Source organism: Streptomyces sp. NPDC048419 (assembly GCF_043200415.1).
GTDB lineage: Bacteria > Actinomycetota > Actinomycetes > Streptomycetales > Streptomycetaceae > Streptomyces.
The window spans coordinates 169523-226945 of the sequence record NZ_JBICXT010000018.1 but is presented as its reverse complement, the minus strand read 5'-3'; the positions used below and the strand labels follow the sequence as shown (position 1 = coordinate 226945).

The window sequence follows — 57423 nt, the reverse complement described above, 5'->3', positions numbered from 1 at the left end:
CCGAGACGCCACTGTTCCGCGCTGCCGCTCCACCCGTCCCGGCTCGTAGAGCCACCCCGGTACATCGATCGGGGCCGTACCCGGCGGGCGTCTTCATCGCAGACGGTCTACCCCTCGTTCGGGCACACCTTGCCGCGGGCCTGTCAGGGGTTGCCACATGAGCGCGAGTCGTCTTCGCAGCATGGGCATCGACCCCCTCACGGGCAAAGAAGCGTTCGTCGTCGCTCAGCCTGGGGGCTTCCTCGAGGGACTGGCTGACGCACGTGCCCTCGAGGCCGCCACCGCCCTGGTGGCCGTCGTCGGCGCGGTGCTGGCGGGCGGCAAGTCGTCCGACGCCGAACTCGCGGTCCTCGTGCCGGCGTTGCATGCGGCGCTGGAGGAATGCGTTGGCATCATGGCCGCAGAGCGGGAGTGACTGCGTACAGGCAATCCGCTCGAAGGGCATCGCGACGAGGGGGTGCCGTTAATGGGGTCAGCCAGCTCGCTCCGCTGCGTGCGCGTGCCAATGCCCACCCGGTCGGCCAGCGCTGGTGGTCTAAAGGCATCAGCGCGGCGGCGCCGTGCATCTGGCCGTTCGTGTCACCGCTGGAGCTCAACCCATCTAGCCGTCAGCTGCCTGTGGGGAGACTTCCTGCCCCCTGCTGCGGCTTGGCAGCGGGCCACAGCGAACCGGGCATGCTCCGTCAAGTGCTCGCTCTGCTCGGGCTGGGCGACGGGGACTGCTGGCGCGGATCGCATCGACCCCGCTCCGCACACGAACGTAGGCCGTTCGGAGAGTCGTCCGGAAGCGCGCCACTGGTTGTCCAGGCTCCCGTGTTCAACACCGGCCATGTCCCTTCCGAACGCCTGGCAATCACCAGATCGGGTACCGAATTCCACCCGGGTGATTCGAACTACGCATCACGGCGGTCGAAGCCAGTCCTGACAGGCCACGGCTCGAAAGACCGAACTTTCGATCGATGCTTCGTCCGTGACGTGCCGCTGATCAGCAGCGTTGTTCAGGCGCCTGTCCCAGTCGTCGTCAGCGGAGGAGCCCTTATGCGCCCAGTTCCCAACGTCATCGGCGTTCACCTGTTGTTCGAGCGGGCGGGCAAGGTGCTATTGGGCCTGCGATCGTCCACCTCTGCCTACGCCGCGGACACCTGGCACCTGCCGGCAGGGCATCTCGAGGACGAGTCGGCAACCGCGTGTGCCGTGCGCGAGGCGCGGGAGGAGCTCGGCGTGACCATCCACGAACAGGACCTCCGCCTCGTGCATGTCGTGCATCTTCGAGACGCCGGGGACCGCCGGGCTCGTATTCAGATGCTGTTTCGCGTACTGGACTACGACGGGACGCCCACGATCTGCGAAGCCGACCGGTGCGTCGATCTGCGGTGGTGGCCCTACGGTGCGCTGCCTGCGCCGTTGGTGGACTACACGGCCGTCGCGCTGACCGGGATTGCGGCCGGGCGTACGTACACGGAGATGGGGTGGCCGGTATGACGGGCGGCAAGCCCCTGCCGGGGACACTCCGGACGTGGGCGGCATCCGTGGTGGGGCCGGTCACGGGTGTCCGGGATGCGGCATGGCCGCGCGTCGCCTCGCGGGTGTGGGAGCTCACCTGCGACGACGGCGATCGGTTCTTCCTGAAGGTCGCGCCGACGCCGAAGTTCTTCACCTACGAGACCCGGGCCTATCGGTCGGCCGTCTCCTCTCTTGACGCGGGGCATGCACCGCGCTTGGTGGGCACGTTGCCGGAGCACCTCGCGCTGCTGCTGACCGCGGCGCCGGGCACCTCGGTGTCCGCGCTGGAACTCACCGACGGGGAGCGGCGATTGGTGCACCGCCACGCCGGTGCTCTGTTGCGACGGCTGCACGGTGATGGGCAGTTGGATGCCGAGGCGAGAGCCGAGGTCACCTCCCAGGCCATCCGGCTGGCCGAGCAGGCGGACATGCACCTGACCCGAGCCGGGGACCTCATCACCGACCGAGACCGCGCCATCGTCAAACACGCCGTCCAACAGCTTCCCGAAATGCAGCTGTTGCCCGCCGCCTACGCACACGGCGACTTCCAAGAACGCAACTGGCTCTGGTCCCACGGAAGCCTCGCACTGGTCGACTTCGAACGGGCGCGTCACACCTGGGCGGTGTGGGACCTGGTGCGGTTGGCCTGTGGACCGTGGGAGGGCCACCCAGGCCTGCAGCAAGCCTTCCTCGACGGATACGGCCGCGACCTCACCGACATCGAGCGATACGCCCTCGGCTGCCTAGCTGCTCTCGACGCAGTCAGCGCCATCACGTGGGGAGCGGACAACGACTCGCTCGTCGCCGAGCGCGGGCGGCACACACTCGACCGACTGGCCAAGGGGGAACGACTCGTATGAGGATCCGCGAAAAACGCCCGAAGGCGAACGACGCATCGGCGAAGGAGACCGCGGGCGCCCAGGAAGTCTCGGACTCGGAACGGCTCCTGTTCGGCGGACCGCTCCGCTACGACATGGGGTGGAACCAACACCACGGCTCCTTCCTCGAATTGAACCTGCGCGCCATGGTCGCGCGGATGCCCCGGCTGATCGGCGCGACGATCCGGATGGCCCACCGCGCCGACCCGGGCGCGCTACGCCAGGTCGCCGCGGCGGAGATCGGCGGCGGCATCGCCCGCGCGGTGAGCCTGGTGGCGGTCAACCGGATGCTCGTACAGCTGCTGGCCCACGGAGAGACCGTCGAACGCCTGACAGCCGCCGCCCCCGCCCTGATCGCCGTGGCCGTCACCGCCGTCCTCGGCGCCGTGCTGAAGTCCATCTCCACAGCTGGCACCGGGCGGTTGGAGCCGAAGGTGTTCCGCGTGGCGAGCGAGGAGTACCTCGAGCGGGTCGCCCGGGTGGAGCTGGCCGCCGTGGAGGACGAGGAGTTCCACAAGCTGCTGGACTCCGCCCAGTGGGGCGCGGAATCCGCCCGACGGATGATCAAGTTCTGTGCTTCCGTGATCACCGCGGCGATTGCGCTTGTCGCGGCGGCCGGCGTGCTCACCGTCCTGCACCCGGCGCTGTTGCCGCTACTCGCCGTGATGACACTGCCCAGCGCGTGGAGCGCGCTGACCATCGCACGCCGCCGCTACGTCTCCTTCCACACCTGGGTCCAACACGCCCGCGCCGGCCAGCTACTGGGCCGACTGCTCATCGACACACAGGCCGCGCCCGAGGTACGCGTCCACAACATCGGACCCTTCCTGCTCAAGCACTTCCGCACCATGGCGGAGACGGCGGAACAGGAGCAGACCCGCCTCGCCTCCCTGGCCGCCCGCACCGGCCTGATCGCCTCCGCCTGGACGGGCCTCGCCATCGTGGCCACCTACGGCGTGCTCGGCCTGCTGCTGTGGACCGGCGCCATGAACCTGGCCGTCGCCGGCACCGCGGTCATCGCCATCCGCGCCGGCTCCGCCAACCTCGAAGCCCTCGTCGTCCAGCTCAACTACCTCTACGAAGAAAGCCTGTTCGTCGCCGACCTCGACCGCCTGTGCCAGGAGGCCGACCGCCGCCTCATCCGCGCCACCGGCCGCCCACTGCCCCCGCACGTCGACGCCATCCACTTCGAAAACGTCACCTTCACCTACCCCGGCACCACCGACACCCGCCCCGCCCTGAACGACGTCACCGTCACCATCCCCACCGGGAAGATCATCGCCCTCGTCGGCAACAACGGCAGCGGCAAAAGCACCCTGGCCAAACTCCTCTGCGGGCTCTACGCCCCAGACACCGGCCGCATCCTCTGGGACGACGTCGACGCCACCGAGGCCAAACGCGCCGACCTCTTCGACCGAGTCGCCGTCGTCGCCCAGGACTTCTACCGCTGGCCCTTCACCGCCCGCATCAACGTCGCCATCGGCCGCCCCGACGCCCCACACGACGACCAACTCCTGCACACCGCCGCCGAATACTCCGGCGCCGACGAAACCATCGCAAGCCTGCCCCGCGGCTGGGACACCCTGCTGGCCCGCGGCTACCGAGGCGGCCACCAGATCTCCGGCGGACAATGGCAACGCCTCGGCATCGCCCGCGCCCGCCACCGCGAAGGACAGATCTTCGTCGTCGACGAACCCACCAGCGCCCTGGACGCCGAAGCCGAACAACGCGTCTTCGACCAGATCCGCAACCTCGCCGCCGAAGGCCAGACGATCATCCTGATCACCCACCGCCTCCACAGCGTCCGCCACGCCGACGACATCTACGTCCTCGACCACGGCCGCATCGCCGAACACGGCACCTTCGACCACCTCATGCGCACCGACGGCGACGGCCCCGGCCTGTTCCGCCGCATGTACCTGGTGCAGTCCGAGCAGTACCGCCTCGACGAACACCACCTCCCGCGGCAGAACGGAGCCCCCACCCGGGATCACACAACCGAGCCGACCGGCGAACGCTGACCCCCACTCTGCGCAGCGCCATAGCGCCCTTGAACGGCGGGCCTGAGCAGGTCCATTGCGCAGGCCCGCCCGGTGATGCGCCGACACCAAACGGAGGATCGATTGCGCAGACCATGGCTGGCTGCGTAGTGATTGCGCATCGCCCGCTCAAGGATGCGCAATGACGACCCACGTGCTCACATGTCAGATGCGCACAGGTGGTTGTGGTCCCCTAGCCAGGGCGACCACAGGCCCGACCACGCCTGATAGAAGGACTGCTGCGCAGCGGCAACCGAACGCCGCGTGCCTGCTGTCCACCCGGTGCGCAACTCCTTGCGCAGCACTGTGGTCGGGGCTGTGGTGGGGCCCATGGTCGGGGTCTTGGTCGGGCCTTCGCCGGCTGCGCAGCTGCCCTAGGAAGCCTTGGCCGATGCGGCGCGGCTACACAGGTCGTCTACGCCTGGGGCTGGTTCCAGACGACTCTGCTGTCGAGGTTTCGGATGGGACGCCACACGGCTGCCGATGGGCCATGGTTGCGCAGGTCAGCCAGTGATGCGGCCACGACGAGGACGTTGCGAAGGAAGGCGGTCAACGCCAGGTCGGCCGTGATCCCGTACAGAGCGCGCAATCGGGTATTCACACCGGCAGGGCCGGTGCCGTCCAGGACGAACAGCAGGCGAGGGAAGAGCGGGTAGTGCTTGCGCCATTCCTCCTGCACCGGTGGTTGGCCGATGGTCCGCCTGCGGCGCCCTGGCGGGGTGGGCACGTAGTGGTAGAGGCGGGCGTAGGCGAGGAGCTTGGCGGCCAGGCGTTCCGGGCCCATGGTGGCCCGGTCGACTTCGACGAAGGCCCGCACCATCGTCCCGTCCCCGTCGGCGGGCCCGTGCCGGTAGTACAGCACCGCGTCGGGGATGACGGCCTCACCGCCACCGATGGGGTGGTAGACCTCGGGCAGCCAATCCAGCGGCCGGAACAACTCGCCGCGACGGCGGGCGTCCTCCAGGAACAGCAGCGCGGTCTCCGTCACGGTCAACTGGTGTCCGACCCGCAGCCGCGCTGCCGTGGGGTCGGACACCGTCCTCGGCGGCCGCCGACCGCGTAACTCGGGCCACTCGGAGGCAATCTGTACGCCATAGGAGGTGGGAAACCACACGCGCAGTCGTCCGGCCCGAGGCAGCGTGATGCGGTCGATCAACCCCTCCTCGCGCAGTTTGGCCAGCCGCCGCCGGGTCTGCTCGCTGCGCACGCCCGGGGCGATCACCCGGTGCATCTGCTCGGTGGTGGCCATCCGGTACTGCGTCAGCACCGCCAGCGCCAACCGGTCCCCACCACCGGTATCCACGTCGGTCATCGTCAGGGCCGCCTCTCGTGAACGGGGCAGCGCCGGCCTGTCCGGCACCGCGCAGTCCGTCCACCGCAGCAGCCGACCCCGACCAGACCACCCACCACGACAACCCGACCACGGTCACGATGCGACAACACCGCCGCCGACCACGCCGACAACCCCGCCCACAGCGGCTCGAGCACCGACACGCCGACCGCCATATAATCGCAGGTCACCAGGGGTGCTCCGGCGTGGTCGCCAGCCCGACATCCCCCTCTGCACACCCCTACGCTCGCCCCAAAGACACAAAGAAGGGCACGGGACGGCGGGCGAACGGGCGGGCGCGTGCAGCCGGGGGATCGGGCGGCCGTTGATCATGTTGCGCGTCGGTGGTCGCCTCCGCGCGTGCGCGCCGCAAGAGACGGCGACACCGGCAGCACGGGCCAGTCATGGGGCGCCGGTCGCCGCAGGCAGGTAGCGGTGGCAATGGCACGGCATCGGGAGTTGCCCGCTGACGCTGAGGGAGTTACTGGCTCTAACAAAAGCTGATGATCATGTGACTGTTGGCTTGTCTGCTCGTTGGTCTGGGGGTGGGGAAACGTCAGTCGCGGCCGTGGATCGTGTCGGATGAACTCTGGTCGCTGATCGAACCGTTGCTGCCTGGGCCGGCAGCAAAGTTGGTCGAGGGCAGACCTCGAGTGCCGGACCGGCAGGCGCTGTGCGGGATCCTGTTCGTCCTGCACACCGGCATCCAATGGGAATACCTGCCCCAGGAGCTGGGCTTCGGCTCGGGCATGACGTGCTGGCGGCGCCTGGCGGCCTGGAACGATGCCGGCGTCTGGGAGCAGTTGCATGTAGTGCTGCTGGAGAAGCTGCGGTCGAAGAACCAGCTGGACTGGTCCCGGGCGGTGATCGACTCCTCGCATGTGCGGGCTGCCCGGCGGGGCCCAAAAGCGGTCCCAGCCCGGTCGATCGCGCACGGCCGGGCAGCAAACACCACCTCATCGTCGACGGGCAGGGCATCCCGCTCGCGGTGACGCTGACCGGCGGAAACCGCAACGACGTCACCCAGTTGATGCCCCTGCTCGACAAGATTCCGGCCATCGCGGGCCGGGTCGGCAGACCGCGACGGCGCCCCGACGCGCTGCTGGCCGACCGTGGCTACGACCACGACAAGTACCGCCGCCTGCTCTGGCAGCGCGGGATCCGGCCCGTGATCGCGAAGCGGGGCGAGCCCCACGGCACCGGGCTGGGCATCTTCCGCTACGTCGTCGAACGCACGATCGCCTGGCTCCACGGCTTCCGCCGCCTGCGCATCCGCTGGGAACGACGCGACGACATCCACGAAGCATTCCTCGGCCTCGCCGTCTGCCTGATCACCCACCGCCACGCCCAACGGCTTTGTTAGGGACTGTTAGGGGGTAGCCGTCTGGGATCAGCTGGCCTCTACCCCGCGAGGGTCTCTGGGCCTGAACAATGCGATACCGGTGTCGATCCGGTCTATGGCGCGCTCGTGTATGCCGAGCAGTTCCTGAACGTATTTCTGGCAGAAGGACAGAGAGGTCTCGCCCTCCTCGCTCCTGATATCGCCTATGTGGGCTGGCCTTGACGGCCTTGCCCGGGCACTGAAAGCGGGAGCCCAACTCGTACTCGTAGGCCGCTCAGGCGGTTGGCGGGGATGGGCTCGGTGAGCCGGTCATCGCTCCGCTTCCCGCTGCTTGAGGCGCTCCTCGCGGGTGAGTGTGACGGTCAGCTCGCTGCCGAGGGCGGTCCAGGTGCCCGTCCACATGTAGATCGGGCGCAGGTAGAACGTCTCGCCCTTCACGTCGGTGACGATGCCCTCGCGGTCCACGCGAGGGTCGTACACCTGGTCGCCGACCCAGACCCGGTGGGGCTGCTCCTCGGTCATGACGCCTCACAGAGCAGCTCGCCCCAGACCTGCTTGCCCCAGGGGTGCATGTCGGTGCCCCACCGGTCCGCGAGGGCGTCGATCAGGAGGAGGCCACGGCCGCTGGTGAGGAGATCGACGCCGGGCTTGGTCATTTCCGGCAGGACCCGGGCCGTGTCGACCACGCCGATCCGTACGAACTGTCTGCTGGGCCTGGAGACAACGATCCTGATCGAGCGGGAGTTGGTGTGCTTGACCGCGTTGGCCACTAGCTCGGTCACGATGAGAACCCCAGAGTCGATCAACGAATCGAGGTGCCAGGCGGCCAACGCGATCCGCACGAGCTTGCGGGCGGCCTCGGCGCTCTCCTCGAGGCCGGGAAGGGTCTCGGAGTACCCGGGGTGCCCCGTGGGGCGTGGCTGCGCTGACACGATCATCTCGACCTCAGTGGGGGTGTCGGTGTACGACGGCCTTGGTTCAGTCAACGACCGTTCCGCCTCCTGGAGGAGGAAAAGTCGGCCCGGTATGCATCGCGCAGAACCGGAAATTTCCTGCCGTCCGCACTTACTGACGGGGCCTCAGTGGCTACCGTGAGTGTGTGGAGGGGAACGCGCGTCTCGGCAGCGTTATGGCCGAGCTGGGCCTTACGCAGGCGGAGTTGGCCGAGAGGGTCAACGACTTCCTGCGCTCTCGAGGATGCGACGGAACGGTGAGCGACCGCACGGTGCGGAACTGGCTGAACGGAAAAACTCGCTGGCCCCACCCCCGTCAGCGGGAAGCCTTAGAGGCAGTATTCGGATGCACGGCCGATGAGTTGGGCTTCAGCCCGCCATCGGCGAGACGAACAGCCAGCGAACCGGAGTCACCCGTGAGGCGCAGGAACTTCCTTTCCGCCACCACCGGCACGGCCGCCGCTGTGGTCATGCCCCTGGATTCGCGGCCCACCGTGATCGGCACCTCCGACGTGATCAGGCTCCGCTCGGGCCTGGACGCCCTGATGGCCCTGGACGCCTCCTGGGGTGGCCACGAGGCCCTGGAGCGAGCCGCGTTGGCAGGAGCGGACGAGACCCTCGACAAGGTCAGGCTTGCCGCCTCCCAACGGGTCCGGCAGCGGCTGTTCTCGGTGGCCGCCAACTACACCGCCACGGCCGCTTGGGCCGCCATCGACGGCCGCCAGCTCAACCGGGCCCGCAGCCGCCTGGACCGGGCGTTGTACCTCGCCGGGATGGCCAAGGACCCCGTCGCCGAGCTGAGGGTCTGGAACTCGTACGCGATGCTTGCCCACCAGCGCGATCAGTTCACCGAGGCTGTGGATGCCGGCTACGCGGCCCAGGCGACTGCCGTGGCCCGCCGCGATTCCTTCTACGGCTCCCTCGCGCACGCCCGTACGGCACTGGCTCACGCGACCCTGGGGGACCGCCAAGCCGCCATCAGGTCCCTCGGCTACGCCCGGGAGGCGTTGGGCAAGTCGACCCACGACGCGAGCCGGCCGAGCTGGGTGGGCTTTTACGGGACTGCCGAATTGGACGCCATGACGGCCATCGCCCGAGACAGAGTCGGCGACTCCGACGAGGCCGAGGCAGCCTCCCACAAGGCGCTGCGCAGCATCCCGAAACATTTCACCAGGAACCGGGCCCTGGCCACCGCCCGCCTCGCCCTGTGCCAAGTCCACCAGCGGGACGTCGAGCAGGCCACCGCAACGGCGTCTGAGGTGTTCGGGCTGATGTCCGGGCACTCGATTCCGGGCCGGATGCGATCCCTGCTCGGCGACTTCTACCGCGACTTGATCACCCTTGCGCCCGATGCCTCGGTCGCACAACAGTGGGGAGACCGTCACCGAGCCCAATGGAGCTGACCCTGATGGCCGACCTGGACCTCCGCTTCTTCGCCCGTGAGGACCTGCCGCAGATCCGGCAGACGATCATCGACATCCACCGGGACGCCCAGGGCGAGCAGATCGACGACTTTCGAAAGAAGTTCGCGTGGTACGTCGACCACTGGGGCTCGCGGGAGGGCTACGCCTGCGTGATTGCGTTCGACGATGAGACTGCCGTGGGATTCGCTTACGGAGCTCCGGCAGTTGAGGGCCGGGAATGGTGGCGCGAGTACGTCGACCCGGCACCTGAGAAGTTCCGCACCTTCGCGTTCTCCGAACTGGCCGTACGGCAGGCGTACCGGAAGCAGGGCCTGGCCGATCGCCTCACTCGCGCTCTCCTGGAGGACCGGGGCGAGGATCTCGCCGTTCTCCTGGTGGACGTCACACATCCCAGGGTCCAAGCCCTGTACGAGGACTGGGGCTTCAAGAAGGTGGGGGAGCAGAGGGCCGCCCCTGACTCCCCGGTGTTCGCGGTAATGCTGGCTGAACTGCCGCTCTGATCAGGCAGCCCGTTGCCGTCGCCCCCCGATTATCCTCGGCGGTGGGGAGCCACTGCACTCAGTCCTGACGGGAAGCCGCCAGGACCTGAGCCGTGCGTCGAGAGCCACTAAGGTGCCGACCATGTTCTTCCGCTGGGTCTGGCTACGACTGTGCTGACCGCGCCGATCGTGCCCACCCTCGGCCCCGTCCACCCGCACGCCCTGACAGCCGGCCTCTTCGAGGACATCCGCACCGCGGCCGCCACGGACCGAAATTTCCTTCATTACGACAAGGACCGGTGCTGGAGTAGGGAGAAGGACGAGGCCGTGCTAACCGACGGCATCGTTCACCAACCTGACCGCACCCTGGTCCCCACCCTCTCCGGACGGGGCCGAGGCACGATCAAAGTCTTCGCCTACTGCCATCAGGCAGAAGTCGTCGGCCAAGCCGCCGAACTCGCGTCAAAGCTCGCCGCCGAGCACGGCGTGGTGGGCGTCCGCGTCGTGCGCCCCCTCGGCCCCGAAGCCATGCCCACGGACGCGGTCCGGATCCAGCTCCACAACTTCGCTGCCCGTTCCTGCCACGACCCTGGCGGACCGGTGCGCCCGTACAGCGAATGGCCGGCCGCGGTCCTCACGGCAGTCCTCGATGACCGTGTCGTTGGCGCCTTCGGTCCGGTGGAGATCCGCCGCGACGCCGTCGGCCACCTCTACTACGAATGGGGCAAATGCGGTGGTTAGCGAGTTGCAGCGTGTGCTCAGGGAGCGGCGAGAGCGCCAGGAACTGGATCGCATGCTGCGTGATGCCTCAGAGGTCGTCACCATGCACACGCTGTCCTCCGCGGGTGTGCCCGAGCGGGTCATGGAAGCCGTGCGGGGCTTCTGGGACATGTCCACTGAGCCGAATGCGACACTGAGCGACGAGGTTTCCCAGGAAACCCTGAACGCTTGGGTGGAGGAGCTCCTTCCGTCGCATGGCTTCCACACGTCGGCCTTGCTGTACACGGAACTGGAACTCGCCCCTTGGATGGAGTTCCGCCTGCCGCAGGCCTGGTTCTCCTCGATCTGGCAGGCCAAGCACACTCCATGGGTGTTACTCGCGCATGACCTCAGCACGGTGGCCGCGGTCAGCGAGCAGGAATACCGGTTCGAATTGTTCGTCGCGCGTGTGGCCTAAGAGGTCCTACTGCTGGGCGGCCAGGCGTTCGGGGCCCATGGTGGCCCGGTCGACCTCGACGAATGCCCGCATCATCGCCCCATCCCCGTCGGCGGGCCCATGCCGGTCGTACAGCAGCGCGTCAGGGATGACGGCCTCACCACCGCCCACAGGGTGGTAGACCTTGGACAGCCAGTCCAGTGGCCGGCACAACTCCCCGCGGCGGCGCACGTCCTGCAGGAACAGCAGCCCGGTCTCCGTCACGGTCAGCTCTGCACACCCCTACGCTCGCCCAAAGACAAAAGAAGGGCAGGGGACGGCGGGGAGATCCACGGTGCCGCTTGCGCGTTCGGTCATGACGCCGAGGGCCGTCAGTTCCTTGATCAGGCCGGAGTAGTCGCCGGCGTCGGCAGGGCCGCTACCGTCCTCAGTGTCCTCCAGCAGCTTGCGAAGCTCGGCGGCCAGGGACTCCGTGGACCAGATGTGGATGACCACGGGCGGCTCCAGGGGGATGTGTGTGCCGCGCAGTTCTCCACGGCGGCGGCGGCCCAGCGGATGTCCTCCTTGATCTCCGCCACGCGGATCTGGGATGCGCCCTGGACAGCCTGCCGTACCGCGTGTGGTGGAGTAGGCGGCCCTGAGGTGCCCCTGGAGGTCGGCGCTCGATATCGACGTGCCGTTGCAGTATGGCCCGGCCACGTGCCAACTCTGAAACGGATTCCGCTGAAGCATCTGCTGGAACACGGGTCCGACCTGCCGATCGGTGCTCAGCTTGACGACTTCGGCGAGCTGCGACCACAGCTCGGGCAGGTGGCCGTGTTCGTACTCCCTCGAGCGCTGCGGCTTCTCCTTCGCGCCCGGAGCCGGTTGCTGCGCCGGCCGCTTGAGCGCCGGGTTGAACGGTTTGCTCTTTGGGCTGAGGTGCGAGCGGAACGGGAGAGGTTTGCCACGTTTCCGGAGGGCGGCGCCGTCCGGAGGGAGGCACTGACTGAGGTGGCCCGCCGGCATCCGAATCGCTCGTGGTGCGGGCCACAGTTGTGTGCGCGGGAGACCCGTAGGGTCGTGCGCATGACTGACGGTCAGCAGCACGAGCAGGCCGTGGCGGGCGCCTGGGCGAGGATCGAGGTGTGGCTGAGGCAACACGCTCCACGCTCCTACCGGATGTTTCCCCCGCCCGCCCCCGAGGCCGACATCCGTGAGGTCGAGCAGGAACTCGACCTCACCATGCCACCGGGCCTCAAGGCCTTCTACCGCCTTCGCAACGGCACCGGTCACCCTGCGGACTTCGGCTGGACACCCGAACCCGAGACCGGGCTTCCCCCGCAAGGACAGGAAACAGCCTGGCTGTTGCCGAGGAAGCATGGGATTCCTCCGGTGCAGCAACTGCCGTACTGGGATGAAGGCCCTCAAACGATCGGCCGGCCGGACGACCCCATGGTGCGGTACCTGGCCTTCGCCGCGACCGACCGCAGCGGTCTGTACGGGCTGTTCACGGACTGCACTCCAGGACCCGGCTACGGACGGATCGGAACCTTCGAAGAGGCCGGCATCCCCAAGCTGGGCGTGTGGCCGTCGTTCACCGACTACCTCATCGAAGTCGCCGATGCCCTGTACGAGAACCGCGGAGTGGAGTACGCGGACGGACACCAGGACAAGAAGGTGCCCGGTCTCGTCGATCAGGCCCTGGTGTGGGACGGTCCGGCACGTCCGAGGGACCCGGAATGGACACGCTTCGCATAGGCCTGTGGCCCGCTTCCTCTGCGGGCGTGCCGGTGCTGGCCGGCACGGTGTTCATCGCCAGTGGCAGGTTTGCGGCCTTACCGGCAATGCCCCGGGGGACGGCCGGTTTCGCAGTTGGCCACCCGATCGGGGACCGGACTGTTGCCGTCTCGAGCACCGCTCGACCGGATGATCACGCTTGCTTCAGATGGTGGGTGAGCTGTTGGAGCGTGGTCCAGGCCTGGGGGCCGGTTCCGTCTCCGAGGGAGTAGTGGAGGGCGTGTTCGGTCACGCGGCCGAGTTTGGTGGGGGTGGGGCCGAGGGGTGGGTGTTCGGCTCGGGTGCGGCCGGTGCTCTGGATCTCGTCGTGGCCGAGGGTGAGTGCGACGGGGATGGGTGGGGCTTCGACGTGTGGCGGCACGGTGAGGTCGCGGCGGGCGGCGCGGAGTGAGGTGAGCAGGGTGGTGAGGCCGTGCTCGGCGGCGAGGACCGCGGCGAGGGGTTCGATCGAGTCCAGGGGTGGGGTTTCGTCCTTGCTGTAGCCGAGGGTGAGGGTGATGTCCTCCTCGACGCCTGCCGGGGTGCGCAGGATGCGGATGGTGGCGAGGGCGGGGCGGTCGGGGTGGCCGATGGCGATGAGCATGGTGGGCTGTGGTGCGCGGGAGCGGGCGAGGTCCGTCAACTGGTACGTGGACCAGGGGAGGTTGACCGGTTCGGCGGTGCTCCATCCGGTAGGTGGGCCGTCGGTGAGGTGGCGGTAGACGGTTTCCAGGGCGCGGCCGAGGATGAGGTCGGCGTCAGCGGGGTGGCGGGTGCGCAGGGTGAGCAGGAGTTGGCGTTCTCCTGTGTCCGTGGCGGTCTTGAACGCCTCGGCTGCCCGGGCGGTGCCGTGCTCGTCGCGTACGGGTGTGAAGGTGCCGTTTTTCCAGTGGAGTACGGCGCCGGACAGGCCGTCGTAGTAGCCGTGTTCGGGGTGTTGGACGACCCAGCGGTTGGGCAGGCCGCGTAGGGCGGTCCGGGTGGGCAGGGTCAGGCGGGTCGTGGGGGGCGTGACGATCTGCAGGGCGCGGTCGGCGGCGGTCGCAGTGCGCAGGGCGTCGGAGAGCCAGTTGGTCAGCGGGACCAGCGGGCGGTCCTGGATGACCACGGCCGTGGTTGTCGTCAGGACGTCGACGGCGGGTGTGGCGGTGGCGGGCACCGGTACGGCGGAGATGTCGGTGGTGAGCGGGACGACGTCGGTGGTGGCGGCCTCGGGGGGCCAGACCGTGCCGCCCAGGACGGTGGCCAGTCGTCCGGCGAAGGAGCCCGCGAGGCGTCCGGCCTCGGCGACGGCGGTGGAGGCGCGGGCCTCGGTCCACCACACGGGCCCGTCGGACACGGCACAGTCCAGCAGGCGGGCGGTCTCGCCGGGGACCTGGACGAGGATCGGTGCCTCTATGGAGACCAGGGGGCGGCCGTCGGGGGAGCAGAGTTGTACGACGGCGCCGTCGGCCGTCGTGTTCACCGAGAGGTCGGGGCCGCCGGCGTAGAGGCCTGCCAGCAGGGTGTTCAGGTCCGGCATCTTGGGGGTGAGGGCGATGACGTCCTTGGTCACTCTTGGTGGGCCTCTTCTGCGCTCAGGGCGGTCTGGATGAGCTGGTGGGGGCGTCCGCGGCGGACCAATGTGCCGCGACCGGGGGGTTGTTGGGAGGCGTACAGGCCGGGGAAGAGCTGTCCCTCGGTGCGGTCGCCTGTCATGACCAGGGCCGTCGTGCCGGTCTCACGCAGGGTGGTCAGCAGAGGTTCGTACAGGGCGCGGGAGGCGCCGGCGGTGCGGCGGGCGAGGACGAAGTGCAGGCCGATGTCCTGGGCCGAGGAGAGGTACGGAAGGAAGGGCGCCAGCGGCTGCTGCCCGGCGGTGGTCAGGATGTCGTAGTCGTCGACGAGGATGACGATCCGCGGTCCGTCGAAGGCGGGTTCGGTGGTGATCGGGGCGTCCGGATCGGCGGTCTCCGGCAGGCGTTTCTCCAGTTCTGCGGCGATGCCGGTGGCGAGTGCGTTCGCCAGCTTGGCGTTGTGTGCGTAGCCGCCGCGATACGGCTCGGGAACCACTCCGCGCAGGCCGCGGCGCGGGTCGAAGACGCCGAAGACGAGCTCCTTGTCCGAGTGACGCTCGACGAGCTGCGTGGCGATCAGCTTGAGCAGGTTGGTCTTGCCGCACTCGCTGTCGCCGAGGATCAGCAGGTGCTGGTCGGTGCCGAACAGGTCGAGAAGGACCGGGGCGAGGGCGTCCTGGTCGACGCCGAGGGGGATCCGGGCGGGTTCGGCGGCGGGGGAGGGCAGCTTCGCGGCTGACAGGCGGGTGGGCAGGACCCGTACGGGCGGGGCGAGTTCGCCGTGCCAGGAGGCACGGATCGTGCGGACGGTGCGCTCCAGGGCCGTGCCCAGGTCGCCTGCGTCCGGGTGGTTGTCGATGCGGGGCAGCGCCACCTGCGCGAACAGGTTGCCGTCGGTCAGCACCCGGCCGGGGGTGTCGGGAGAGAGGGTCTCGGAGAGCTTGCGGTCGATGGAGGAGTCGGTCGGGTCGTTGAGCCGCAGCTCGACGCGGGTGCCGAACATCGACTGGGTGGCGATGCGGACGTCGTTCCAGCGCAGCATGCCCGCCACGACGTGGATGCCGTAGCCTCCGCCGCGCTTGAGCAGGTCGGCGACGGCGTCGTCGAGGTCGGCGAACTCATCGCGCAGGGCGCCGAATCCGTCGATGAGCAGCACGATATCGGTGGCGCCCAGATGCGGCAGTCGCCCGCCTGCTCGGAGGTGGCGCAGCTGGTCGAGGGAGTCGATGCCCAGTTCGCGGAAGAGTTCCTCGCGCTCGGCCAGCATGGTGCGCACCTCGGCGAGGGTGCGGGCGGCCCGTTCGTGGTCGGCGCGTCCCGCGATGCCGCCGACGTGCGGCAGCCCGGCGAGGGCGGACAGGCCGCCGCCGGCCAGGTCGAGGCCGTAGACGGCGACGTCGTCCGGGGTGTGGGTGAGGGCCAGCGCGAGGGTGAGCGTGCGCAGCAGAGTGGTCTTGCCAGACTGTGGTCCGCCGATCACCGCGACGTGTCCGCCGGCGACCGTCAGATCCAGCAGCCACGGCCGCTGCCACTGCCGGGCCGGGTCGTCCAGCACACCGAGCGGGACCCGCAGCACGCCGTCGTCGTGCGTGAGGCGCAGGCCGTCCGTACCGGCCCGCATCGGCCCGGCGGCCGTGTCCAGGGTGACGGCATCCGGCAGCGGAGGCAGCCAGATGCGTCGTACAGGCGGGGCTGCCGTGGCGAGTTGGTCGACCATGACGGACAGGACGGTGGGTCCGGTCTCGCGTCGGGTGGCGGCGGGTTCTTCCGGTGCCTCCGCCTCCTCCTGCCCCGTGTGGTACGTCGGGTCGGGCCAGGCCAACCGGGTGTCGGCCGCCTGCTCGAGCAGGGCCGGGCCACGGTAGGCGCCGGAGACGTAACCGGCCTTGAAGCGCTCGTACGTGGAGGTGTCGACCTTCAGGTAGCCGAAGCCGGGCAGCGGCGGCAGGTGGAAGGCGTCGGTCGTGTCGAGGACCGTGCGGGACTCGTCGGCGGAGAAGGTGCGCAGACCCAGCCGGTACGACAGGTAGGTGTCCAGGCCCTTGAGCTTGCCGCCCTCGATGCGCTGGCTGGAGAGCAGCAGGTGAACGCCGATGGAGCGACCGATCCGGCCGATGGACAAGAACAGGTCGATGAAGTCCGGCTTGGCGGTGATGAGTTCGCCGAACTCGTCGATGACGACGAACAGGTGGGGGAGAGGCTCCAGGTCGGGGCGCTCGGTGGCGCGCAGGGCGGCGTAGTGGCCGATGTCCGCGACGTTCCCGGCGTCCTTGAGGACCTGCTGGCGGCGCTTGACCTCGCCGGCCAGGCTGGTGTGGACGCGTTCGACGAGCCCGGCCTGGTTCTCCAGGTTGGTGATCACGCCCGCCACGTGTGGGAGTTCGGCGAATGGCGCGAACGTGGCGCCGCCCTTGTAGTCGACCAGGACCAGCGCGAGGTCTTCGGGGGAGTGGGTGGCGGTCAGCGCGAGGACCAGGGTGCGCAGCAGCTCGCTCTTGCCGGAGCCGGTGGCGCCCACGCACAGTCCGTGTGGGCCCATGCCCAGCTGCGAGGACTCCTTCAGGTCCAGCAGTACCGGCTCATGACGGTCCGTCAGCCCGATGGGGACGCGGAGGAAGTCCCGCTCGCTCCGCGGTGCCCACAGCCGGGTGAGGTCGAGGGCGGCCGGGTCGTCGATGCCGAGCAGGGCGGGGAAGTCCACCGGTCCGGCGACCGGGGTGCCCTCGGTGGCAGACTCCGCGGACAGCCGCAGCGGGGCCAGCATGCGGGCGATGCCCTCGGCGCCGGGGCCGGTCACGGCGTCGCAGGTGCCGTGCGCGACGGTGGCGCCGGGTGTGCGCAGGTCGTCCACGGCGATCCGGTCACCGTCGACGGTGATGCGCACGCTGACCTCGTCCGGCTCGTGCACCTGCTGCTCCAGCAGATGCAGCACCGTCACGCCCATCTCCGCCAGCCCGACGGCCGAGTCCGGACGCGGGAGTTCGATCGCGGTGTCCCCGTATGTGTCGTTGACGACCAGGAGCCGGGCCGCCAGGCGCAGTGCGTCCCGGCCTGCCAGCCCGCGCCGCACCTCGGCGGCGTACGCGGCGCGCCGTCGCAGGTCGGGCGTGCACAGACGGGCCAGCTCAGCCAGGTCGGGCGCGATCCGGCGGGCGGGAACCCGGCCGTCGTAGGACTGCGGGTCAAGGACATGTGGCAGCCACTTGGCCCACTGCCACGCGGTCTCGTCGGCGGTGGCGAGGGCGAGGGCCACGTCGTCCGGCGCATGCGTCACGGCCGTCTGCAGCAGCAGCGCCCGGGCGACGCGCAGGACGCCCTCCCGGTCACCGACGACGCTGACGTTTCCCGCACGGTCCAGGGGCACGGTGAGCGGGAAGTCCGAGGCGGTGGTGAAGCGGTGCTGCAGGGCACGGGCCTCGTTGAGCATGAAGGGGTCCGGCGGGGTCAGCACCCCGCCGGTGCTGTTCTGGCCGATGGCCAGCTCCTGCACGGGGATGTCGCCGGCGCCGGCCCGCACCTGCAGGAAGTCGGCGTCCTGGCGGCGGCGCTCCCACAGCCGGGCCGGGTCGCGCACTAGGTCGTACAGAGCCTGCGGTGGCGGGTTCAGCAGCCGCGCCAGCTGCCGCCGGTCCCGTTCGGCGCTGCTCAACTCCTCGCGCAGTTCCTCCAGATACTCCAGATAGCGCTCGCGCTGGACGCGCCGGGTGCGCTGGGCCTTGCCGCGCTGGGACAGGAACAGCGCCACCGCTCCCAGCAGGGCCACGACCAGCACGAGCGCGCCGAGCGCGGCGAACTGACTGTTGCGGATGATCGTCATCATCACGACGGAGCTGATGACACCCGCCATCGGCAGCAGGGCGGTGGCCGCGTTGCCGATCTTGCCCTCGGGCAGGTTCGGGGGTGCCTCCACGGTGCGGGGCGGTGCGGGCGCGAGCGGGCGGGTGCTGCGGGCCGGGCGGTGGATCTGCTGCTGGGTCATCGCATCCTCACGGCCCGCTGCATGGCCTCGGCGGCCAGCCGGACGGCCGCGGTTCGGGTGTCCTGGCCCAGCATGGCGGTGTGGATGGGGCCTCCTTGGGCGAGATGGCGGTCATAGGGAAGCAGCACCACCGGTACGCCGGGCTCCCGCAGGTGCGCGGCGGCGGCCTTCGCGTCGAGCGTGGTGTCGGGCGAGGCGGCGCTGAGCGCGACCACCGTCGTGGCCAGGGCGGAGTGCGGCAGCTGGGCCAGCCAGTCGAGGACCTGGCGGGTGCCGTTGACGCCCTCGGCGGTCATCGGCGCGACCACGACGCGGGCGTGGGCGGTGTCCATCGCCGTACGGGCAACCTCGCCGGGCAGGCTCTCGCAGTCCACCACCGTCACCGCGAAGTAGCGGCGCAGCGCCAGCGTCACCGTCCGGTACGTGTGCACGTCCAGCGGTGCGCCCACGCGGCCCTGGCCCGCGGGCAGCAGCCAGCCGCCGTCGGCCACCGGCACCAAGTAGCCGGTGACGTCGGTGAGTTGCATGGCGGGCGTGAGGATCCGGGCCAGGTCGCCGCACGACCAGCGCACCGACTCGGCGCCCATCCGCACCGGCAGGGTGCCCAGCGCCGTGTCCGCCTCCAGGGCGAGCACCGGATCGTGCCGGTAGTGGTTGAAGGTGCGTCCCAACAGCGCGGAGACCGTGGACTTGCCCACGCCGCCGCGGATCGACGTCACCGCGATGACACGGCCGGTGGTGACCGGCTGCTGCACCTCCTGCGCGAGGCGCGTCTGCTCGGCGACGTCCCCTCCGGCCGATGCGGTGAGTTTGCGCAGCGACCGGCTGGTTCGGCGTGCTACCGAGTCGCCGTGCTGCGGGCGCCCCAACGCGATGGCGAGCCGCGGGTCGACGGTGGGCACGGACTCGGGGGCCGCAGCGACCACGCGCGGATCGTGGGGTGGCCGGGGGACCGCAGGCGCTGCGGGAAGCGATTCGGCGCCAGGTTGCGCATCCGCGGCCGCTCCCGTTCGCAGGGGAGCACCGGGAATCGCGTCGGACGCATCCGGGCGCGAGGGCGGCGGCGCATCCTCCTGGGAGCCGTCGGCCAGTTCGCGCAGCAGGTCCTGCTGCCAGTCCCCTCCCTGAGCCATGTCGATCCCTACGTCCTTGGTCCCCGCGCGCTCACGCGAAGGTGCCCAGCAGCCGCCCGTACACCCCGAACACGCCGACGACCAGCGGGAACAGAGCGATCACGGCCACCGACTCCAGGACGTCACCAACCCGCCGCAGCCGCACCCGCACGTGCTCGGCCGGCTCCACGCCCAGCACCACGAGAGGCACGACCGCCAACAGCGCGAGCACAGCGACAGGACCCGCCGCCGGGGCCTGCCCGAGCCACACCACCACCAGCCGCACCGCGACGACCCCCGCGGCCAGCAGCAGCACCACGACCTCGGCGGTGAGCGGAAACGCGCGCGCCCGCAGTGCCAGCACCACGGCGACGGCGATGCCCAACAGCACCGTCCACACGGACACCGCATGCAGTACGAGCACACCCGCCCCGGCCGCGGAGGCGGCGAGGACGACGCTCGCGAGCGCCAGCCCGCGGTGCGTGGCCGCGAGCGCGGTGCCCACGCCGTACCGGCTCACCGACACCCCGCCCGTGCGCCGGTCGTCCAGCCCGGTCATCCCCGACGCCAACAGCGCCAGCCGCGGCAACACGCCCAGCAGGACCAGGCAGACGACGGCGACCAGCGCACCGGCCCGAGCCTGCTCCGTGGCGGTTCCCGCACCGCCCTGCAGCGCGATCACCGCCTCCCACAGCACCAGACACCCGCCGAGCGCCCCGGCGCCGATCAACGCGCCACGCCCCAGCGGAGTGCACCACCCGGCCAGCAACAGCGCGACGGCCCCGGCCCCCGCGACACCCGTCAACCGGGCCGCGCCGGACCAGGCGTAGGCATCCGCGGCCGTCCAGGTCCCGAGCGCGCCCAGCGCACCCGCGGTGGCGATCAGAGTGGTGGCCATCCCACGCTTGTGCATCCGTCCGCACAGCACCCCGGCGACCGCGCAGACGCCCGCCACGGCCACCAGCCCCCCGGCGACCGCCGACAGGGCGAACCCGCCCCGGGCCAGCACGCCGGCCGCCAGCGCCCAGATCACGGTGCTCAGCCCGGCCACCATGCGTCGCGCCGCAGGCCGCCACCGCCACGCTCGTACGTCGAGATCGTCGGCGACCTCATCGCTGATGTCGTGCACCACGGGAGCCGACGGCGCGTCCTCGACCCGCACCAGCCGCAGCACGGCCCCGTCGGGAACTCCGGCCGACTCCAACGTGGAGTCATGGGCCAGCGCCGAGCCGTCCGCGGTCACCAGATGCCGCAACTCCGGTCGCGCCCCCACCCGGTCGTCCAGCAGCCGCATGATCTCCGGCAGCAGGATCCCGACCGGTTCGCGCGAGGGCAGTACGAGGTCGATCCGACGTCGTTCGCCGACCAAGGTGATGCGGGTGAGCGCCGTACGACTACCGGTCGCGGAACGACTCAAAGACCCCGTGGCTATCACGCGTTCGAACCTATCACCGGGCAGAAGGGACATCGGAAGGCGAAGACGACGGCGTCAGGGCCGGTGGGGACGACGGCGATACGGAAGTGCCGTACGGGCTCTTCCCGATGACCCGATGCGACACGAACGACCACCCCACACACCCGGCACACACCACGGCCGCGATCACCACTCCGGCGAACACCTTCCCGACCCGCTCGTCCAGCGACCGCCGCTGCCGCTGCGCACCGAAGAGCAGGGCGTCGCGAAGACGACGGCGGCGGACGGAGACCGACTCCAAGAGCTGATTGTCGTAATCCTGCGCTGCCACGGCTATTCGCCATCCGCCCTTCGTTTCGCGACTGTCATAACTTGTGCCTGCCGCCGGCTATGAGCGCTCTTCCATGACTTTCTCCACGAATGCGGCCGCTTCCGCTGCGCTGATCTCCACGTGGTCGACCTCGTTGTGCCCCAGCTCGTAGAGCCGCAGGTACTCGGTCGGTTCCCAGCGCAGATTCCGGGTGAATGCCTCGTCATGCGCCACGCCGTTGGCGATGCGGCGTCTGACGATGCCCTGAGGATTGCTGCGTGAGTAGCCCTCGCTGAACTTGGCGTAGTAGGTGATGTCACCGGAGTGCGGGGGGAGAACACGTACGTTTGCTCCGCGGCTGTTCAGCCACTGTTCGAGTTCCAGCCCGTTGATCTCGCGTCGTACGCCCGCTTGGTCGATGACCGCAGGGCCGAAGAGGGTGCCGGAGAGCCCCTTTACGGCTGTGTGTTCGTCAAGGACTACCTTCAAGGACGTCTCACGCACTGATGCGTTGCTGAGATCGGCGCCCTCCAACCTGACGTCGATCAAGGAAGCGCCATCCAGCTTCGCCGCCCTGAAGCGGGCTGACCGGGCGTCGACCGCCCACAGCTCGGTGCTTCCCAGATCCGCTTCGTCCAAAGTGGCGCCGCGCAGGGAAGCCTCATCGAGTTCAGCTTTGACCAGCGATGCGCCGGAGAGGTCGGCCTTGTCGAGCACGGCGCCTTCCAGATGCGCCCGAAAGAGGTCGGCACCGACGAGTTTGGTGCCTCGCAGGACCGTCTGCGTCAGGAGCGACATGGCGAGATCGGCACCGGACAGGTCGGCCCGAGACAGGTCGAGTGCCGAAACGTCCAGAAGCGAGTCCGCTTGCTTGACCCACTCCCGCAGCACGGCAGCAGCCTCCGCATCGGGCGGCATCATCCGGACGACACGTTTCACGTCACGGATACCAGACAACTCGATCACTCCACCCGCGCTGTTTGACGATCGACGTGACATCGTCGATGCCGCTGTGGCGTGCAACGAACAGTCCTCGAACAGCGCCGATCCGGAGTGCATGGCCGTCACCCATGCAACCCCGGTGGTGAGGTCGCGGGCCGTGGGGTCCAAGACGCAGGAAGACTCGGCCAGGGTGAGCGAGACGCTGAACGCGCCCTGGACCCTCGGGGCACCTCTTCGAGATCTTCCACGGCCCAGGTCAGGCTCTCGCTGATTACTGCAAGGGCCTCCGCCACGTCGTCGGTGGGGAAGGCATAGCGTGGGGGACACGTTCTGTTTTCTGAAGCGGACGACGACACCACGAGGATCAGTACCTGCCCGACAGATCTTCGAGGAAGTCCAGCGACGGCGCTTCCTGAGGGGCTTTCTCGACGATCAAATCGATCTCCGGACGTGGTGGGTTCTGCGCCGCCCAGGTCAGTGCTGCGAGAGCGTTGAGCCCACAACTGTGGGCGGTCCGCAGGCGTAGCAGCCATTCCGAGCCCGCCTCGAATGCCCTGTCCCCGGCGGCGGTTCGAGGTTCGTAGCCCGCCGCCTCGTCGCCGGCCGAGGCCCACAGGAAACCTACAGTCTGTCCGTCACGTTGGACCGTGAAGTAGCGAACCGGGTGGTCGGTGATCTCCTGGTACTCGTCCTCAGAGGCTGGAATTCCGGACCGAAGCAGACCCGATCGGGTCGGGACCTCGAAGGTGCCCCAGGAATCGTCGTAGGCAGGGCCTTCGATTCTGGGATCCTCGAAACCCGTCTCGGTGGGAGTCGCGTGGCGGTTCGGGTCGCCCGGCGTCGGAGCAATGCCGAGCAGGCTTGAGATGCCCTCGAGAGCAGCGGCGAGCCGAGGCGCGTTCTCCGTGTAGAGCTCCGACTGCTCCCGGTCGCGCGTGTCCATCGTCAACCACGCGTCGGTGTACGTTTCCAATGTCACTACGAGCAGGCTCTTCTTCCAGGCCTCCACCCGGATGACGAACAGTTTCTCCGCCCGGTGTTTGACTCCCCGTTCCAGCCAGTAGCCGGGGCATTCGATACGAACATCGAAGACGAAATCGCCTTCGAGTGAATCGGCCTCGGCCACCGCACGCGAAAGGGCTGTTTCAGCGGACAGCGGATCCGGTTCCAGACTCAGACCATCGGCCCGGACACGAACGTCTCGACTGTCACCCACTGACCGGACCGAAACGCTGGTCTTGCCCACGGGAATAGCCAGCCCGTTCCCGGCCAGTACATTCCAGACCGCAACAGCGGTCTCCGCGGCGCGTACGGGCCGGATTCCGTCAGCGTTCGGCGTGACTTCCCAATTCCAGTCGCCGATGGCTTCAGAGGTGATCACAGCATGTCCTTGGGGTCGAGCTTGCTTCCGGGCGGGATGACGAGGTTTCCGTCCTCAAGACGTACGACAAACGTGATGCCTTCGCCCTTCGGTCCGCGCCCGCCGCGGTGGATGTCCATGAGGGCATCGTAGGAGCCGTTGGCCATCCAGTCCGCGCGCGTCCCCCGGCCCCCGTCCACGAGCAGGACGTGGTGGTCGGCTTCGGCTTTCGCCAACTGAAGCAGATACTTACCCCTCGTCATCTCGCCCACAGGGTTCTGGGGGTCGTTGAGATGTTTCATCTGGTAGGCGTAGACGTCACCGGAATCGTCGGCGATGCGAATGTCCATGTCGGCGCCGGGCGGGTATTTCTGCTCGAAGTCGATGGTGTGCGGGGGGACGCCGCTCTTGGCCAGATCGTCCGCGAAGATGAGTTGGTCGGCGCCGGGTTGGAACATCTGCGCTCGGTTTGCCCCGAGGGACGACACGACCTGGCCGTATTCGTCGCTCTGGTTGAACTTCCCCGAGCCGATGATCTCGGCGACTCGTTGACCGTCGGGCTCCGTGGCGAGCCTGTCCAACACCCTGTCAAGGACGTTCGGCTTCGGCCGCTTCTTCCCCGGAATACCCTTGACCGCGTCGAGGATCTGCTGCTCTGTTTCCCCTCCGCGGACCATGGGCCGGCCCTCACCATCGGGCGAGGGGCCGTGGGGTGGAGCGGGGGGATTGCCGTCAGCCCCGCCATGGTCGCCGCCGGAGCCATGCCCGTGGCTGGCACCGTCGGGTCCGTCGTCACCGGGGTGGCCATCTTGACCGCCAGCGTTCTCGTGTCCAATGGTGTGTCCGCCCCCGGGTTCACCGGAGTGCCCGTGTCCTTCCTCACTCCCACCGCCTGTTCCGTCGGCGCTGTGACCGAACTGCGGGGACGCACTGTCACCAACGTGGCCCCCGGCCTCGCCGCTCCGTGCGCCGGCACCGACCAATTCGCGGTCGCCAGACGGAAAGCCACCCTCTCGCTCGACTGCGCCAGGCTCGTGCACATCCCGGTGGGCGCTGGGTGTGCTGTAGGGATGGGGACCCCTGACATCGCCGTGCTTGTCATAGGCGATGAACTCACCGTTTTCGACGACGACTTTGGAGCCGTCCTCGAGCTCGATGACGCTGTGTACGCGACTAGCGTCGGCCGACGCGCCCGCGCTTTTGAAGATCTGTGAGGTGAGGTCGGAGAGTTTAGGCAATGCGCTGACGGTCTTGCCGGTCGCCTTGAGGCCCACCGAGATCGGGTCCATGAACTCGCCGACCTTGGCGGCCACGCCCGCGCTCTTGGCGACCGCGCCGACCTCGCTCGTCTTGGACACGACCGACAGCGGGCCGACGCCAAGGGTGAGGACGTTGAAGACGGTCGTCCCCGCGGCACGGGCCGGGTTCTCCTGCCACTGGTCCCAGGCGACAAGGGACTTGCCGAACTCCTTCGCCGCCTTCTTCGCACGCACCTCGTCGGCGCTCTCCTTGTCCGGGCCGAAGGCCCAGTCCATGGCCGCGTCGTACGGGGTGGCGGTGTACAGGCCGATGCCGGTGACGACGTCCTTCAGGCCGCCCCAGGCGTCGCCCGCCGCATCGGAGCCGTTCCCGCCGACCAGCGTCCACAGCCCGCTGACGCCGGCTTCGATGCCGTCGTGGTAAATCCCGTCCCAGACAAAGCTCTTGGCGCCGTGCCCGAACCAGCCGAGGCTCCACGCCTCGTAGCTCTGCTCGTCCACGCTGCCCCAGGGCAACTCCTTTGCGCCATCTAGGACATCGCGGTCGTAGCCGTACTTCACCGTGTTGAGGTCGTAGAAACCGCTGCCGTGGTCCGCTACGAACTTCGGCCCGCCCACGATCGTCGAGATCTTGCTCGCCGCCCTGCGTTCCGCCTCCTGGAAAGCGAGCTGCGTGGCCGTGACGTCGTCGACGAGTTCCTTGTTCCGGTGGACCTTGTCGTCGTCCTCGGTCCAGTCGTCGTCGCCGTCGACGCTCCCGACGAACGCGAGCGCATCCGTCTTGAGCTGCTCCAGCCGCTTGGCCAACGGGCGTGCCTCGATGGAGAAGGTGTCCAGGGCGTCGGCCACCGTCTCCAGGTCGGTGGCGAACGTGTCGGCCTTGTCCATGACCGGCTGCGTGGTGGCGAACAAGTCGTCGGCCTCGGGCGCCGTGTAGTAGGCCCCCAGCATCTGGAAGCGGGAGTGGACGTCCATGCCGCCGTTGCGGATGCCGATCGCGTCGCTGCGCAGCCCGGAGACGTCCTTGTCCAACTGCTCGAAGTCGCCGGTGAACTGCGGGATACCGGACGGGTTGATCACTTCTTCCCGTCCCCCTTGCCCTGCCCCGAGCCGCCACCCTGACCAGGCAGGTCGATCTTCGGCGCGGCCAGGGCCTTGTGCTGCGTCGTGGCGGCCATGTCGAGATCCCCGACGACGTAGTACGCGGTGGCCTCGCGCGCACCGTTCACCGACTTCGCCGCCCGGACACCGAGGAAGAGAACGTCACCCGCGGTCTTCTCCACGAACAGCGTCAGCGCGGCTTCGATGGGACCGGTCGGGACGGCCCCACAATGCACTCCGACGATGGTGCCGGCCGAACCGGCCGCGCTCTGCACGTCCTTGCCGTATGCCTTCACGTCCTTGGCCACGTCGTCCATCGCGTCCTCGACCAGCGAGGTCACGAACTCGACGCCGGACGAGGAGATGTCCCACCGCGTCACGCCAAACCCCCGTTGAAACCCTTGCATCTGCTGGGCAGTTGTGCCGATACGGCACCGGTCAGCCGATGTTGTCGACGGCCGCCCGAGCCTTGGCCAGCGTCGACTGCGCGGTCCCGTCGTTCTGCTCCAGCGTCGTGCGCACCAGCCGGATGATCTCGCGGACCTCGCTCGCGGCGCTGTGCCAGCGGACCTCCTTGCCGTGGTAGTCGTCGGCGACACCGTCCGCGGTGAAGTCGGCCATCGCGGCCTTCACCGCGCGGTCCCGGTCGGTCAGCACGCGCTCCAGCTGGCCGATCACGCCCGCCAGGCTGACCTGTACTTCACTGGAGGCACCGGTGTCGTACGAACGGCGGTCCTGGTTCTGAGCCACGGTCAGACTCCCCCTTGCATGCTCGAAAGCTTGAAAACGGTGATAGCGAAGGCAACTTGGACGGCGAATGCCGTCAACGCGCGCCGAAACGGGCGGCATCGAAGTTGGCGGCACCCATGTTGTGGTGCGCGTTGTCCCCCAGCTCCACGTCACCGGAGCCGAACGCGGTGTCCATGCCGGACTGACCGCCCAGGATCGCGCCCAGCGAGCCGTTCAGATCGTTCGTGATCTCATCGGCATGCACCTTGAACCGGTCGAACGCCGCCTTTCCGGCCCCGTTGAACTTCCCCTCCAGCGGCTCCGCCGCCTGGATCAGCCACTTGATGAGCGTGCCCAGGTCCTCGCTCGAGCCCACGGTGCTCTTGCCGAGCTCCGACAGGGTCGTCGATCCCATGTCGAACTTCATTCACCCACCCCCGTAAGTGTGTTGTGCGCTAGGGCTGTTCGATCGCCATGGTGTGATCCTGCGTCACTCATGGCTCACAGCTCCTCGAACATCCTCTCGTGTCACGCGTTGCAGGCGCAACGCGAATGTGATCAAAGTGGCGTGATCTAGCGCACGAGAGCCCGTCAAGAGCGGTAACCCCGCGTAACCCGCGTCAGCTCACCCGTGAGTCGACGACGTGGGCTTCCGGGAAAGGGGCTGGGCTGACTGCGCAGCCGCTCCGCAACTACGTCAGCGACCTGCGCACCGCGTCGACCAGCGTGCCCGCACGCACATCCTCGGCCCCCTCGATGATGTTGTTCATGGCGTAGCCGAAGGCAATGCCGTGCTCGGGGTCGGCGAAGGCGAGTGAGCCGCCTCGCCCCATGTGGCCGAAGGCGCTCGAACCGGTCATCGGGAGGTCTTCGGTGGGCAGCATGTATCCGGAGCTGAAGCGGCTCGGGAGCAGCAGCACCTGGTCCTTTCCGGCGGCCTGTTCCTTGGTCGCCGACTCCAGGGTCTCCGGGGTGAACAGGCGCACGCGGTCGACCTCGCCGATCAGCGAGGCGTACATGCGCGCCAGTCCGTGAGCGGTGCCGATGCCGTTGGAAGCAGGGAGTTCCGCGGCCTGCACCTCTGGCGAGTTGAAGTCGATCTCGGCAGGGTCAGTGACCGCGAACGCCCTGTTGAAGAAGGAGTTCCGGTCACTCATCGCGGCGACCAGTTCGCGGAACGCCTCGGGAATCGCCTCGATGGGCACGGCGGTCAGGTCGACCTCCGACTGCTGGTACACCATGCGGCTGACCCGGGCGCGTTCAGAGGCCGGCAATCCGATGAAGAAGTCCAGCCCGAGCGGGCCGGCTATCTCGTCGGCGAAGAAGCGGCCCGGCGTGCGGCCGGACACCCGGCGGATCACCTCGCCGACCAGCCAGCCCCAGGTCCGACCGTGGTACCCGTGCACCGTGCCCGGCTCCCAAAGGGGACGCTGCGCGGCCAACGCAGCCACCATGGGATCCCAGGCCAACGCCTCGTCCAGCGGGACCGGTTGATCCAGCGCGATCAAGCCCGCCTGGTGCGACAGCAGCCAGCGCACCGGGATGTCCGCCTTGCCGTTCGCGGCGAACTCCGGCCAGTACGTCGCCACCGGCGCGTCCAGGTCCAACTCGCCGCGCTGGACGAGCAGATGGGCCGCGGTCGCGGTCGCGCCCTTGGTGGCCGAGTAGACCAGTTGGAGCGTGTCCCGTGTCCACGGACGACCGGTGTCCGGATCGGCGATGCCACCCCGCAGGTCCACCACCGGTCGGCCGTGCAGATACACGCACACCGCCGCGCCGATGTCTCCACGCTCGGAGAAGTTCGCCTCGAACGCCTCACGTACCGGTTCGAACCCCGCCTCGACCTCGCCGTCGATCATCGTCATGATGTCGTCCATCCTGGCACCGACGGAGGCGGGCTGGCTCTCGGATTTCGAGACGGTTGCCCGTCGGGCCGCGACTCGGTGACGCCTGAACTTGTGCGTGGAACTCCGGTGTGGCGGGGCGGACTTGCACGGGTCGAGACGCGCTGAGCGTTCCTTCAAGCGGCCCAGAGTTCGTACGGAGCTGGCACTGCTCTTTGGGAGCCTGGGCCGCAGTCGTCCCGTACCGCGTCATCAACGCCAACGCCCGCGTCAACTGTCACGACAACACTCACGTCAACTGTGCCGACATCCCTCTCGACATCTGTCACCTGCGGCACCGCCTCGCCACTTCCGTAACCGCAGGCCACCATGGTTGCTTCGGCATGGTCACGGGCCCGACATCCCTTTCTGCATACCCCTATGCACACCCTGAAGACAAAAGAGAAGGGCGGGGGACAGTGGGCGAACGGGCGAGTGCAGTCAGGGATCGGGGTGCGGTTGACCCTGTTGCGCGTCGGCGGTCGCCTCCGCGCCTGCGCGCCGGGCGGCGCGGTGCAGCAGTGTGTACGTGGTCCGCTGCCGGGAGGTCTGCCTACTGCCAACCACGCAGGGTGATCCGCGGCCCGTTCGTGAGATACGCCCGCAGGGCACCGGCCGTGGACTTCACGAATTCGTCGGGGAGGGCATCAGCGTCGACCCAGCAGACCTGGGCATGCTTGTGCGGTTCGCGGTTTTCGGGTTCGCCGGTCCATTCGTGGGCCGTGAAGACAACCGTGAGGAAGCCGGTGGGGGCTTCCACGCCCCAGGCGCCGTGGATGATGTGGGCGACCTTCAGGGCTTCCGATTTGACGATCAGGCCGGTCTCCTCGTAGAGCTCGCGTACGGCGGTTTCGGTGATGGGTTCGCCCGGTTCGCTCTTGCCGACGGGGAGGTCCCACATGCCCTGGCCGAACTTGGCGTTCGGGCCGCGTTGGAGGAGGACGATGCGGTTGGTGGCCGGGTCGTGGACGATGACGGCGGCGACCAGCACGGTCATGGAATCGAGCGCCGGCGGCAGGACTTGGGGTTCGTCGTCGGGTGTCCGGTGAGCCACGGCTGATGTCCCTTCGTCGGCCGGATGGTGGGCAGCCTAGGCCGGCGTCAGAGGATTGCGTTTGGATCAAGTCGGCCGTGATTGGCGGGACTTGAGACCGGGGTTCACGAGCGGCTGGAGCGGGAGCGGGAGCGTGAGCTGGAGCGTGAGCGCGGGCGATGTCGCGCGCGGATGGGGGCCCGCCCCGGCCCCCGTCTCACCACGGCCGGATCGCGCACACCCCCACCCGCCGTCCGTCACCGTCCAGCAGATGCCCCATCCGTTTCACGGTGTGTATGCCGAGGACGCGTTCCGTGATGTCGAGGCTTGGTAGCTGGGCGCAGGCCGCTGTCTCGCGCTGTTGCACCGAGCCGATGTCGCGGAGCCAGTAGGTGGCGAGGACGTTGGCGGGACCGGTGACGGCGGCCAGCAGGCGGCATTCGGGCAGGGTGGCGAGAGTGCGGTGAAGATGGTTGACGTCGCTTGCCGTGGCGCGGCCGCGGAAGGTGACGGCCACGGGTAGTCCGGACACCGTCGGGGCCACGTCGCAGCGGAAGGCCACCACCCCGCTCGCCATAAGGCGGTTGAGCCGCCTTCGGACGGTGGCGGCGCTGCTGGAGATGAGCTCGGCCAGCTCCGCGAGCCGTGTCCGACCGTCCTTCACCAGTGCGTCGAGGAGTACGTGGTCCGGCTCGGTCAGGTCGGAGATGGAACCGCCTGCCGTGGTCGTGGTGCCGGAGCGGCCCAGTACCGAGAGCTGGGATGCGTCGAGTGAGCCCAGTCGCCAGCGGGAGCCTTCGGCGTAGAGCGATGTGGCGAAGACGCACTCCACGGCGAGGACGTCGGGCAGGGAGGCCAGGTCCTCGTTCACGAAACGGTGTACGGACGCGAGGTCCGGGGCCAGTACGTCCAGCATGAGGTCGGCGCTTCCCGGGGCGACCAGTTCGACCGTCACCGCCTCCCGCAGCCGCGCCACCTGCTCGGCCAGACGCTGCCGGGCCGCCGGAGCGCAGCGGACGAAGACGAAGGCCGTGCAGCCGCTGCGGGAGAAGGCCGGGCCGGGTACCGCCGACACCCAGGCCAGCCCCTGCTCGGTGAGTCGTTCCCAGCGGCGGGCCAGGGTCACCGCGGTGACTCCGAGGAGGGGTGCCAGATCCGTCCACGGCGCCCGAGGGCGGACCTGCAACGCGTGCACGAGAGCGAGATCCAGCTCGCTCACCATGACCGAATCCAACAAGAAGACCTCACATACCGGCGGTTCTCGTCATTCCTTCACCCCGTTCGATCCCCGGTCGCACTCTAGCCACCACGTCATATCCCAGCCAAGGAAACCAGCCAAGGGGAAGAAGGTGAGATCGGTGACGCGTGCCATCAGCCGGGGCCCTGGACTGATCGCGACGATGATCGTGATCGTCGTCTGCAGTGGTGTCGTTCAGGGATATCTGACCCCGCTGCTGCCCGTCGTGGGCGGTCATGTCGGCATCGGCGGCGTGGGGCAGAACAACCTGTACCTGCTCTCACAGGTCGCCTTCGCCGTGCTGACCCCGCTGCTGTCGCGCTGGGGTGACATATGGGGGCATCGGCGGCTGCTGCTCATCGCCGTCGCCATGGTCGCCGTCGGGTCGCTGCTCATCGCCGCACGACCCACCACCGCCACCCTCGCGGTCGGCATGGTGGCGCAGAGCGCGGTGGTCGGCTTCTTCCCCCTGCTGGCGGGCATCCTGCGCTCCCGCTCGCCCGAACACGGCCGCGTCGGCATGTCGATGCTGGTCGGCGCGCTCCTCCTGTCCATCGGCACCGGCGGCTTCGTGGCCGGAACGCTCAGCGACGAACACGCCCTCGCCGGCCTGTGGACCGCGGTCCCCTTCTGCGTCCTCGCGATCGCCGCCGCCTTCGCCCTCCCCACGAGCACCGCCCCTCGAGCCGGCCGCTTCAACTCGCCCTCCGCACTGCTCCTGACCGCCGGACTTGGCGCCCTGATGCTCGTCCTCACCGAAGGCGAGTCCTGGGGCTGGGCGTCGCCGTACTCCCTGCTCACCATCGTGGCGGCGCTCGTACTGCTGGCCGTCTGGGTGGTGGTCGAACGGCGTTCCGCGCATCCACTGGTCGACCTCGGCCTGCTGCGCAATCCCCGTCTCGCGGCGGTCAGCGCGCACACCTTCTGTATCGCCTTCGGCGCGATCGGCTTCCTCGGCGCCAACGCCGTGTATCTCGGAACCGATCCCGCGGACGGTGGCGACGGGCTGGGCCTTGGACTCGGCGCCCGGGCCATCTCCCTCGTGTCCCTCGGCATGGTCGCCGTCGGCTTCGTCGGATCCACCCTCACGCCCCGGCTGGCCCGTGCCATCGGCGACCGTGCCGTGCTCGCGGCCGGCGGATGCGTAGGCGCCGCCGGATTCCTCAGCCTGTGCCTCTTGCACTCCTCCCTCCCGCAGTACCTCGTGGGCGCACTGCTCGTAGGCCTGTCCACCGGCATGTTCGAAGCCGCCACCCGAGCCCTGTCGGTCGAGGTGGTCGACGAGGCCGAGACCGCGCTGTCCGTCGGCGTCAACGAGATGGCCCTCTCGCTCGGCGCGGCGATCGGCGCCGCCGTGATCGGGGCCCTCTGGGCCGGCCACACCACCGCACACGGGGCCGTCACCGGCGGGGGATACCAGTGGGCGTGGGCCGCGTGCGCGGTGGTGGCACTCGGCGGAGCCGCAGTCGGCCTGCTCTTCCGCGATCCGTCTGCGGCTCCTACGCCCGAAGCCGGCGTCGCCCATGCAGGGAGGACCGCATGACCAGCACACCGATGCGCGAACGCGCCCTCGCGCTAGCCGCCGACGCCGTACGCGACCACGGACAAGCACTCGTAGCCCTGAGCCACAGCCTGCACGCCGCACCCGAGACCGCCATGCAGGAGCACAAGTCGGCGGCCAAGATAGCGGACTTGGCCGAGAACTCCGGGTTCGAGGTCACCCGCGGAGTGGCGGGCCTGCCGACCGCCTTCGTCGGCACGTACGGCACGGGCGACCTGGTGGTGGCCCTGTGCGCCGAGTACGACGCGCTGCCCGGCATCGGGCACGCCTGCGGGCACAACGTCAACGGCGCCGCCTCGGTCGGCGCCGCCCTCGGCCTCGCCGCCGTCGCCGACCTCACCGGGATCACCGTGAAACTCCTCGGCACACCAGCCGAGGAGGACATCGGCGGCAAGGCGCTGCTGCTGGAAGCGGGCGTCTTCGATGACGTGGCCGCCGCGTTCATGGCCCACGCCGCGGCGGAGGATTCCGTCGGTGCCTCCTCACTGGCCGTTGGCGCCTGGGACGTCCTCTACCGGGGCAAGCCCGCCCATGCCGCGCTCGCCCCCTGGGAAGGCGTCAACGCCCTGGATGCAATCACCCTCGCCCACACCGCAGTTGGGCTGCTGCGCCAGCAACTGCCGCCGGGCACCCTGGTCCACGACGTCGTCTTCGAAGCCGGCAGCGCGGTCAACGTCATCCCCGAAACAGCCCGCGCACGCTACGAGTTGCGCGCCCGCACCACCGACGACCTCGCCCACGCACGCCGCAGGGTACGGGCCTGCCTGGAGGCGGCGGCACTGGCCACCGGCGCCGAGCTCGAACTCACCCCGCGCGGAGCCGACTTCGCCGACCTGCAGCAGGACGAGTTCCTCACCGCTGCCTACACCCGGGCGGCACGGGCCCTGGGACGCGAACCCGTGGACCGCCGCGGCGAAGTCATGGCCTCCACCGACATGGGCAACGTCTCCCACGTCCTGCCCGCACTCCACCCCACCATCGGCTACGACACCGGGGGCGCCCACCACCACACCGCACCCTTCGCCCGCTACGGCAACTCCCCGGGAGCCGACCGCGCCGTACTCGACGCGGCGACAGCCCTCGCCCACGTCGGCGTGGAACTGGCGACGGACGCGGCCCAGCGGAAGCGGTGTCTCGGCCTGCTCGCCGATCGGCGAGCGGCGGTCGCACGTATGCCATGACAGACCCGCCACTGGCTGAACAGGGGACTGCTGCTCCAGTATCTCTACTCCGTCCGAGAGAAGGCGCTGGGCATTGAGTCGATACTTGTGAGTGTGTGCCCTCACAGGTCAATTGGCGGCTCTCCGTCGCCGAGTTGGGGGCGTACCCGCGTCATCAGGCGCTCCTCCAGGACGGAGGCGTAGATGGCGGCTCGGGTGGTGGCGGGGTGGGTCGGTGGCCAGATGCCTCGGCGGAAGACGCAGCGGCGACCGCGGAAGAGCAGCACTGTCGTGGCGGCGACGACCACGTCGCCCGTGGTGTCGGGTACGGCTTCGCACGTGAGTGACTCCAGCGCGCCGCCTCGTCGTTCGCACAGGTCCTGGACGGCCCGGAGGGCGGACGGCAGGAATACGTCCGTGTATCCCTGCCGTCCGCCCCAGTCGGCGGGGGCGTCAGTCACCGCAGTTGTGCATCGCGCTGTCCGTCGAGGCCAGAACGACCGCACCGCCGTCGGCGGGAAGGACGAAGTGGACGCCGTTGACCTTGAGGCCGGCGCCGGCGCCGGACGAGGGCAGTTGTTCGTTGCACGGCTTCCACGCTACGCGGAGGACGCTGCTCACCTGCCCGTACAGCCGGCCGCCTTCACGTCCTTGGCGAGCTTGTTCGTTATCCTGTGGGCACCGCCCCGCGTGTACTTTATGTTCTTGAATTTCATCTCGATGAAATGGCCGTTATTGTTGGTTCCCGCGCGTGCCACATCCATGACCATGGTGATCTTGTTCGGGATGACACCCTTGTTCCGCGGGTAGTACACGGTCGCGCCGTAGTTGTTGACCTGGAGGCGGTGCGGACTATTTGTCTTCAGGCATTTCTTGGCCTGGTTCTCAAAAGCCTTCATGATAGTCCTGTTGACTATCTCGGTGGTGGGCACGAGGTTGGCACGCTGGGTGGTTCCGTTGAGTGAAGCGGCGATCAAGTGTGCACCATCGTGCCCTGCTCCTCCCCAACTGCCGACTTTCGTCTGGCAGTCATTGCGAGGCCTGTCCTTCAGCTTCAGGTTCCTCGCCACGGCACCCGAGGGGCGCCCCTCGTCGTCGGTGTCGTAGGTCAGAATCGAACGATATTTGTGTGCCTTCTTCAGATATTTGTGACAGGGAATCGCGTCCCTCGCCTGAGGTTGGACCGCAGTTGCCTGGGGCGCCTTGGTCGCCTGGTTCACCTGGGCTGTCGCGTTGGCAGCTGTTCCGCCAATCAGCAACGCTCCACCTGTGCATCCCGCCAGGAGAACCTTCACGGGCATTTTGACCTGCCGCACGTATTTCCCTCTCTGTCTATGCTGACGGCTGTATTTCGAGCCGTATTGCGGCGTGCGGCGATGACGCGCCGCACGCGTTATCATTGCGATTCATCGACGGATGTAAAGCCTCGATGCATAGCCCGTGCAAGCCCTCAAAAGCTGCATCGCGCCGGCAAGTGCCATCGACTAAGGCCGGTCCCGTATCGCCATCACTGCGAACTTGGAATCCAGGATGATTCCATTCCGCTGCAGGGGTCCGGTCGGGAGCTTTGCAATTCGGGGTTACCGTTTGCTGTGCCCGTTCGTGCCATCGATGATGGTGGCGCCCAGGTGGTGATCACAAGGCAGAAAGGCTCGGACTAATTGGGCGCGCGCCGGAATAAATTGACCGAGCCGCGAGGTCCTCGAATCGGCCGTCGCCGCCGTACGCGGGGCACTGAAGAAGGCCGCTCGCGAACAGACCCCCACCAGCTGGAGGCGGCTCAAGCGGCTGCCGTCAGCATGAGGCCATGGTGCTGTGGTCGATGACCGTGCTCAGGAGGGGCCGCCTGACCGGACGTCGCCCAAGCGTTGTCTCCGGCCGGCCCTGCGAGCGCGCTGAACACCCCCGGTCGCACCTGCAGCACCCCAGCCCCGGCCCCCAGGCGTGTCACCTTCGACCGCAGCCCGCCGACCTTCGCCGCCGACGTCAAGGCGGCCGTCGACCTCCTACGCAGCCCCTCCGCACTGCGCTCCGGTGAGCAGTCCGAACAGCTTCGCGACGTCCTTCAGCGCCGCATCGAGGACGCCCGCCGCGCCGACCCGGCCGCAGGGTACGCAGCCCACCTGCGCACCGCCCTCGACTACCGCGACTGGTTCACCTTCACCTGCTGGGTCGTGAACGACGCGGCACCCGCAAGCCGCCGCAAACTCTCCGGCCGCACCGGACTCAGCCAGGACGAACAACGCGTCCTGTCCTACCTCGTCCTCTTCGCCCCCGCAGCGGCACACTTCACCAGCCTGGCCGAGGCAGCCCCGCACGCACCCCGGCTGATCCTGCTCGACGACGTATTCGTCAAGGTCGACGAGCCCACCCATGTCCGCCTCGTCCGCATCCTGGTCGACCTGGACCTGGACCTGGACCTGGACCTGGACCTGGACCTCGACCTCGTCCTCACCAGCGAGCGCCTGATCGGGAACTGGCCCGACGTGCCGTTCCTGCACATCTACGAGTGCCTGCGCGACCCGAACGTGCGAGGCGTGGCCACCCTGCACTACACGTGGAACGGACGCCAGCGGCGGCTGGTGTCGGCATGACCGACCGGGACGCACCCACAAGGTCCCGGGACGCCGAGGCCCTCGCCTTCCTGAGTCGCCCGGGCCTCACCCGCCTGTGGACCGCCGTACGCACCCGCCTGGAACGCAACGGCCTGCAGCCGACGGCACCGTCGAACTGCACGACCTGAGCGCCGAGGAACGCCAGGCGCTGTCACTCCTGCCGGCACGCCCCCTCACGACCGCCACCGCCACGATCCGCCTGCCAGACCTCGATACCCGCCTGCGCAGCAACGCGCTCGCCCAAGGCCTGGCCGAAGCCCTGGACGAACTCGGTCCACTCTTCACCGACCGCCGCGCGGCCCGCGATGCCGCAGCGGCACAGCGCGCCGGTCTGTGGTCGGCGGCCGAGGCGGCCTCGCCGCGACCTCCCTGACCGAACAACCCTGGGCCGCCCAGTGGTTGGAAGAGACCCGGCGTGCCGGCACGGTCGCCCGCCAGGACCGACGGACCGCGGCCACCGTCCTCACCCACGCGATCCGTACCCTGGCGATACTTTTCCCCGGCACAGGCGCACATCCCACCCCCGCCGTCTGGGGCAGCGGCGAACTGGCCACCCGCACCTCCGGCTCGGCCCACGGCCTGGACGACGGCGCCCTCCTCGCCCGCCTGGTCCCGCGCGGCATCGCTTGGGCCACCAGAGTCGACCATCCCGCCGACGCTCCCGGCCGCCGGGCCCTTTGGCGCCTGGCCTCCGTCACCCCGGACGAGGTGTCCAGCACCGTGCTCACCTACGGCCTGTGGCCGAGAGGAGCAACCTGGGGCGAGCAGGTACTGGGCGAGCAGATACTCCGCCAGCGGGCCGAGCACCACCTGGAAACCCCACCTGACGCTCCGCGAACTGCGTGCCCTGCACCTGAACATGGCCGCCCACCCCCGCATCCCCGTCTGCGAGAACCCCGCGTGGTCGAAGCCGCCGCCGACGCCGGCGGCACCGCACCCCTGATCTGCACCTCGGGCAACGCGACGACAGTGGTCCTGACACTCCTGGACACACTCGCCACCACCGGCAGTGACTTCGCCTACCACGGTGACTTCGACTGGCCGGGCATCGCCCTGGCCAACCGCGTCATCGACCGATACGACGCCAAGCCCTGGAGGATGAGAGCGGAGGACTACGAATACCTCGCGACCCGCACCCAAGTGCACGGCACACCCCAGCTGCTCCTGTCCGGGCCGAGGATCGAGGCGACCTGGGACCCGGAACTGGCCCCGACGATGGACGCCTTGGGAATCGCCCTGCACGAGGAGGCGGCCCTCGTGCTGACGGAGCGGATCCGCTCCGTAGTAGCCGTGCCGGTCGTGGTCTCCGGTGCGGTGCGCGCGGTGCTCTACGGGGCCTGTCGAGGCCCCGGCCCCGCGCGGCGACCGGGCGGCGGAAGCGGTCGCCGACGCCTGCCGGTGCCTCGCCGCCGAGCCGGGCGGGCGGCGGTGGGATTGCTTGCCGTACGGCAGCCGGCTCGGCAGGACCGGCGACGGTCCGCTGCCGCGGGGCCGGTAGACGTCGGCGCGCAGCACCGGGCCGTCACGCATCTCGGAGGGGACGTCGCACTCGATCCGGATCTCGTCGTGTACCGCTCCTCAAGTGGGGCCACAGTGGTCCGGGGCGTTCACGCCACCGCGTTCAACAGGTCGGCCAGTACGTCGGGCCGTTCCAGGGCGATGAAGTGGCCGGCCTTCGGCACCTGCGTGAAATCGGCGGCCGGCAGCAGCTTCTTGTTGGCTTCCCGGTCCGAGGGCCGGGACCAGTCCTTCTCCCCGTAGACGAAGTGGACGGGGGCCTTGACCTCGGGGTAGCGCGAGCGGGCCGCGATGAGGCTGGGCAGGCTCTGGTACACGGCCCGGGCGACGGTCGGGTAGCCGGTGCGGCTGCCCACCTGTAGGAGCTCGTCCACGTAGTCCTCCCGCAGTGCGCTGTTGTCACCGAGGCCGCCCTGGAGGATCTTTCTGAGCGCGGGCTTGGGTTCCACCCCGGCGATCACCGGGCCCACGCCGGGCGCGAGGACACCGCTGACCACCACACGGGCGAGGAGGCCGGAGCGGGCGATCCCGCCGCGGAAGTCGTAGGTGTTGACGGCGACGACGCGCCGGACCCGCTCCGGCAGATCGGCCGCGGCGGTCAGGGCGAGCACCGCCCCCATGGACTCGCCGACCAACGTCACGTCGTGCAGGTCGAGTTCGGTGAGGAGCCGCTCGACGCCCGCGCGCATCGCCGGCTCGTCGTACGACGCCCCGGGCACGATCTCGGAGTAGCCCATCCCCGGCAGATCGAGGGCGTACACGGTGTAGTGGTCCGCGATCAACGGGTTGAGGAGACGGAAGTGCTCCGCCTGGGTGCGCACGGTGTGCAGCAGGACCAGGGGGGCACCGCTGCCCGCCTTGAGGTAGCGCAGCGTTCCCTCGCGGCTGTGGCGTCCTGCGCGCGGGGCGATGGTGTGGCTGGTGGTCCCCGGAACGTGAATCGTGGGACGTGACTCCTGGCTGGGCATCTCGCCGTCTCCCTGTCCGCTACTCGGCCAGCTGGGCGTACAGCCCGGACAGGTCGCCGGCCAGGCCCGCCTTGACCTGCCGCGTGATGTCGTCGGCGAGCACCTCGTACGCGCCCGTCTCGATGCCGGCGAGGGCGAGGGCGGCGACGTCACGCGGGTCGGACTTGGGCGCGTCGACGTCCGCCGCCAGGTCCGTGTCGACGTATCCGACGTGCAGTCCGGTGACGGCGATACCGCGCGGCTGCAGCTCCAGGCGCAGGGAGTTGGTCTGCGACCACAGGGCGGCCTTGGAGGCGCTGTAGGAGCCGCCGAGAGCCAGCCACGAGAGTACGGAGTGGACGTTGAGGATGTGGCCGCCGCCGTTGCGCTCGATGACCGGTACGAAGGTCCGGGTGAGGAGCAGTGGGCCGTAGAAGTTGGTCTCGAACTCCCGGCGTACGTCGTCGACGGGGGAGTCGAGGAAGGAGGCGCCGACCGCGGCACCGGCGTTGTTGATCAGCACGGTGACGTCCTGCGCCTGTGCGGCGGCCGCTGCCACGGAGGCCGGGTCGGTGACCTCCAGCGCCACCGGGACCGCGTCGGGGTGCGTCACGCTGCGCGGGTCGCGGGCCGTGGCGTAGACCTTGCCGGCGCCCCGCGCGTACAGCTCTTCCACCAGCGCCTTGCCGATGCCCCTGCTGCCGCCGGTGACGAAGACGTTTGCGCCCTTCAAAGCGGTCATGACTGCCTCCACAAGAATCGGAAACCGATCGGTTTCCATCACAGTAAACCGATCGGTTTCCAGGCGCAAGTTCATCGGAGGAACCAGTCGCGTGGGGCCGGCTTCAGGGGGTGGTTCCATATCCGTGAATCCCCGGGATGGTGAGCTCTCCACCCGTCTGTCCGGCCTGGTCTATGTCGGCGTCGTCCAGGCTGAGTTGGAGTTTGAGGCCGAGCTTCCCGACCGTGTCGTAGAGCCACTCCGGAACGGTGTCGGGGGTGAGGTGGAGCCGGAGGGCCGGGGGCAGGGGAATCCCTTCGGCGCCGGAGAGGGTGCCCGTCAGACTCTCGACGTACATGCTGATGCGGTCGCCTCGCAGCGTGGACGTCGAGCCGGGCGCTCCGTCGATGTGCTGGATCTGCGGGCCGACGGGTACGGCCATCTTCAGGTCGCGGATCGTGACACCCGCCGCGGAGAACTTCAGCACCCGCTTGGGTCCGGCGGCCGTGTCCACGGTCACCACACCGCCGAAGACGACATCGCGCAGTTGGAGGTGGCTCCCCTTCATGTTCCATGACTCGGCGGCGAATCGACCGGCGCTCGTGTCCTCGGGGGCCGTGAGATCGCTGATGTCGCAGGTGCGGTCCGTGGTTCGCCGGGGTGACTTCGTGGTCCGCGGTCGGGGCGAGGGGCCGGTGCTTCGATGGCCGGGGGAGGGCGACGCGTGGGGCGTGGCCGGTGGTGTGTCGGATGGTTCCGTGGCCGTTGGCGCCGCGGCGGCCGAGCCCGGCGAGGGGCTCATGTCGGATGTCGGGCTCGGCTGCTCGGTGTCGGCACGAAAGAGGGGGCCGGCAAGGCCGGCAGCGGAATGACCTCAGACTCGCACGCCCTACGTTCCCGCAGGCGGCCGGCGCCCGGCGGCGCGGCATGACGTGTCGGCGCCGATATGGACGTCCTGTTCGCAGAGCAGGCCGGGCAACGGCGCCGAGCACGGGCGCGCGTTGAGACAGCACCGGCGACCGGCACGGGCGTCGGCGTTGTCGGTTCGCTCACAGGTCGGAGACCACCCGTTCACTTGCGTCGCGGAAACCGATCTGTTTTCCTAAGTGGGAAACAGATCGGTTTCCTACCGGTGTTCGGCCTATGACCAGCGACAAAGGGAAAAGATGACTACCACCTTCGACCGTGGGGCGCCCGCCCCCGGGAAAACAGACTCGGGCCGCCGCGGCTCACATGCCGTGCGCTGGTGGGTGCTTGTCGTGCTGGGCGTGGCACAGCTCATGGTCACGCTCGATGCGACCGTCGTGAACATCGCGCTGCCCGCGGCGCAACATGACCTCGGTTTCAGCGACGGCAGCCGTCAGTGGGTCATCACGGGTTACGCCCTGGCGTTCGGCGGCCTGCTGTTGCTCGGTGGCCGGCTCGGTGACCTGTTCGGCCGACGTACCACCTTCCTGCTCGGCCTGATCGGCTTCGCGGGCGCGTCCGTCGTCGGCGGCGCGGCCGGCAACTTCGAAATCCTCGTCGCGGCACGTGTTGCCCAAGGTCTCTCCGCCGCGCTGCTCGCGCCCGCGGCGCTCTCACTGGTCAGCGTGACCTTCACCGAACCGGCAGAGAGGGCGAAGGCCTTCGGTATCTTCAGTGCGTTGTCCGGTGCGGGCGGCGCGGTCGGGCTACTGCTCGGCGGCATGCTCACCGAATGGGCGTCATGGCGCTGGGTGATGTACGTGAACGTCGTCTTCGCGGCCTTCGCGCTGGTCGCTGCGGTGCTTCTGATGGCCAGGCCGGCGATCACCGAGCGGCCCAAACTCGATATTCCCGGCACCGTCGTGGTGAGCGCCGCCCTGTTCGCGATCGTCTACGGGTTCGCGCACGTCGAGTCCAGCAGTTGGACCAACCCGGTCACCCTCGGCTCCATGATCGTCGGCGTCGTGCTGCTCGCGGTCTTCGTATGGCTGGAGGCCAGGGTCGCGCACCCGCTGCTGCCGCTGCGCCTCGTGCTGGACCGGACCCGCGGTGGTTCGTTCCTGGCCGTGTTCGTCATCGGCATGGGGATGTTCTCGATCTTCCTGTTCCTGACCTATTACCTGGAGGCCGGCATCGGCTACTCGCCGATCAGGACCGGTCTGGCGTTCCTGCCGATGGTCGGGGGAATCGTCACCGCGGCCACTACGGCCCCTTCGCTGCTGCTGCCCAGGGTCGGTCCGAAGCTCGTGGTCAGCGCCGGCTTCCTGGTCGCCGCAGCCGGTATGGCCTTGCTGACCCGGCTCGCACTGGACAGCGCCTACGTCGCCGACATCATGCCCGGCATGATCCTTTTGGGTCTCGGCCTCGGCGGGGTGATGACCACCGCGTTCCAGGGTGCGACCGCAGGTGTGCACCACGAGGACACCGGCGTCGCCTCGGCGCTGATCAACACCGGCCAGCAGGTGGGCGGCTCGATCAGCACGGCGCTGCTGACCACCGTTGCCTCATCGGCCGCGACCGACTACCTGTCCTCGCACAAGCCCGGCGCGCTGACCGTGGCGCAGGCCGGGGTCGAGGGCTACACAGCCACCCTGGCGTGGGGCGCCGGGTTCTTCGTGGTCGGTGCGGTGCTCGCGGCGTTCCTGATACCGAATGCGGCTCTGGCGCCGTCGGAGGGCGAGCCGGTGATCGCCCACTGAGCCCGAATCGGCCGCGAACACGCGGTCGATCGCAACGAGTGGACAGTGAGAAATGCCCTGCTGCCTGCGGTGGTTGGTGTTCTCAAGGGACACATCGGCGAAGGGGGACAGGGCACCTCCGAGATGGTGTCCAGTCACCCGCGCGCTCTGGGTTCTGCGAACTGATCATCGTGAGTAGCGGGACCCACAATGTGGGCTGAACATCCGAGGCTGATGGGCACGCCGGCCATCGGCGGCACGGTCGCCTGCCGCTGCTGTGACCGCCCTCGGCGTGCGCCATCGCGGTCTCCAGGAGCGGTGCGCTCACCCTCCTCGCCGTGTTCGGCCCGCCTGGCATGCCGACGCTCATGTTGTTCCCTGTCGCGATGGCGGTGCCGGCGGCCGGCCGCCACCCCCGTCAAGGCGCTGCCCGGCTCCTACGGCTTCGCGCGGACTTCGAACCGCTGCGGCAGATCACCGGCGGTGTCCGCTGGATCCTCTGTCGCGCCCAAGGTGACGCGGGTCTGCGACTTCGGGGTAAGACGGCCGGTACGACCGCCAGGGGCTGCACCACGTCCTCGCGGAGACGAAGGCCGAGAAGAGCGTCACCCCGGTGCAGCGGGAACCGTACGCAGATGCCCGCCCGGCCGTGGGCGGCGTCGAGGACCGCCCCGGCAAGCGCTGTAAACCGATCGGTTTTCATTTGGTCGAAATCGAGTTAACCTCGCAATATGACCACCGAGGCGAAGCCAAGTCCCCGAGAGCGGCTGCTGGAGGCAGCGGCCACGCTCACCTACCAAGACGGTGTCGGCATCGGCGTCGACGCGCTGTGCAAGGCGGCGGGGGTGTCGAAGCGTTCCATGTACCAGCTTTTCGACAGCAAGGACGAACTGCTGGCGGCGAGCCTGGAGGAACGCGCCTCCGCCTACGTGGCGACGCTCCTGCCCGCGGCGGGCGACAGCAGTTCACCCCGCAAGCGGATCCTGCATGTCTTCGACCAGTTGGCGTCACAGGCGGGTGCGCCCGACTTCCAGGGCTGTCGGTACCTGGTTGTTCAGATCGAGCTCAAGGATCAGGGCCACCCTGCGAGCCGGGTGGCCCACCGGGTGAAGGAGAACCTGACGGGTTTCTTCCGTGCCGAGGCCGAACAGGGAGGCGCGAGCGACCCGGATCTGCTGGCCCGGCAGTTGATCCTGGTCTTCGACGGCGCCAGCGCCCGCGCGGGAATCAAAGCCGACACGCCGACAGGACTCATCGCCCCCACGGTGACCACTCTGCTCGATGCGGCGGACATGCGCTGACGCATCACGTTGGCGAGCAGTCTCGGCGACCGATGTGCTCCGCGAGTCGCTGCAGGCCTCCGCCGACCCGAACAACTCCCGGGCGTCACACCCTTGCCTCCCGGCACCCGGGGAGCCAATAGCCGTAAGGGTGTTGATGGGCGTGCCGTGAGCCACGAAGGTCGTGGCCTCGTTGACATCGGCGCCCAGGGCGGCGCCCAGGGGAGACGCACGGCCCCCCAGGCCTCCAGTCGGCCCGGGCGGACTCGCGGGACTGGGCTCGGATCGCCGGGCGATCGATCGCCACCGTCCGCGAGGAACCTGGCCGATATGCCCAAGTAGAGGCTCGCTGCTTGGCCTTGCGCATGGAAACCGATCAGTTTACGGTGGTGAAACTGATCGGTTTCTCGCCGTGGAGGCGAGTCTCAAGAACGAGACTTACGAGGAGTGCCGGATGACGACCACCGCGCGCGGCGTCGAGGGGAAGTCGACAGAACCCAGGCTTCCGGCGAAGCTGGCCGCGCACCCGTCGGTGCAGGCCGTCCTTGCCCGCCGCCGAGCCGGCGAGTTCCCGAGCCCGGCCCCGGTGATCGACGCGGCCTGGCTGCGCGAGCTGTGCCTGGCCGCCGGCGCGGACGACGCGGCCGCGGTCAGCCTGGACCACCCTGACCTGGCCGGCGAGCGCGAGTACGCACAGTCCGCGCTGCCCGGTACGCGCACCCTGATCGCGATGGCGGTCCGGATGAATCGCGACAACTGTCGCTCCCCCGCCCGCAGTGTGGCCAACCAGGAGTACCACCGGACCGACGAACAGGCCAACCACGCCGCCCGCAGCGTCACCCAGGCGCTCCAGGACGCCGGCTACCGCGCACTCAACCCCTCGGTCGGCTTCCCGCAGGAAATGGACCGCTTCCCGAGCGAGCGCATCTGGGTGGTGGCGCACAAGACGGTCGCGGTGGCCGCCGGGCTCGGCGTGATGGGCCTGCACCGCAACGTCATCCACCCGAAGTTCGGCAGCTTCATCCTGCTGGTCACCGTCCTGGTGGACGCGGAGGTGAGCGAGTTCGGGCAGGCGCTGGACTACAACCCCTGCATCGACTGCAAGTTGTGCGTCGCCGCCTGCCCGGTCGGAGCCATCGCCAAAGACGGCGCCTTCGACGCGCTGGCCTGCACCACGCACAACTACCGCGAGTTCATGAGCGGGTTCACCGACTGGGCGCAGACCGTGGCCGACAGCGAAGACGCCGCCGACTACCGCTCCCGGGTCACCGATTCCGAGAGCGCCTCCATGTGGCAGAGCCTGAGCTCACCCCCCGGCTACAAGTCCGGCTACTGCGTTGCCGTCTGCCCCGGCGGCGAGGACGTCCTGGGCCCATACCTCGACGACCGCAAGACGTTCATGGACACCGTGCTGCGCCCCCTGCAGGACAAGAAGGAAACCCTCTACGTGCTGCCGGGCTCCCCCGCGCAGGAGTACGCACAGCGCCGCTACCCCCACAAGCCGGTCAAGGAAGTCACCGGTGGCTGGCAACCCCCGGCGAAACGCCCCACAACCTCCTGACCCGGCGCACTCACCCGCTGATCCGGTGCACTCGCCCGCCCGCCCGCTCGCGGAAGAGGTTGTCGCTCATGTCTGCCACCGTTCGCACACGCCCGTACTCCTTGGCGAACGCCCTCGCCGTCGTCGGCGACTACTGGAGCCTGCTCGTACTCCAGGAGGTGCTCTTCGGCGTACGACGCTTCAACCGGATCAGGGCGAACACCGGCATTCGCCCGAACGTGCTGGCCGTCCGGCTGAGGAAACTCGTCGAGCACGGCGTCCTGTCCAAGGAGTTGTACGAGGCCCAGCCGCCCCGATACGAGTACACGTTGACGGAAGCCGGGCGTGAACTGCAGCCGGTCCTGCTCGCCCTGACGGAATGGGGACAGCGCCATGCGCCCCGGGCGCAGCTGCCGACGGAGCGCCGCCACGACTGCGGCGCGGCGCTTCACCCACGGACCGCCCGCGGCACCTGAAGCGTTCGCACCGATCTCGTGCACACCTTGATGACCCAGACAGGTGTAATGCGCGGCGCGCCGGCCGCCCGCCCGGCGAAGCGGTCGACCACGCGGGTCGTAGCGGTGCCGCCCTCCGGTGGTGGTGCACATTTCCAGGCGTATGCGGTCCACCTCCGGCGGACGGCCGCCTGACACGACGGGGACATTGGACCGACACCTCGACCGGCTGTTCGAGAGCAAGGACGAACTGCTCGCGGCGAGTCTGGAGCGGCGCACTCCCGCCTACGTGGCAGCGCTCCTGCCCGCGGTGGACGACAACCGTTCACCCCGGGAGCGGATCCTGCATGTCTTCGAGCAGGTGGAATCGCAGTCGGGCGCGCCCGAGTTCCTTGGCTGCCCCTTCCTGGCCGCGCAGATCGAGCTCAAGGACCAGAGCGCCCCCGCGAGCCGGGTCGCCCATGGGGTCAAGGAGAACCTGACCGCCTTCTTCCGCGCCGAGGCCGAGCAGGGCGGAGCGAGCGATCCCAGTCTGCTGGCCCGGCAGCTCAGCCTGGTCTTCGACGGTGGCAGCGCCCGCGCGGGCATCGGAGCGGACAAGCTGACGGGGCTCATCGCGCCCACGGTGATCACCCTGCTCGACGCGGCCGGCATGACCTGACGCGTCGCCCTCCCGGAACGCCCCTTATTGCCGCCCGGCGTGCAGGGGGAGCCCCATAGCCGTAAGTGTGTTGCCGAGCATGCCGCAGGCGAAGAAACGTGCGGTCTCGTCGGTATCGGCGCCCAGCGGCAGGTGCACGGTTTCCCGCATCCTCATCCAGCCGGCCCGGACGACCTCGCCGATCAGGTCATCGCCCTGCGCCTCGGCGGCCGCCACGGTGACGTATCCCTGCATCTGCATCAGGAGCGTTTCGGGGCGCGTCGAGATCAGCTGCACGTACGCGTTCGTCATGGCCTGAAGAGCCAGCTCACCGCCCTCCACCCCGTCGGCCGCCCCCTCGAATGCCAGGCGGGTGTCTTCCATACTCCGCGTCAAAGCGGCGACGAAGATCGCCTTCTTGTCCGGGAAGAGCCGGAAGAGATACGGCTGCGTGACGCCGACCCGCCTGGCGATCGCCGCGGTGCTGGTGCCGTGGTAGCCGGCGATCGCGAACAAGGCGATCGCCGCGCGGATGACGCTCTCGCGCCTCTCCTGCGCACTGATCCTGCCCATGCCGTCCTTCTCCCTGCTTGAACTTGCCTGCGGAAACCGATCGGTTTACAGTGACGGAAACCGATCGGTTTTTCAATGGGCGCGGGAGGCGTGATGACGACAGATCGGCCGGTGGCACTCGTGACGGGTGCGTCATCCGGCATCGGGAAAGAAACCGCGCTCGCACTGGTCGCAGCGGGTTTCAACGTCATCGGCACAAGCCGCGACATCTCACGCGTGACGCCCCTCGACGGTGCGACCTTCATCGACCTCGACGTGGCCGACGACGCCTCGGTCACCGCGGCGGTCCAAGAGGTGAGCGAGCGGTTCGGGCGCATCGACGTCCTGGTCAACAACGCCGGCGTCGGCTCGACGGGCGCGGCGGAGGAAACCTCCGTCGAGCAGGCCCAGGGCGTCTTCGACACCAACGTCTTCGGGGTCATGCGCATGGTGACGGAAGTCCTGCCGTACATGCGGGCCCAGAAACGCGGACGCATCATCAACATCTCGTCCGTACTCGGATTCATGCCCCAGCCGTACATGGCCGTCTACGCCGCCTCCAAGCACGCAATCGAGGGCTACTCCGAGTCCATGGACCACGAGGTCCGCGAGTACGGCATCCGGTCGCTTCTCGTCGAACCCGCCTACACCAGAACCGGATTCGAGGCCAACAGCGCGAAGCCGGACACACCCCTGCACGTCTACGCGAAGCAGCGGCAGACCGTCGACCGCGTCATGGCGAAGGCGATCAGGGACGGCGACGCACCCGCCGTCGTCGCCAAGGCGGTCGTCGCGGCGGCGACCGACGCCAGGCCGAAACTGCGCTACACCGCCGGCCCCACAGCCGGACGCGTGAGCACGCTGCGCCGTCTCGTTCCCGCCCGGGCCTTCGACAAACAGATCCGCAAGATCAACCGCCTGGCCTGCTGACGCACAGGCTCACACGGAGACGGCCACCCGGCACGGTCACCGCCCCCTCCCCGACCTTCCGAACAACTGATCCACCCCAACCAGACAGAGGACACCTTGATGCCAGAGCGCAATCCCATCCTGATCACCGGTGCCGCCGGCGAAATCGGTGGCGTGAGCCGGACGATGGTCGACATGCTGCTCGAACAAGGGCACCCTGTGCGCGCGTTCGTACGGCAGGACGACGAACGCGCCCATTCGCTCCGTCAGGCCGGGGCGGAGGTCTTCGTCGGTGACCTGCTCACCATCGCCGACGTGACAGCCGCGCTGAAGGGTGTCCGGCGTATCTACTTCAGCATGAGCCTGTCGCCGTACTACACCGACGCCGTCAGCCTGATGGCCGCGGCGGCGCGGGCCCAGGGCGACATCGAAGTATTCGTCAACATCTCCGAGTACGAGCAGTCGTTCATGACCTTCGACAAGATGACCGCGCCGGAGGAAGAGCGGCGCGCGCGGCTCGGCGGACTCGTCGCCAACTGGTCGCCGCAGCAACGGGCCCACTGGGTCGCCGAGCAGGTGCTGGAGTGGTCCGGCGTCCCGACCGTCAACGTGCAGGCGGCCTTCTTCGTCGAGAACCCCATCATGACCTGGCTGGCCCTTGGCTCACTGGCCGACGGTGAACTGCGCCTGCCCTTCGCCGACCACCGGCTCGCACCCATCGCCGGCTACGACGTCGCGGAACTGTGCGCGAAGATCCTGGCCGACCCGGCGCCGCACATCTCCAAGTCCTACGCGCTCACCGGCCCGGAGCTGAAGGACATGCACGGGATTGCGGAGGACTTCGCGGCGGTGCTGGGACGCCCGGTCACGTATGTTCCCGAAGACATCGAAACCTGGAACGAGGCCTACGTGGACACCAATATGTCCGCGTACCCGCACATCGCGGAGCACCTGAAGACCCTGACCCGGATCATCGGCCGCGGAGGATACGGCGGCATCACCGACGAGCTGGAAACCCTGCTCGGTCGCCCGCCGAAGACCGTGCGGTGGGCTCTGGAGAACCACCCGCGCATCCGACAGCTGGCGGCTGCCTGAGTCGCTGAACTCCGGAGCAGAACAAGGACGCCACGCGGAGTCTTCGGCCCGAAGACGCCGCGTGGCGGGGGCTTCCTGCGAAGTCCCGGCGCAGCCCGCACGAATGCCGTCACCGGCGCCTGAGCGAAGACGTGCTGGAAGAACGGCGCGGTCAGGAAGCCGATGTCGGAGCCGTCGAAGATCTCCATCGCCCGTCAGCGCCAAAGCCGGAATCGACGTTGTACTCAAGGACGTCACACCCGACGCAGCGGAACAGGGCAAGGCCTACCGCCCGCACTCTGGAGGCGAAGGCGCTGCAGGCAGGCCGCACGACACAGGACACATCCGACACCCTTCTGAACCGGATCCAAGCCACAGCCGAACCCGCGGAATTCACTGCCGTGGGCGACTCGGCATCTGGCAGGGCGTCCACGACCGCTACGGCTCCGGCCAACGCGTGCTGCCGATCAAGGACCTCCAGGAGCGGATGCTCTCGCCGAAGCCCTCGACGCCGTCAACTGCCTCGACTCCGGCGTACTGACCAGCGTCGCCGACGCCAACATCGGCTCGATCTACGGCATCGGCTTCCCGGCCTGGGCCGGCGGCGTCCTGCAGTACGTCAACCAGTACGACGAGGACGCGCCGGCCGGACCCTGGTTGCGGCTCATGCGTCACGTTCGTGGACTCCGTCAACGGTGATGACGGCCGCTCGCGTGGTGGGGGAACCAGTCAGGGTGCGTGAGCGTTTCCAAAAGGGAGATGGCGGTGCGCTGTCGTAGGGACTCCGGCAGCGCGCAAGTCACCAGCTCCTCAGGGTCAGTTGTCCAGTGCTACGACGGAGGGAACACGGCGGGGAGTTCATGTTGGCGGTCCCTGTGAGGGCACCCTGGCCGGGGTGAAGGGGACCGAGTTGTCCAACGGCCGTCCGATCAGCAGGTGTTGCTCGCGGCGGAAGTGGGCGGCGAGTGCACCACCGACCTTCGCCGCCCCGCCGGACTGGCGCGCGCCCTGTTCACCGTCGGCTCGGCGCTGGGCCTTCGCATGCACGCACAAGGCTGCCCGAATTCCCGTCAATACCCGCCGCACCGGTGCGGAGAACAGGCGGATGGTCTAAACAGCCACGAGGGATCATGCGTTCGCCGGCACGGGTTATTTCCTGTCCGCTTGTGGGGAGCCGATCATTCCGCCTGTGGGGAGCTTTGCGCTCCCATTGTTTTCAATTCAACGATCACGATGTGATCGGTCGGCCTTCCCGACAGGACTACATGACAAAAACCTTGCATCGACTCGATCCTCCTGACAGTGTGCGATGGTCGGTTCTCGACATTGCGTCACGGGGGAGACTCGATGTGCTACATCTTTCCGATTGCCCATGACAGCTTTTCCTTTCCGCGATCCATGGTGCGCCGCGCTGCCTGACCACATCCGCAGCTGGATGCGTCGTACGAGCGTCAGCCGGTAGGTCCGCCGTGAGTTCGCCAGGGAGGAAGAGCGTTGGACCACATCTCTGTACCTGCACAGAAGCCGATACACCACCACTTACGTCGTCCGGATTCGTACCTCGGTGGACGCTTATCCGAGATCATCGAGGTACCGATTGGCCGCATCATCGTCGCGGGCTCACTCCGTACGGGCGGGGAGGATCCGCAGCACATCAATGCGCTCGCCGAGGTGTGCTCCGAACTCCCACCGATCGTGATCCACCGCAAGACGATGACCGTCATCGACGGTGTGCACCGGCTCAGGGCGGTGCAGAACAGCGGCGCCACGCACATAAGCGCCGTGCTCTTCAACGGTGACGAGCGAGAAGCCTTCGTGCTCGCGGTCAAGCTGAACAGCAACCACGGACTGCCGCTCACCTTGGCCGACCGCAAGGCCGCGGCGCTGCACATGTTGGCCGACTTCCCGGAGTGGTCCAACCGGCGGCTGGCCGGGGTCGTCGGCCTGTCGGACAAGACCATCGCAACGCTCAGGCAGGGGTCGGGTGCGGAAGTTCCGCACCCGACCGCCGTGCGCGTCGGACGTGACGGGGTGGCCTACCCGTTGACGGCGGCCGAAGGACGCAGCCGCGCGCAGGTATACCTCGCCGCACATCCCGACGCGTCCGCGCGAGAGGTGGCGCGCGCCGCAGGCATCTCGCTCACCACGGCGAAGGACGCCCGGAAGCAGGCCCGCGCGCTGCCAAGTCAGCCCCAGGCGACGGCGCAGCCGGAAGACGGGCCCGTACAGCCGGACGACAGGCCCGTCCAGGAAGGCGGAGCCGGGCACCCCGGAGCCGGGCACCCCGCGATCGAGCCGGAATGCGGGCCGGTGCCGGACGACGCCTCGGCCGCCCGGGGCGGCGGCTCCGGCCGGCCGGCGATCGTGAAGCGTTCCAGGGCGCACCCGGCGTGCGCGGACCTGTCGCTGGCGGTCCGGCGGCTGCGGGCCGATCCCTCGCTGCGGTTCACCGAGGTGGGCCGGAAGCTGCTGCGGACTCTGGATCCCTCGGCCACGCAGCCGCACGACTGGGCGGCGATGGCGAACAGCCTCCCGATGCACTGCGCGCCGTTGATCGCCGAGCTGGCCCGGCACCACGCCGAGAGCTGGCACCTGCTGGCGGAATCGTTGACGGAACGGATCAATGCCCGCGAGGGTGGCGCATAGATTTTCGGCCGGTTCAGCAGGTACCGTTTCCGGCATCTTCGGTTCGGCGCCTCCCATTGATTCCGCGGACATCGCCTCCTTACGTCTTCCAGTCTCTTCCGTCACACGCCGGCGCAATAGACCAGGCGGCAATCGGCACCGCGTCGACGTCTGTTCTGCGGCAACACCGAATGACGTTATTGCTTGAATTGTGACCCAACTTCCAGCGGTTGCCCGGCACTCGATCGCTTTCGTACGATGGCTTTCACGAATTCGAAGCGGGGGAACGTGACTTCGTATAGCCCAAGCCATGCTGGGCATGAGCAATCGCCCGTGCCCCGATCCACCACAGTTGGCGCCCCTTCCTTACCGGGGATGCCGACACACTGGTACAACTTCCTGGGAGACCTGCCCGCTCCCATGCCCGAGGTCAGGGACTTCGGAAGCCCCACCGCCGCGGAGATATCCGCGAAAGTCCGGCCACGAGTCCTCGTAGAGCAGAACAGGCCGAGCGAGCAACGGATCGCGATACCCGAACCGGTCGTCGAGCGGCTGCGGCAATGCGGCCGGCCGACACCGCTGCACCGGGCACACCGGCTTGAGCAGCATCTCGGTACCGGCGCGAGGATCTACCTCAAGCGTGAAGACGTCCTTCCCACCGGCAGCTTCAAGCTCAACACCGCGATAGCGCAGGCGTATTACGCGGCCGAGGAGGGGCGGACCACCCTCGTCACCGAGACCGGCGCCGGGCAATGGGGCATGAGTGTCGCGCTGGCGGCGAAGATGTTCGGCCTCGACGCCGAGATCTTCATGGTGCGGTGCTCGCTGGAGCAGAAGCCCTACCGGCGTCACTACATGGAGCTTCTGGGGGCCAAGGTGAGGCCCTCGCCGTCGGCCCACACGGCGATCGGACGAAAGATCCTCGGGGAGGTGCCCGACCACCCCGGCAGCCTCGGCACCGCGATCAGCGACGCCATCGAGCACGCGCTGGGCGACTGCAGTGCCGCGTATCTCGCCGGCAGCGGGATGCCGCATGTCTACCTCCATCAGACGTTGCTCGGGCTCGAGGTCGCCCAGCAGCTGAAGGACGTCCACGGCGAGGACCTCGGTCTCGACGGGCGCGGCGACCACCTCATCGCGTGCTCGGGAGGCGGCAGCAACCTCTGCGGTCTCATCGGCCCGCACCTGCGAGCCAGGGCCGACGGGGCGGACCTGCGCTTCCTCGCCGCGGAATCCACCGCGGCGCCCCGGCTCACCCAGGGCGTCTACGAGTACGGCCGCACCGACCTGGGCGGGTTCACACCCGAGGTGCTCGGCTACACGATGGGGGAGAGCTTCATCCCGCCGCCCAACCATGTCGGCGGCCTGCGCAACCACCACAGCTCCGCCCTGGTCAGCCTGCTGCGACACGAGGGCGTCCTGGACGCCGTCGCCTTCGACCAGCGCACGGCGCTCGACGCCGGCCGGCTGCTGCTGCAGACCGAGGGCCTGCTGCTCGCCCCTGAAGCAAGTCACGCAGTCGCCGCGGCACTTGAGGTCGTGGCCAAGGCCGATGCGGAAAACCTCGAACCGGTGATCGTGATCCTGGCCAGCGGCTCCGGCTTCCTCGATCTGCAGGGCTACAACGAAGTCCTGCTCGACGCATAGACGCATACACACAGACGCATACGCACCGTCGCGTCGCCGCACCACCCCTCACGGCATCTTCGCACCCTGCGATTGGGAAGCCCTATGCGCTTGGCGACATTTCAGCCCCAGCTCGGCGTGCACTGCGAGACGACCACCCTGCGCAACATGATCCACCATGCCGGTGCCGACATCTCCGAACCCATGCTGTTCGGCCTCGGCCAGGGGATCGACTTCCAGTACTGGGACGCTCCCGATCCCGGGCGCGGTACGCCCATGCTCACCGGACGCATCGGTCCCGCGCTGCTGTCGCGCAACGCCTGCTCGGCCCTCGGTGTGGAATTGCGCGAATCGCGGGCGTCCGACGCGGAATCGGCGCGCGCCGCGGCGGCGCAGCTGCTCGAAGCAGGACACGTCGTGGGAATGTCCGTCGACATCTTCTACCTCGACTACTTCTCCTCCCGCAGCCATTTCGCGTCGCACTACATCGCGCTGTACGGGCTCGACGACTCCCTCGCCCACGTCGTCGACACCGATCAGCAAGGTGGCGCGCAGACGCTCCCGGAGGAGTCGCTGCGCCGCGCCCGCGCCTCCGACGAAGGGTTCATGCCGACGCCGAACCTGCAGATGTACGTGGAGCGGCTGCCGGCGCGGCTGACCACCGACACCGACGCGGTCCTGCGCGAGCAGATCTGGCGGGCCATCCTGCTGACCGCCCAGCGCATGGCCGGTGAGGGCGGACCGCGGTTCGGCCTCGGCGCCCTGCGGCGGGCCGCCTCCGAGATCGCCGAGTGGAGCGACACCCTCGCCGGCGCGGAGGAGACGGACGAGATGGTGCAGGGCGTCGGCCGCTTCTGGCGCTTCGCGGGAACCGGCGGAGCCAACTTCCGCAAGCTCTACCGCGAGTTCCTGCTCGAAGCACGCCATCGCTACGGCGACGGCGAACTCGACTCGTTCGTCGAGGACTTCGGCGACGTGCAGCAGCAGTGGGACCAGGCGATCGAGATGCTGATGGCCTACCGCGGCGACCACAACGGGCGAAGGCAGCTGGAAGCCGTCGCCGCCCGGCTGCACGCGATCGCCGACGCCGAACAGTCCCTCTTCGAGAGGCTGCTCGTGCCGGCCACCAAGCGGGCGGGTGAGTAAACTTGACGATTACTCAGGTGAAGTCCATCTGCCGAATGTGCCACGGCGGATGCGGCGCCATCGTCGACCTCGTCGACGGCGTCCCCACCGACATCCACGGCGACCCGGACAACCCGACGAGCGAGGGCTACTTCTGCATCAAGGGCAAGGCCTCCCTCGACCTCCTCCGCAGCCCCGACCGGCTGACCACACCCCTCGTACGCACCGGCCCGCGCGGCTCGGGAACCTTCGAGCCGGTCAGCTGGGAGGCCGCCCTGGACCGCATCGCCGGCGAACTCGCCGCGACCATAGAGCGGCACGGGCCCGAGTCCGTCGTCCTCGCCCAGGGCACCGACCGCAACTACCAGGAATGGGTGTTCCGGCTCGCGAACGCCATCGGCACACCCAACGTGGTCGGCCCGGCACACGTGTGCTTCTACCCCCGCGTCATGGCCTCGATCATGACGTACGGCGGATTCACCTTCTGCGACTACGACGGCGATCCCGAGGTCGTCCTGCTCTGGGGCAGCAACAAGCCCAACACCCACTCCGACGGCGTGATCGGCGTCAAGCTGCTGCGCGCCGTGGAACGGGGCAGCCGCGTCATCACCGTCGACCCGCGCCGCACGCAGACCGCGGCCCGCTCCAGCCTGCACCTCGCCGTCCAGCCCGGAACCGACTGCGCACTGGCCCTCGGCATGATCAAGATCGTCATCGACGAGGGCTGGTACGACCGCGATTTCGTCTCCGCCCACACCTCCGGCTTCGACGAACTCGCCGCGCACGTAAGGGCGTACGACCTCGACCGGGTCGCACGGATCACCGGCCTGGCACCCGAGCTCATCCACGAGGCGACCCGCGCCTACGCCCTGGCCTCCCGTGCCTGCATCGAGGCAGGCACCGGCCTGTCGCAGAACGAGAACTCCTTCGACACCCACCGTGCGATCGCCCTCCTCTCCGCGATCTGCGGCAACATCGACGCCCCCGGCGGCGACGTGATCTGGGACCCGATGCCGATCGAGGGCCGGCGCGCCTTCCCCCGCTCGGACCTGCTCCCCGTGGAGCAGGCGAAGAAGCGGATCGGCGGCGACAAGCACAAGATCCTTTCGATGTCCGGCTGGGTCGCGCCGGGAGACCTGCACGAGGCCGTCGTGACCGGCTCGCCGTACCCGATCACCTCCATGGTGATCTTCGGCAGCAACATCCTGGCCTCGCACGAGAACACCGATCTGGTCCGCGAGTCGCTCGCCAAGCTGGACCTGGTCGTCGTGTGCGACCTGTTCATGACGCCGACCGCCCGGCACGCCGACGTGATCCTGCCGACCTCGAGCTGGCTCGAACGCAACCAGATCGTCGAGTTCAACTCCTACATCGCCGCCCGCCAGAAGATCGCCACCGTCGACGGCTGCCGCTCCGACGAGGAGATCATCCTCGAACTCGCCCAGCGGCTCGGCCTGAGCCGGCACTTCTACCCCTCCCTGGAAGACGCTCTCGACGCCAAGCTGACCGGCCTCGACCTCACCTGGGAACAGTTCACGAAGATCGGCTACATCCGGAACGAGAAGCGGTACCACAAGTACCGCGACCGCGGATTCGCCACCCGGTCCGGACGCGTGAATCTGATGAACAACGGCCTGCGCGCCATGGGTTACGAGCCGTTTCCGTCCTTCCGCATGCCGCCGGAAACGGACCCGGGCCTGCCGTACGTCATGACCAGCGCCCATCCGCGCCAGTTCTACAACACCGAGTTCCACCAGCTGCCGACCACCTCGCGCAGTCAGGCGACGGCGCAGGTGACCATCCATCCGCACACCGCGCGGCAAGAGGGGCTGGCGGACGGCGAAGAGGTGGATCTCTTTTCGCGGGCCGGTGCGCGCGGGGTGCGCATGACGGCCCGGATTTCCGATTCCGTCGCACCGAACGTCGTGATGGCGGACGCCGGCTGGTGGTATCCGGGCGAATCCTCGGTCGACGAATCGCTCAGATCCTCGGTCAATCTCCTGACGGACAACGACCGTTCCGATGTGCATATGGGGAGCGCGACGATGAGAGGCGTAGCAGTGGGAATCCGGCGGGCGGAGTCCGGCCGTGGCTAGCGCGCGAGGCACCGTGGCCGCCCGCGTGCCCGAAACCGACGAGGGTCTCCAGGGCGACGAACTGGCCCTGAAATACGACGAGATGCAGCGCCACATCCGGGACAGCGGCTGGCTCCAGGACAAGGTCGACGACATCCTGAAGGCGGAGATCGACTCCGGTGAGGTTCTGGAACTCGGCTGCGGGCCCGGGTATTTGGGCCTGGAGTGGCTCAAGCAGGCCCGGCCGTCCGCCCGGCTCGTCGGCCTCGACATCTCGCCGGCGATGCTCCGGCGCGCGAGCACCAATGCGCAGGGATACGGCGTCAGCGAGCGCTGCGCCTACGAATGCGGCACCGTGCTGGCGCTGCCGTTCGAGAACGACCGCTTCGACCACGCCATCAGCGCCGCCTCCCTGCACGAATGGGCGGACCCGGTGACCGCCCTGTCGGAAATGCACCGCGTGCTCAAGCCCGGCGGCCGGTACGTCATCTCCGATCTGCGCCGGGACGTCGACCGGACGACGTTCCAGTTCATGAAGGCGAACATCGCGGCCGACATGCGGCCCGGTTTCCGGACCTCGATCCGCTCCTCGTACCTCAGGAGCGAGGTCGAGGAATTCCTCAAAGGCACCGCATTGGCGACGGCCGTCGTGACCGAAGTGCAGATGGGACTCGTCGTCACCGGCAGGAAGGAAGCGCCATGAACTCACTCGCGGGAAGGATGCCGGCCATCAACGCCACGCGGGACGGGCGCTTCCCCGACCGTCCCGGCTTCGACCACTCCTGGAAAGAGATCCTCCAGACGTCGGACACGTGGCGGGACCTCGACTGCGGGCAGTACCTGTCCGCCTGGTGCGGCCACGCGCCGGACGACGTCGTCGCGAAATTCGCCGGAGTCAATCACGTCGGCATCTACATGGGCGACTACGAGAACGACGACGAGGTGTTCGCCTGGAACACCTTCCTCGGCGATCTGAAGGCCTCCGGACAGATCGCCACCATCGAGATGGGGCCCTCCTACATCTCACCCCGGCAGTACGGCACACCGGGCTGGTGGAACTCGATCGTCCTCGCCGACGGACGCGCCATCGAGATGTTCGCCTGCCGCCGCTACGGCCCCTGGGCACAGCGTTCCGCCGACGAACGCGGACGGCTCATGTCGCACGTCGCCATCGACGTGCACACCGACACCGACGTCCGCTACGTCCTGGAGTCCCTGGACCGGGACGTCGAGCACCTGGAGAACATCGCGTTCACCGAGGCCGACGAACTCGGCCACACCTACGGGCACTTGCGCAACAACGACAGCAGCACCGTCCTCGAGATCGTGTACGAGGCGGCGCGCGGCGAAACGGGGCACGGCGATGGCGGTCATTGACATCTCGCCGTACTCCGGTGAGCACTGCGAATCCACCGCGCTGCTCAACATGCTCCGCAACCACGACATCGAGCTGAGCGAGCCGCTGATCTTCGGGCTGGGGCAGGGCCTGTCGTTCCTCTACTGGCACTCCAAGCAGATGCCCAACCCCTTCCTGGCCGGCCGGGTCAAGCCCGACCACCTCATGCGCAACGTGGCCGA

General features: G+C 68.6%; 53 protein-coding genes and 3 pseudogenes (1 of these 56 running past the window's edge). 30 read left to right on the top strand and 26 right to left on the bottom strand.

What is annotated here, in order from left to right:
* The first annotated feature begins 181 nt into the window (after positions 1-181).
* The 4 genes from ACGFYN_RS32570 (at position 182) to ACGFYN_RS32555 (ending at position 4402) form a co-directional block, all read left to right on the top strand.
* The gene (locus tag ACGFYN_RS32570) at positions 182-415 is read left to right on the top strand and encodes a hypothetical protein (protein ID WP_393869501.1); all 234 of its coding nucleotides are present in this window, start codon (positions 182-184) and stop codon (positions 413-415) included.
* Positions 416-1038: 623 nt separating this feature from the next.
* Positions 1039-1482 (top strand): NUDIX domain-containing protein, encoded by a 444-nt coding sequence (locus ACGFYN_RS32565; RefSeq protein ID WP_393869500.1) that lies wholly within the window; start codon positions 1039-1041, stop codon positions 1480-1482.
* The gene (locus ACGFYN_RS32560) at positions 1479-2363 is read left to right on the top strand and encodes a phosphotransferase (RefSeq protein WP_393869510.1); all 885 of its coding nucleotides are present in this window, start codon (positions 1479-1481) and stop codon (positions 2361-2363) included. Before ACGFYN_RS32565 ends, ACGFYN_RS32560 begins: the two co-directional genes overlap by 4 nt.
* On the top strand, positions 2360-4402 hold the full coding sequence (locus ACGFYN_RS32555; protein WP_393869499.1) for an ABC transporter ATP-binding protein: 2043 nt from the start codon (positions 2360-2362) through the stop codon (positions 4400-4402). The genes ACGFYN_RS32560 and ACGFYN_RS32555 overlap by 4 nt, the downstream gene beginning before the upstream one ends.
* 433 nt (positions 4403-4835) lie before the next feature.
* On the opposite strand, the gene ACGFYN_RS32550 is transcribed toward ACGFYN_RS32555, so the two are convergent.
* On the bottom strand, positions 4836-5732 hold the full coding sequence (locus ACGFYN_RS32550; RefSeq protein WP_393869498.1) for a replication-relaxation family protein: 897 nt from the start codon (positions 5730-5732) through the stop codon (positions 4836-4838).
* 563 nt (positions 5733-6295) lie between these two features.
* On the opposite strand from ACGFYN_RS32550, the pseudogene ACGFYN_RS32545 reads away from it, so the two are divergent.
* Positions 6296-7113, top strand: a pseudogene (locus tag ACGFYN_RS32545) (IS5 family transposase).
* A 288-nt stretch (positions 7114-7401) separates the two neighbouring features.
* On the opposite strand, the gene ACGFYN_RS32540 reads toward ACGFYN_RS32545, so the two are convergent.
* On the bottom strand, positions 7402-7614 hold the full coding sequence (locus ACGFYN_RS32540; RefSeq protein ID WP_393869497.1) for a hypothetical protein: 213 nt from the start codon (positions 7612-7614) through the stop codon (positions 7402-7404).
* Positions 7611-8078, bottom strand: coding sequence for an ATP-binding protein (locus tag ACGFYN_RS32535; RefSeq protein WP_393869496.1), 468 nt, complete (start codon positions 8076-8078; stop codon positions 7611-7613). The genes ACGFYN_RS32540 and ACGFYN_RS32535 overlap by 4 nt, the downstream gene beginning before the upstream one ends.
* A 383-nt stretch (positions 8079-8461) precedes the next feature.
* Between ACGFYN_RS32535 and ACGFYN_RS32530 the strand changes: the two genes are divergently transcribed.
* From ACGFYN_RS32530 to ACGFYN_RS32515, 4 genes are all read left to right on the top strand, one after another.
* Positions 8462-9448 carry a hypothetical protein gene (locus ACGFYN_RS32530; RefSeq protein ID WP_393869495.1) on the top strand — a complete coding sequence of 329 codons (987 nt, stop codon included), beginning with the start codon at positions 8462-8464 and terminating at the stop codon, positions 9446-9448.
* Positions 9449-9453: 5 nt separating this feature from the next.
* A complete protein-coding gene (locus ACGFYN_RS32525) occupies positions 9454-9969 on the top strand; it encodes a GNAT family N-acetyltransferase (RefSeq protein ID WP_393869494.1) in 516 nt (171 codons plus the stop codon).
* Positions 9970-10119: 150 nt separating this feature from the next.
* Positions 10120-10689 (top strand): hypothetical protein, encoded by a 570-nt coding sequence (locus ACGFYN_RS32520; RefSeq protein ID WP_393869493.1) that lies wholly within the window; start codon positions 10120-10122, stop codon positions 10687-10689.
* 52 nt (positions 10690-10741) lie between these two features.
* Positions 10742-11125: a hypothetical protein gene (locus ACGFYN_RS32515; RefSeq protein WP_393869492.1), complete on the top strand. Its 384-nt coding sequence runs from the start codon at positions 10742-10744 to the stop codon at positions 11123-11125.
* 6 nt (positions 11126-11131) lie between these two features.
* Here the strand turns inward: ACGFYN_RS32515 and ACGFYN_RS32510 are convergent, their stop codons facing one another.
* The gene (locus ACGFYN_RS32510) at positions 11132-11368 is read right to left on the bottom strand and encodes a replication-relaxation family protein (protein WP_393869491.1); all 237 of its coding nucleotides are present in this window, start codon (positions 11366-11368) and stop codon (positions 11132-11134) included.
* An 18-nt stretch (positions 11369-11386) separates the two neighbouring features.
* Positions 11387-12193 carry a hypothetical protein gene (locus tag ACGFYN_RS32505; RefSeq protein WP_393869490.1) on the bottom strand — a complete coding sequence of 269 codons (807 nt, stop codon included), beginning with the start codon at positions 12191-12193 and terminating at the stop codon, positions 11387-11389.
* On the opposite strand from ACGFYN_RS32505, the gene ACGFYN_RS32500 reads away from it, so the two are divergent.
* Positions 12173-12844 (top strand): SMI1/KNR4 family protein, encoded by a 672-nt coding sequence (locus ACGFYN_RS32500; protein WP_393869489.1) that lies wholly within the window; start codon positions 12173-12175, stop codon positions 12842-12844. The genes ACGFYN_RS32505 and ACGFYN_RS32500 overlap by 21 nt on opposite strands.
* Before the next feature lie 172 nt (positions 12845-13016).
* Here ACGFYN_RS32500 and ACGFYN_RS32495 read toward each other — a convergent pair whose 3' ends face one another.
* From ACGFYN_RS32495 to ACGFYN_RS32430, 14 genes are all read right to left on the bottom strand, one after another.
* Positions 13017-14417: a DUF6177 family protein gene (locus tag ACGFYN_RS32495; RefSeq protein ID WP_393869488.1), complete on the bottom strand. Its 1401-nt coding sequence runs from the start codon at positions 14415-14417 to the stop codon at positions 13017-13019.
* Positions 14414-18397, bottom strand: a complete 3984-nt coding sequence (gene eccCa, locus ACGFYN_RS32490; RefSeq protein WP_393869487.1) for a type VII secretion protein EccCa — start codon at positions 18395-18397, stop codon at positions 14414-14416. Before eccCa ends, ACGFYN_RS32495 begins: the two co-directional genes overlap by 4 nt.
* Complete coding sequence (locus tag ACGFYN_RS32485; protein WP_393869486.1) at positions 18394-19530, bottom strand: CpaE family protein; 1137 nt, start codon at positions 19528-19530, stop codon at positions 18394-18396. The genes eccCa and ACGFYN_RS32485 overlap by 4 nt, the downstream gene beginning before the upstream one ends.
* A 31-nt stretch (positions 19531-19561) precedes the next feature.
* The gene (gene eccD / locus ACGFYN_RS32480) at positions 19562-20926 is read right to left on the bottom strand and encodes a type VII secretion integral membrane protein EccD (RefSeq protein ID WP_393869485.1); all 1365 of its coding nucleotides are present in this window, start codon (positions 20924-20926) and stop codon (positions 19562-19564) included.
* 31 nt (positions 20927-20957) lie between these two features.
* Entirely contained in the window at positions 20958-21254 is a 297-nt protein-coding gene (locus ACGFYN_RS32475; protein WP_393869484.1) for a hypothetical protein, read from the bottom strand.
* Between the two features lie 57 nt (positions 21255-21311).
* A complete protein-coding gene (locus tag ACGFYN_RS32470; RefSeq protein ID WP_393869509.1) occupies positions 21312-22292 on the bottom strand; it encodes a pentapeptide repeat-containing protein in 981 nt (326 codons plus the stop codon).
* Positions 22293-22539: 247 nt separating this feature from the next.
* Complete coding sequence (locus ACGFYN_RS32465) at positions 22540-23556, bottom strand: hypothetical protein (RefSeq protein ID WP_393869483.1); 1017 nt, start codon at positions 23554-23556, stop codon at positions 22540-22542.
* Positions 23553-25874, bottom strand: coding sequence for a hypothetical protein (locus ACGFYN_RS32460; protein WP_393869482.1), 2322 nt, complete (start codon positions 25872-25874; stop codon positions 23553-23555). Before ACGFYN_RS32460 ends, ACGFYN_RS32465 begins: the two co-directional genes overlap by 4 nt.
* On the bottom strand, positions 25871-26275 hold the full coding sequence (locus ACGFYN_RS32455) for a DUF6507 family protein (protein WP_393869481.1): 405 nt from the start codon (positions 26273-26275) through the stop codon (positions 25871-25873). The genes ACGFYN_RS32460 and ACGFYN_RS32455 overlap by 4 nt, the downstream gene beginning before the upstream one ends.
* 58 nt (positions 26276-26333) lie before the next feature.
* Positions 26334-26645, bottom strand: coding sequence for a pore-forming ESAT-6 family protein (locus ACGFYN_RS32450; protein ID WP_384249008.1), 312 nt, complete (start codon positions 26643-26645; stop codon positions 26334-26336).
* 73 nt (positions 26646-26718) lie between these two features.
* Positions 26719-27051 carry a hypothetical protein gene (locus ACGFYN_RS32445; RefSeq protein WP_384249005.1) on the bottom strand — a complete coding sequence of 111 codons (333 nt, stop codon included), beginning with the start codon at positions 27049-27051 and terminating at the stop codon, positions 26719-26721.
* A 265-nt stretch (positions 27052-27316) separates the two neighbouring features.
* Positions 27317-28489: a serine hydrolase domain-containing protein gene (locus ACGFYN_RS32440; protein ID WP_393869480.1), complete on the bottom strand. Its 1173-nt coding sequence runs from the start codon at positions 28487-28489 to the stop codon at positions 27317-27319.
* A 571-nt stretch (positions 28490-29060) separates the two neighbouring features.
* Entirely contained in the window at positions 29061-29561 is a 501-nt protein-coding gene (locus ACGFYN_RS32435; RefSeq protein WP_393869479.1) for an NUDIX domain-containing protein, read from the bottom strand.
* Positions 29562-29757: 196 nt separating this feature from the next.
* Positions 29758-30762, bottom strand: coding sequence for an Lrp/AsnC family transcriptional regulator (locus tag ACGFYN_RS32430; RefSeq protein ID WP_393869478.1), 1005 nt, complete (start codon positions 30760-30762; stop codon positions 29758-29760).
* Positions 30763-30898: 136 nt separating this feature from the next.
* Between ACGFYN_RS32430 and ACGFYN_RS32425 the strand changes: the two genes are divergently transcribed.
* Together ACGFYN_RS32425 and ACGFYN_RS32420 are read left to right on the top strand one after the other, a co-directional pair.
* The gene (locus ACGFYN_RS32425; RefSeq protein WP_393869477.1) at positions 30899-32320 is read left to right on the top strand and encodes an MFS transporter; all 1422 of its coding nucleotides are present in this window, start codon (positions 30899-30901) and stop codon (positions 32318-32320) included.
* Positions 32317-33519, top strand: a complete 1203-nt coding sequence (locus tag ACGFYN_RS32420) for an amidohydrolase (protein ID WP_393869476.1) — start codon at positions 32317-32319, stop codon at positions 33517-33519. The genes ACGFYN_RS32425 and ACGFYN_RS32420 overlap by 4 nt, the downstream gene beginning before the upstream one ends.
* Positions 33520-33620: 101 nt before the next feature.
* On the opposite strand, the gene ACGFYN_RS32415 is transcribed toward ACGFYN_RS32420, so the two are convergent.
* From ACGFYN_RS32415 to ACGFYN_RS32405, 3 genes are read right to left on the bottom strand one after another with little or no spacing between them, the layout of a single operon-like run.
* Entirely contained in the window at positions 33621-33959 is a 339-nt protein-coding gene (locus ACGFYN_RS32415) for a hypothetical protein (protein ID WP_393869475.1), read from the bottom strand.
* Positions 33952-34119 (bottom strand): hypothetical protein, encoded by a 168-nt coding sequence (locus tag ACGFYN_RS32410; protein WP_393869474.1) that lies wholly within the window; start codon positions 34117-34119, stop codon positions 33952-33954. Before ACGFYN_RS32410 ends, ACGFYN_RS32415 begins: the two co-directional genes overlap by 8 nt.
* Entirely contained in the window at positions 34116-34898 is a 783-nt protein-coding gene (locus ACGFYN_RS32405) for a DNA/RNA non-specific endonuclease (RefSeq protein WP_393869473.1), read from the bottom strand. The genes ACGFYN_RS32410 and ACGFYN_RS32405 overlap by 4 nt, the downstream gene beginning before the upstream one ends.
* 468 nt (positions 34899-35366) lie before the next feature.
* Between ACGFYN_RS32405 and ACGFYN_RS32400 the strand changes: the two genes are divergently transcribed.
* The 3 genes and pseudogenes from ACGFYN_RS32400 to ACGFYN_RS32390 all read left to right on the top strand — a co-directional run.
* Positions 35367-36092 (top strand): SbcC/MukB-like Walker B domain-containing protein, encoded by a 726-nt coding sequence (locus tag ACGFYN_RS32400; RefSeq protein WP_393869472.1) that lies wholly within the window; start codon positions 35367-35369, stop codon positions 36090-36092.
* A 76-nt stretch (positions 36093-36168) separates the two neighbouring features.
* Positions 36169-36486, top strand: coding sequence for a TIGR02679 domain-containing protein (locus ACGFYN_RS32395; protein ID WP_393869471.1), 318 nt, complete (start codon positions 36169-36171; stop codon positions 36484-36486).
* Positions 36447-37310, top strand: a pseudogene (locus tag ACGFYN_RS32390) (DUF2399 domain-containing protein); the annotation flags it as partial. The gene ACGFYN_RS32395 and the pseudogene ACGFYN_RS32390, both read left to right, overlap by 40 nt.
* A gap of 410 nt (positions 37311-37720) precedes the next feature.
* Here the strand turns inward: ACGFYN_RS32390 and ACGFYN_RS32385 are convergent.
* The 3 genes from ACGFYN_RS32385 to ACGFYN_RS32375 all read right to left on the bottom strand — a co-directional run bounded on the left by ACGFYN_RS32385 (position 37721) and on the right by ACGFYN_RS32375 (position 39867).
* Positions 37721-38599: an alpha/beta fold hydrolase gene (locus ACGFYN_RS32385; RefSeq protein WP_393869470.1), complete on the bottom strand. Its 879-nt coding sequence runs from the start codon at positions 38597-38599 to the stop codon at positions 37721-37723.
* Between the two features lie 19 nt (positions 38600-38618).
* Positions 38619-39320 (bottom strand): SDR family oxidoreductase, encoded by a 702-nt coding sequence (locus ACGFYN_RS32380; protein ID WP_393869469.1) that lies wholly within the window; start codon positions 39318-39320, stop codon positions 38619-38621.
* Positions 39321-39423: 103 nt separating this feature from the next.
* Positions 39424-39867 (bottom strand): hypothetical protein, encoded by a 444-nt coding sequence (locus tag ACGFYN_RS32375; protein ID WP_393869468.1) that lies wholly within the window; start codon positions 39865-39867, stop codon positions 39424-39426.
* Positions 39868-40465: 598 nt separating this feature from the next.
* Here ACGFYN_RS32375 and ACGFYN_RS32370 point away from each other — a divergent pair.
* The 5 genes from ACGFYN_RS32370 (at position 40466) to ACGFYN_RS32350 (ending at position 45880) form a co-directional block, all read left to right on the top strand.
* A complete protein-coding gene (locus ACGFYN_RS32370; protein ID WP_393869508.1) occupies positions 40466-41965 on the top strand; it encodes an MFS transporter in 1500 nt (499 codons plus the stop codon).
* Positions 41966-42675: 710 nt separating this feature from the next.
* The gene (locus ACGFYN_RS32365) at positions 42676-43245 is read left to right on the top strand and encodes a TetR/AcrR family transcriptional regulator (protein WP_393869467.1); all 570 of its coding nucleotides are present in this window, start codon (positions 42676-42678) and stop codon (positions 43243-43245) included.
* A gap of 433 nt (positions 43246-43678) precedes the next feature.
* Positions 43679-44785: a 4Fe-4S binding protein gene (locus ACGFYN_RS32360; RefSeq protein ID WP_393869466.1), complete on the top strand. Its 1107-nt coding sequence runs from the start codon at positions 43679-43681 to the stop codon at positions 44783-44785.
* A 68-nt stretch (positions 44786-44853) separates the two neighbouring features.
* Complete coding sequence (locus ACGFYN_RS32355; protein WP_393869465.1) at positions 44854-45240, top strand: winged helix-turn-helix transcriptional regulator; 387 nt, start codon at positions 44854-44856, stop codon at positions 45238-45240.
* A 187-nt stretch (positions 45241-45427) separates the two neighbouring features.
* Entirely contained in the window at positions 45428-45880 is a 453-nt protein-coding gene (locus tag ACGFYN_RS32350; protein WP_393869464.1) for a TetR/AcrR family transcriptional regulator, read from the top strand.
* A gap of 24 nt (positions 45881-45904) precedes the next feature.
* Here the strand turns inward: ACGFYN_RS32350 and ACGFYN_RS32345 are convergent, their stop codons facing one another.
* A complete protein-coding gene (locus ACGFYN_RS32345) occupies positions 45905-46432 on the bottom strand; it encodes a TetR/AcrR family transcriptional regulator (protein WP_393869463.1) in 528 nt (175 codons plus the stop codon).
* Positions 46433-46525: 93 nt separating this feature from the next.
* On the opposite strand from ACGFYN_RS32345, the gene ACGFYN_RS32340 reads away from it, so the two are divergent.
* From ACGFYN_RS32340 to ACGFYN_RS32295, 10 genes and pseudogenes are all read left to right on the top strand, one after another.
* Entirely contained in the window at positions 46526-47341 is an 816-nt protein-coding gene (locus ACGFYN_RS32340; protein ID WP_393869462.1) for an oxidoreductase, read from the top strand.
* A 99-nt stretch (positions 47342-47440) separates the two neighbouring features.
* A complete protein-coding gene (locus tag ACGFYN_RS32335) occupies positions 47441-48415 on the top strand; it encodes an NmrA family NAD(P)-binding protein (RefSeq protein ID WP_393869461.1) in 975 nt (324 codons plus the stop codon).
* A gap of 385 nt (positions 48416-48800) precedes the next feature.
* Positions 48801-49045: pseudogene (locus ACGFYN_RS32330) on the top strand (3-hydroxyacyl-CoA dehydrogenase); the annotation flags it as partial.
* A gap of 1020 nt (positions 49046-50065) precedes the next feature.
* Positions 50066-51040 carry a ParB N-terminal domain-containing protein gene (locus ACGFYN_RS32325; protein ID WP_393869460.1) on the top strand — a complete coding sequence of 325 codons (975 nt, stop codon included), beginning with the start codon at positions 50066-50068 and terminating at the stop codon, positions 51038-51040.
* Positions 51041-51394: 354 nt separating this feature from the next.
* Entirely contained in the window at positions 51395-52666 is a 1272-nt protein-coding gene (locus ACGFYN_RS32320) for a TrpB-like pyridoxal phosphate-dependent enzyme (protein ID WP_393869459.1), read from the top strand.
* Between the two features lie 90 nt (positions 52667-52756).
* Entirely contained in the window at positions 52757-53791 is a 1035-nt protein-coding gene (locus ACGFYN_RS32315) for a BtrH N-terminal domain-containing protein (protein ID WP_393869458.1), read from the top strand.
* 17 nt (positions 53792-53808) lie between these two features.
* Positions 53809-55866 (top strand): molybdopterin-dependent oxidoreductase, encoded by a 2058-nt coding sequence (locus ACGFYN_RS32310; RefSeq protein ID WP_393869457.1) that lies wholly within the window; start codon positions 53809-53811, stop codon positions 55864-55866.
* Positions 55859-56548, top strand: coding sequence for a class I SAM-dependent methyltransferase (locus ACGFYN_RS32305; RefSeq protein WP_393869456.1), 690 nt, complete (start codon positions 55859-55861; stop codon positions 56546-56548). Before ACGFYN_RS32310 ends, ACGFYN_RS32305 begins: the two co-directional genes overlap by 8 nt.
* Positions 56545-57222, top strand: a complete 678-nt coding sequence (locus ACGFYN_RS32300; protein WP_393869455.1) for a hypothetical protein — start codon at positions 56545-56547, stop codon at positions 57220-57222. The genes ACGFYN_RS32305 and ACGFYN_RS32300 overlap by 4 nt, the downstream gene beginning before the upstream one ends.
* Positions 57209-57423: the start of a BtrH N-terminal domain-containing protein gene (locus ACGFYN_RS32295; protein WP_393869454.1), read on the top strand. Its footprint extends 772 nt past the window's final position; the window shows 215 of its 987 coding nt (coding positions 1-215); the start codon lies at positions 57209-57211; the stop codon falls past the right edge of the window. The genes ACGFYN_RS32300 and ACGFYN_RS32295 overlap by 14 nt, the downstream gene beginning before the upstream one ends.

Coding starts and splice junctions, on each gene's coding strand:
- ACGFYN_RS32370 (WP_393869508.1), top strand. CDS start 40,466: ATGACTACCACCTTCGACCGTGGGGCGCCCGCCCCCGGGAAAACAGAC.
- ACGFYN_RS32405 (WP_393869473.1), bottom strand. CDS start 34,898: ATGATAACGCGTGCGGCGCGTCATCGCCGCACGCCGCAATACGGCTCG.
- ACGFYN_RS32345 (WP_393869463.1), bottom strand. CDS start 46,432: ATGGGCAGGATCAGTGCGCAGGAGAGGCGCGAGAGCGTCATCCGCGCG.
- ACGFYN_RS32430 (WP_393869478.1), bottom strand. CDS start 30,762: ATGGTGAGCGAGCTGGATCTCGCTCTCGTGCACGCGTTGCAGGTCCGC.
- ACGFYN_RS32440 (WP_393869480.1), bottom strand. CDS start 28,489: ATGACGATGATCGACGGCGAGGTCGAGGCGGGGTTCGAACCGGTACGT.
- eccCa (WP_393869487.1), bottom strand. CDS start 18,397: ATGACCCAGCAGCAGATCCACCGCCCGGCCCGCAGCACCCGCCCGCTC.
- ACGFYN_RS32360 (WP_393869466.1), top strand. CDS start 43,679: ATGACGACCACCGCGCGCGGCGTCGAGGGGAAGTCGACAGAACCCAGG.
- ACGFYN_RS32470 (WP_393869509.1), bottom strand. CDS start 22,292: ATGCACTCCGGATCGGCGCTGTTCGAGGACTGTTCGTTGCACGCCACA.
- ACGFYN_RS32515 (WP_393869492.1), top strand. CDS start 10,742: ATGCTGCGTGATGCCTCAGAGGTCGTCACCATGCACACGCTGTCCTCC.
- ACGFYN_RS32385 (WP_393869470.1), bottom strand. CDS start 38,599: ATGCCCAGCCAGGAGTCACGTCCCACGATTCACGTTCCGGGGACCACC.
- ACGFYN_RS32320 (WP_393869459.1), top strand. CDS start 51,395: ATGCCGACACACTGGTACAACTTCCTGGGAGACCTGCCCGCTCCCATG.
- ACGFYN_RS32365 (WP_393869467.1), top strand. CDS start 42,676: ATGACCACCGAGGCGAAGCCAAGTCCCCGAGAGCGGCTGCTGGAGGCA.
- ACGFYN_RS32555 (WP_393869499.1), top strand. CDS start 2,360: ATGAGGATCCGCGAAAAACGCCCGAAGGCGAACGACGCATCGGCGAAG.
- ACGFYN_RS32355 (WP_393869465.1), top strand. CDS start 44,854: ATGTCTGCCACCGTTCGCACACGCCCGTACTCCTTGGCGAACGCCCTC.
- ACGFYN_RS32380 (WP_393869469.1), bottom strand. CDS start 39,320: ATGACCGCTTTGAAGGGCGCAAACGTCTTCGTCACCGGCGGCAGCAGG.
- ACGFYN_RS32525 (WP_393869494.1), top strand. CDS start 9,454: ATGGCCGACCTGGACCTCCGCTTCTTCGCCCGTGAGGACCTGCCGCAG.
- ACGFYN_RS32300 (WP_393869455.1), top strand. CDS start 56,545: ATGAACTCACTCGCGGGAAGGATGCCGGCCATCAACGCCACGCGGGAC.
- ACGFYN_RS32420 (WP_393869476.1), top strand. CDS start 32,317: ATGACCAGCACACCGATGCGCGAACGCGCCCTCGCGCTAGCCGCCGAC.
- ACGFYN_RS32560 (WP_393869510.1), top strand. CDS start 1,479: ATGACGGGCGGCAAGCCCCTGCCGGGGACACTCCGGACGTGGGCGGCA.
- ACGFYN_RS32500 (WP_393869489.1), top strand. CDS start 12,173: ATGACTGACGGTCAGCAGCACGAGCAGGCCGTGGCGGGCGCCTGGGCG.
- ACGFYN_RS32550 (WP_393869498.1), bottom strand. CDS start 5,732: ATGACCGACGTGGATACCGGTGGTGGGGACCGGTTGGCGCTGGCGGTG.
- ACGFYN_RS32335 (WP_393869461.1), top strand. CDS start 47,441: ATGCCAGAGCGCAATCCCATCCTGATCACCGGTGCCGCCGGCGAAATC.
- ACGFYN_RS32570 (WP_393869501.1), top strand. CDS start 182: ATGGGCATCGACCCCCTCACGGGCAAAGAAGCGTTCGTCGTCGCTCAG.
- ACGFYN_RS32485 (WP_393869486.1), bottom strand. CDS start 19,530: ATGGCTCAGGGAGGGGACTGGCAGCAGGACCTGCTGCGCGAACTGGCC.
- ACGFYN_RS32340 (WP_393869462.1), top strand. CDS start 46,526: ATGACGACAGATCGGCCGGTGGCACTCGTGACGGGTGCGTCATCCGGC.
- ACGFYN_RS32565 (WP_393869500.1), top strand. CDS start 1,039: ATGCGCCCAGTTCCCAACGTCATCGGCGTTCACCTGTTGTTCGAGCGG.
- ACGFYN_RS32445 (WP_384249005.1), bottom strand. CDS start 27,051: ATGAAGTTCGACATGGGATCGACGACCCTGTCGGAGCTCGGCAAGAGC.
- ACGFYN_RS32540 (WP_393869497.1), bottom strand. CDS start 7,614: ATGACCGAGGAGCAGCCCCACCGGGTCTGGGTCGGCGACCAGGTGTAC.
- ACGFYN_RS32375 (WP_393869468.1), bottom strand. CDS start 39,867: ATGAAGGGGAGCCACCTCCAACTGCGCGATGTCGTCTTCGGCGGTGTG.